We start from the raw sequence: 55,337 nt of genomic DNA on the forward strand, positions 1-55,337 counted from the left end.
CCGCGGGGGCCCCCCCGGTTTTCGTGGCGCTGGGCGCCGCGGGCCTGGGTTACCACCCCCCGGGGTTTTGGGGGGGGGGGGGGGGGGGGGGGCCGCCCCCCCCCCGCCCCCGCGATGATGCTCAGCGCGCCGCGAACTGCTTGTCGAGTGCGAGGTTGAGTTCGAGCACGTTGACGCCGGGCTCACCCATGAAGCCCAGTGCCCGTCCGCCGGTGTGCTCCTCGACGAGCCTGCGAACCGCCGCCGGGTCCGCGCCACGCTCCCGCGCGACCCGGTTCACCTGCAACTCGGCGTACGCCGGGCTGATCTGCGGGTCGAGGCCGCTGCCGCTGGCGGTGACCGCGTCGGCGGGAACCGCCGGGTCGGCTGGCGCGTCGCCCCGGATCGGGGTGACCACCCCGCCGGCTGCCACGTAGTCCTCGCCCGGCCGGGCCAGCTCCACCGGCACCCCCTGGTACGACGCGACGAACGGGGTGGCCGGGGCGGTCTGGTTGACGCTTACCACCCGGGTGACCGGGCCGGTCAGACCGTCGGCGCGGAACACGGCGAGCACGGCGCCCACCCCGTCGTCGGTGCAGTACGGGCGTCGACCGTCGACACCGTTGAGTTCGCCGACCTCCTTGCTACGGGCGCACACCTGGGTGAGCAGGCTCTCGCTGGACTCCTCCGGGTCGGTGGCGATGGTGTCGACGACGCTCTCCGGGCCCAGGTTGCTGGCCGAGGTGGACGTCGGGTCGTAGCCGTCGCCGGCGGCCGACGGACGGGACTGGAAGTAGCGGGGGATCGGGTTGCCGTCCGCGTCGGTGAAGGACTGGCCGATCAGGGTGCTGCCGACAGTCGTACCGCCCGAGGTGACAAGCGAGCCGTCGGCCTTGTGGTTGAGGCCGGGCAGCTGACCGACCGCTACCAGGGCCAGCGGGTAGACCAGGCCGAGCAGCACCGTGAAGACGAGCACGGCGCGCAGCGCGGCGAGGTGTTGGGCGATCCAGGTGGGTAGGCGCATCACGAAATCCCCGGGATGAAATGGATGAGCAGGTCGATGAGCTTGATCCCGATGAACGGCACGATGATGCCGCCCAGTCCGTACACCAGCAGGTTGCGGCTGAGCAGCTTCGACGCGGCGGCCGGCCGGTACCGCACGCCGCGCAGGGCGAGCGGGATCAGCGCGATGATCACCAGGGCGTTGAAGATGACGGCGGACAGGATCGCCGACTCCGGGCTGGCCAGCCGCATGATGTTCAGGGCGTCCAGGCTCGGGTAGAGGCCGGCGAACATGGCCGGGATGATCGCGAAGTACTTCGCGATGTCGTTGGAGATGCTGAACGTGGTCAGCGCACCGCGGGTGATCAGCAACTGCTTGCCGATCTCCACGATCTCGATCAGCTTGGTCGGGTCGGAGTCGAGGTCGACCATGTTGCCGGCTTCCTTGGCGGCCGACGTACCGGTGTTCATCGCCACCCCGACGTCGGCCTGGGCGAGCGCCGGCGCGTCGTTCGTGCCGTCACCTGTCATCGCGACCAGCCGGCCGCCCTCCTGCTCCCGCTTGATGAGCGCGAGCTTGTCCTCAGGCGTCGCCTCGGCCAGGAAGTCGTCCACGCCTGCCTCGTCGGCGATGGCCTTCGCGGTACGCGGGTTGTCGCCGGTGATCATCACGGTGCGGATGCCCATCCGGCGCATCTCGTCGAACCGCTCCCGCATGCCGGACTTGACCACGTCCTTGAGGTGGATGACGCCCAACGCTCGGGCCGGCTCACCGTCGACGTGCTCGGCGACCACAAGCGGGGTGCCGCCGGTGCCGCTTATCGCGTCCACGATCTCGCCGACCTGCTCGGTGGGGTGGCCTCCGTTCTCGCGTACCCACTTCATCACCGCGGCGGCGGCGCCCTTGCGGACCCGGCGGGCCGTGCCCACCGCGCCGCCGTCCACGCTGGCGTCCGGGGTCAGGTCGACGCCGCTCATCCGGGTCTGCGCGGTGAACGGCACGAAGGTGGCGTGCGGCATCACCCCGGGTTCGCGTTCGCGCAGCCCGAACTCGTTCTTCGCCAGCACGACCACCGAGCGCCCCTCCGGGGTCTCGTCGGCCAGGCTGGACAGCTGCGCGGCGTCGGCCACCGTCGCGGCGTCGACCCCCTCGACCGGTACGAACTCGGCGGCCTGCCGGTTGCCAAGCGTGATGGTGCCGGTCTTGTCCAGCAGCAGGGTGTTGACGTCGCCGGCCGCCTCGACGGCCCGGCCGCTCATGGCCAGGACGTTTCGCTGGACCAGGCGGTCCATGCCGGCGATGCCGATTGCCGAAAGCAACGCGCCGATGGTGGTGGGGATGAGGCAGACCAGCAGCGAGACCAGCACGACACCTGTGACACCGGAGCCGGTGATCGCCCCGCTGTCCGGCGCGGCCGCCTGGTACGCCTTGGAGAAGATCGCCAAGGGCTGGAGGGTCACCACCGCCAGCAGGAAGATGATCGTGAGCGCGGCGAGCAGGATGTTCAGTGCGATCTCGTTAGGTGTCTTCTGCCGGTTGGCGCCCTCGACCAGTGCGATCATCCGGTCGATGAAGCTCTCCCCCGGCCTCTGGGTGATCTTCACGATGATCCGGTCGGAGAGCACCCTGGTGCCACCGGTGACCGCGCTGCGATCACCGCCGGACTCCCTGATGACCGGGGCCGACTCGCCGGTGATCGCCGACTCGTCGACGCTGGCGATGCCCTCGACGATGTCGCCGTCGCCCGGGATGATGCCGCCCGCCTCGACGAGCACGATGTCGCCCTGGCGCAGTTGCGGCGCGGGCACCGCCTCGTCGCGGTAGGTGTTCGCGCGGGCGCCGGGCTTCCAGTCGATCAGCCGGGTGGCGATGGTGTCCTGCTTGGCCTGCCGCAGCGCGGCGGCCTGGGCCTTGCCCCGGCCCTCGGCGACCGCCTCGGCCAGGTTGGCGAAGAGCACTGTCAACCAGAGCCAGACGGTGATCGCCCAAGCGAACACCGACGGGTCGGTCACCGCCAGGACCGTGGTGAAGGCAGCACCGACCTCCACGATCAGCATCACCGGGTTGCGCCACAGCGTGGTCGGGTTCAGCTTGCGCAGCGCGTCCGGCAGGGACCGGATGAGCTGCTGGGGGTCGAGCAGGCCCCCGCCGACCCGGTTGCCCTGGGTGGCGGGTGTGCCGGGGAGTTGCTCTGTCGGGGCGGACGTGACGGACATGTCCTCGTTCCTCATGATGGTCAGAGCCCCTCTGCCAGCGGGCCGAGCGCGAGCGCGGGCAGGAAGGTCAGCGCGACGAGGACCACAGTGACGCCGACGACCATGCCGATGAACAGCGGTCGGTGGGTCGGCAGGGTGCCCTCGGACGCGGGGGTGGGTGCCTGGCGGGCCAGCGAGCCGGCCAACGCGAGCACGAAGATGAGCGGCAGGAACCGGCCCAGCAGCATGCACAACCCCAGCGCGGTGTCCCACCAGGTGGTGTTGACGGTGATGCCGCCGAAGGCGGAGCCGTTGTTGTTGCTGGCCGAGGTGAACGCGTAGAGCACCTCGGAGAGGCCGTGCGGGCCGACGTTGAGCGCTGTCGAGTTGTTGCCTGTGGCGAACGCCGCCGCCGTACCGACGAGCACCAGGATCGGCGTTATCAGGAAGTAGAGCGAGGCGAACTTGATCTCGCGCGACCCGATCTTCTTGCCCAGGTACTCCGGGGTGCGGCCCACCATCAGCCCGGCCACGAAGACCGTGATCACCGCGAGGATGAGCAGGCCGTAGAGCCCGGAACCGGTGCCGCCGGGCGCGACCTCGCCGAGCATCATGTTGACCATGGTCATCATGCCGCCGAGCGAGGTGAACGAGTCGTGGAACGAGTTGACCGCACCGGTCGAGGTGAGCGTGGTGGCGGCGGCGAAGGTGGCCGAGTTCGACACGTCGAACCGCACCTCCTTGCCCTCCATGGCCGCGCCGACCGCCTGCGGGACGGTGCCGTGGCCGGCCAGCTCGAAGATGTTGGTGATGGCGACGCTTGCGAACGCGAGGATGCCCATCACCGCGGCGATGGCGTACCCCTGGCGGTTCTGTCCGACCATCCGGCCGAACACCCGGGGCAGGCTGAACGGGATCAGCAGGATCAGGAAGATCTCCAACCAGTTCGTCCAGGCTGTGGGGTTCTCGAACGGGTGCGCGCTGTTGACGTTGTAGAAGCCGCCGCCGTTGGTGCCCAGCTCCTTGATCACTTCCTGGCTGGCGACCGGACCGCCGGTGATCGTCTGGGTGCCGCCGGTGAGCGTGTTCACGTCGGTGCCGGCGGAGAGGTTCTGCACCGCCCCGCCGATGATCAGCGCGATCGCGCCGAGCACCGCGATCGGCAGCAGGATCCGCAGCACGATCCGGGTCAGGTCGACCCAGAAGTTGCCGAGCTGCCCGGTGCGGCTCCGGGCGAAGCCGCGCACCAGCGCGACAGCCACCGCGATGCCGACCGCCGCCGAGACGAAGTTCTGCACCGCCAGGCCGGCCATCTGCACCAGGTGACCCATGGTCGACTCACCCGAGTACGACTGCCAGTTGGTGTTTGTCACGAATGACACTGCCGTGTTCCAGGCGCCGTGCGGCACCACCGGGTCGAACCCCAGCGACAACCACAGGTGGTTCTGCACCCGCTGGAACAGGTACAGGAACAGGATCGAGACCGCAGAGAACGCCAGCACGCTGCGGGCGTACACGCCCCAGGTCTGCTCGGCGGCCGGGTTGACCCCGACCAGGCGGAAGATCACCCGCTCGACCCGCGACTGCCTGGTTCCGGTGACCGCCCGGAACATGTAGTCGCCGAACGGCTTGTAGACAGCGACCAGGGCCGCCACCAGCGTCAGCACGAAGATGACGCCCGCTGTTGTCATGGTCATCAGAAGCGCTCCGGAAACAGCAGGGCGAACACCAGGAACGCGCCCAGGACGATCGCGAGCACCAGACCGACGGCGTTTACCGCGTTCACAGCTTCTCCACCGCCCGGACCACCAGGGCGAGCACGGCGAACAGCGCCACCGTGAGGACCACGAACACCACGTCAGACACGCTGACTCCTCTTACCGGAAAGGTTCGTCGCGACCGCCTTCCGGTCGCGCGGGGCAATCAAAGCCCCACCACCTACCGGACGGCAGGGGTCATAACGCGACCATGACGGCGGCGCACCTTTTCTTGACGCGGTTTTCACACGTGCCCACTGAACAGGTGAAATGCGGCACAAACGCGCGGACGCCGGGGAGGTAGGGGCAGGTGCGCGTCCTTTGCTCTGCTTCAACAGAGGCGACAGCGAGACACCGAAACTGGTGCGCCGGTTGAAGCAGAGCAAAGGGGCCGAGGAGCGTGGCCGGGGGTGACCCGGGCGGGCGACGGTCAGGCGGGGGACGGTCAGGCCGGGCGGCGGGCCACCAGCACGTCGCGCATGATCGACTGGTCGACCCGGTGGCGCAGCGCGCGGTAGGGCTCCGCGTCGACCACGCTCAGGCCGGCGTCGGCCAGAGCCGCCGCCGCGTCGTCGCGGCTGGCGACATGGGTGTTCCAGGAGATGCCGAGCGCACCGCCGGGGCGCAGCAGCCGCGCCCAGACCGGAGCGGCGTCCGCGAGCAACGCCAGCGGATCGCGGGTCAGGCCGTGATCGGCGGTACGGCTGCCGTGCTGTACGCCGTACGGGGCGTCCGCGACGACCAGGTCGACGGTCTCCGGGCGGAAGAACTCCGCCGAGCGGGTCGTGTCGGCGTTGACCACGTCCAGCAGCTGCGTCCGGCCGGCCTTGTGCTCCTCGCGGGTCGGTGCCAACTCGATGCGCACCCGACGGCCGACCACCTTGCGCTCCCGGCGCACCGGCCCCGACTCCAGCACCCGGTGCTTGATCCGCTTCTGCTTCAGCCAGGTGGTGATGAACGCCCGGTACGCCTCGACGTCCTTCTGGTCGCGCTCGATCCCGGCCGCGTCGAAGCCGTACATCAGCGCCTGGTTGAGGGTGGTGCCGCGACCGCACAGCGGGTCGAGCACCCGGAACCGCCGGCTGGTCAGCTCGCCGGCCCAGTCCGAGGCGAGCAGCGTGACGTTGAGCAGCAGCTTGGTGAACTGCTCATTGGTCTTGCCCGGGTACTTCTGGATGGTGAGCAGGTCGTCGTCGTACCGGTCCAGCCGGCTCCACTCGATGGGGCGCAGCAGCTCTCCGACGATCTCGAACAGCGCGTACCCGGCGGAGAGATTGCCCAGGACGGCGAGGTCACGCTCGGTCAACCCGTCACCGGTGAAGGTGACGTAGGAGGCCCCACCGACCACCTCGGTGTCCAGCTCGCCGAGCCGGCCGTCGAGCGCCGAGCCGCCGAAGATCTCCAACTCGGCCCGGGTCAGGTCGATGGCGGAGCGGGCGTACACCCGGTTGGTGGCGGGCAGGATCAGCAGGCCGTAGCGCGTCATGGTCCGGCGAGTATTCCACAACGCGTCCCGGTGGCCGGGAACCGGAGCGGCCGCCGGAGCGACTACCGGTACATGGGGTGTGAGCAGTGGCGGGAGGTCCTGTCCGCGCAGTTGGACGGGGAGGAGACCGCCGCCGAGCGGACGGCGGCGCAGGGGCACCTCGACGGGTGTGCCGAGTGTCGGGCCTGGTTCAGCGCGGCGGCCTCGGTGACCCGCCGTGTTCGTACCCGGGTGGTCACCGACGTGCCCGACCGGACCGCGGCGATCCTGGCCGCCGCCGCTGCGGCACCGCCGCCCCGCCGGTCGCGGTGGCGACCCCGGCTGCCGCGTCGCGGCCCGCTGGTCGCCGGCCTGCGCGCCGCGCTCGGGCTGCTCGGCGCGGTGCAACTGGTGCTCGGCCTGGCGCAGGTGGGCCGGGGCGCGACCGCCGACCATCTGCACCCCACGGGCCAGCACCTGTGGCACGAGTCCGCCGCCTGGAACGTGGCGGTCGGCGCCGGGTTCCTCTTCGTGGCGGTACGCCGCAGCCCGCCCGCCGGTCTGCTGCCGATGCTCAGCGCCTTCGTCGGCACGCTGCTGCTGCTGTCGGTAAACGACCTGGCCACCGGATCGGTGGGCGGCGAACGGCTGGTCAGCCACGGGTTCCTGGTGGTCGGCTACCTGATCACCGTGCTGCTGTCCCGGCCCGGTCTGCGCCCCGGCGGGCCCTCGCCGCAGCGGCAGCCGACCCCCTCGCGCTGGCGGTTCGGCGCGGACGAGGTCGACCGGCCCCTGCGGGTCGTACGCCCCGAGTCGTATCCGGCGCAGGCGGCCGACCGGTACGCCGCTCCGGCGGCACGTACCGACCGACGAGCCGCCTGAGCAGCCGTCAACTGGTACGCCCGTAGTCGGCCGGGTCCAGTCGGGCGGTACGGCGGCGGTACTCGGCGGCCATTCCCGGCCAGTTGGTGACGATCCGTCCGCTGGCCGTGCGGTACCAGCTGCGGCACGCCGTCCACACACTGCCGGCCAACCGGCGCTGCATCTCCGCGTCGTGGTCGGCGGCCACCTCGGGGCGTACCTCCAGGGGTGGACCGCCCGCGGCGAGCAACCGGACCGCCTGGGCGATGTGCCGGGCCTGCGCCTCCAGGAAGTAGATCACCGACGTGTTGCCGGTGTTGGTGTTCGGGCCGTACATCAGGAAGAGGTTGGGGAAGCTGGGCACCGCCATCCCGAGGTACGCGTACGCGCCGTCGCGCCACTCCTCGTCGAGCCGGCGGCCGGCGCGACCGGTCACCCGGATCGGCACCAGGAAGTCGGTGGCCGCGAAGCCGGTTCCGTAGACCAGCACGTCGCAGGGGTGGACCCGACCGTCGGCGGTGCGCACACCGTCCTCGGTCAGCTCGACGATCCTCTCGGTGACCAGGTCGACGTCGGGGCGGCCCAGGGTGGGCAGCCAGTCGTTGGTGAACAGCACCCGTTTGCAGCCGATCGGCTCCACCGGAGTGATCCTGGCGCGCAGTTCCGGATCGCGTACCTGCCACCACCGCTGCGCCCGCGAGAGGCCTCGCAGCACCGCTGCGGCGGCCCGGTTGCCTGTCACCGCCAGCCCGGTGACCACGGTGGCCGACCAGAACGCGGCCCGGGGCAGGCGCATCAGCGCCGGCACCCGCCGGTAGAGCGCCCGGCCCAGCCGACCGTGCCGGCGGTCCGGCTTGGGCAGCGTCCACGGCGCGGTGCGCTGGAAGACGGTCACCCGGGCCGCGCGGCCGGCGATGGCCGGGACCAACTGCACGGCGCTGGCGCCGGTGCCGATGACCGCGACCCGGGCGCCGTCCAGCCGTACCGTCGGATCCCACCGGGCGGTGTGCAGGGCCGGCCCGGCGAACCGTTGCGCGCCCGGCAGCACCGGCACCACCGGCCGGGAGAGCTGACCGACCGCCGGCACCAGCACGTCCGCCGTCAGTTCCGCGCCATCGGCGGTACGCAGCCGCCAGCACGCGGTCGCCTCGTCCCACGACGCGTCCGTGACCTCGGTCCGCAGCCGCACACGATCGGTCAACCCCAGCTCGGCCACGCAGCGGTGCAGGTAGTCAAGGATCTCCGAGTGCGGCGGGAAGCGCCGCGACCAGCCCGGGTTCAGGGCGAAGGAGTACGAGTAGAGCGGCGCCGGGATGTCGCAGGCGCAGCCCGGGTAGGTGTTGTCCCGCCAGACGCCGCCGATCCGGTCGGCCCGCTCCAGCAGCACCACGTCGGCAGCGCCGGTACGGGTCAACGCGGCGGCCACCGCCACGCCGCCGAACCCGGAACCGATGACCGCCACCCGGACCCGGCGCCGGGTGCCACCGTTGTTTGCGGTAGTGGTTGGAGCGGTGTCGGTCATGGCGGGCTCCCTCAGCCGTGCGGCCGACCGTAACAGCTTGTTGACAGCGCGCCAACGACTACGCGGGAGGGCCGCCCGGGCGCACCGCACAGTCCCCGGCGATGACCTGCGGTACGACCTGCTCGACGATTGTCAGCAGGGTGGTGGTGAGCAGCAGGTGCACCTGCGCGCGGGTCAACGCGCCGCGCTGGAGCCACTCCCGGGCGGTCGACGTCGCCAGCCCGCAGTACGCCCGGACCATCCCCCGCAACTCCTCGTGGTCCTCCGCCTCCTCGGCCAGCCCGACGGCGACGAGCATCCGGTCGGCGGCGACCTCCTCGGCCTCGGCGAGCACCCGTTCCACGTCGGCGTCGCCGCCCATCCCCCGGGCCGTGACGGCGGCCAGCCAGGAGGTGCTGTGCCGCGACACCACGTCGAGGAACCAGGAGACACTGGCATCGACCCGGGTCCGCAGATCCCCCTTGGGCAGCCGCTCCACGGCGACCTCCGGGATGGTCACCATGACCCGCACGACCTCCAGATAGAGGTCCTTCTTGGTGCCGAAGTAGTGGTTGACCAGGCCCCGGGCGACGCCCGCCTCCCGGGCCACGTCGGTGGTCGACACGTCCGCGTACGGGCGCTCGCCGAACAGCCGGACCGCGCAGGCCAGGATCTGCCCGCGCCGGGCGTCCGGCTCCAACCGGCGGCGTCGGGGAGCCGTCTCGACACTCATCTGCCCGACCCTAGCGGCAGCCGTTGCGTCAGCGCGGCGGCCAGCCAGGCAAAAACCCTGATCACCAACCGCACCGTCGCCGGCAGAGGGGTGCACAGGCCACTCCCTTTGCTCCGCACCCGACAGGCACCGGTAGCAGACCGTAAACGTCGCCTCCGCAGGTGCAGAGCAAAGGGGGCGGCATGCGAAGGTGGGCGGATGCGGCGAGGGGATCCGGGCCGGCTCACCCACTCGCGGCGGGGGGACGGCCCGCCGCTGGCGCTCATCCACGGGATCGGTAGTCGGTGGCAGGTGTGGTCGCCGGTGCTCGACGAGGTGGCCCGGCACCGGGACGTGATCGCGCTGGACCTGCCCGGCTTCGGCGCCTCGCCACCGCGGCCGGGGCAACCGGCACCTCCCTCACCCGGCTCGGTGGAGCATCTGGCGGATCAGGTTGCCGCGTTCCTTGAGGCGCTGGGTGTGCACCGGCCCGCCGTGGCCGGCAACTCGCTCGGCGGTGGCATCGCGCTGGAGTTGGGGCGGCGCGGGCTGGCCAGCTCGGTGATCGCGTTCTCGCCGATCGGGTTCTGGGGCCCGGTGGAGCGACGCTGGTGCCAACTGACGGTCGGGGGAGCCCGCTCGGCCGCCGTCGCGTTGCGGCCGGCGCTGCCCCGGCTGCTGGCGAGCCGGGCTGGACGGGCGGTCTTCTGCGGGCTGTTCTACGGCCACCCGGGACGACTCAGCCGAGAGGAGTGCGTCGAGTCCGCGGCGGCGCTGGCCGACGCGCCAGGCTTCGCGGCGGCGCGCGCCGCGTTCGCCGGATGGCAGCTCCGTCGCGAGACGACCGGAGCGCTCGACGACATTCCCGTGACCGTCGCCTGGGGTAGGCGCGATCTCGTGTTGCCGTACCCCACTCAGGCCCGGCGGGCCCGAGCGGCGCTGCCGGCGGCCCGGCACGTGCCGCTGCCGGGCTGCGGACATCTGCCCTTCGCGGACGACCCGAAAGCCTGTGCCCGGCTGCTGATCGAGACTTATTGACATGCCGCCAACAGCGCGCGAGGGTGATGCACATGCCGACGACCGATGGCTCCCCCTCGCCCTGGCGTGAGCCGGAGCACGACGACCTGGCCGAGTTGGCCCGCACCTTCTTCACCAAGGAGGTGCTGCCGCACACCGACCGCCTGCTGGCGCAGGGCCACCCGGACCGCGAGCACTACCGGCGCGCCGGTGAGCTGGGGTTGCTCGGCCTGTCCGTCCCCGAGGAGTACGGCGGCGGGGGCGGCGGCTTCACCCACGAGGCCGTGTTGCTGCACGAGCAGGCGTACACCGGGGAGAGCAGCCTCGGCTTGGCCGTCCACAGTGGCATCGTCACCGGCTACCTCGTGGCGTACGGCAGCGAGGAGCAGAAGCGACGCTGGTTGCCCGGCCTGTGCAGCGGCGAGCTGGTCGGCGCGATAGCGATGACCGAGCCGGACGGCGGCTCGGACCTCCAGGCGATGCGGACACGGGCCGTCCGCGACGGCGACGACTACCTGGTCAGCGGTGCGAAGACGTTCATCACCAACGGCGGCGTGGCCGATCTGATCATCGTGGCGTTGAAGACCGACCCCGAGCAGCGGGCGGCAGGCATCTCCCTGCTGGTCTGCGAGGTGGGCGACGACCCGGAGGGCTTCCGCAGGGGTCGGCTGCTGTCCAAGATCGGGCTGCACGGCAACGACACGGCCGAGCTGTTCTTCGACGAGCTGCGGGTGCCGGCGGCCAACCTGCTCGGCGGCGCCGAGGGGCTGGGCTTCATCCAGATGATGCAGCAGCTGCCGCAGGAGCGGCTGGTGATCGGCGTGGGCGCGGTCGCCGCCATGGAACGCGCGGTCGAGCTGACAGTCGCGTACGCGAAGGAGCGCACCGCCTTCGGCAAGACGCTGATGGGGCACCAGAACACCAGGATGGTGCTCGCCGAGTGCGCCACCCGCGCCCGGGTCAGCCGGGTCTTCCTGGACGACTGCATCGTCCGGCACAGCCGAGGTGACCTGGACGTGGCGACCGCCGCGATGGCGAAGTCGTGGCTCACCGAAGGCCAGTGCGAGGTCGTCGACCGCTGCCTGCAGATCTTCGGCGGCTACGGCTACACGACCGAGTACCCGATCGCCCGGATGTACGCCGACGCCCGCGTCCAGAAGATCTACGGCGGCACCAACGAGATCATGAAGGAGTTGATCGCCCGTGCCCTCTGAGGCGTACGTCTATGACGCGGTGCGCACCCCGCGCGGACGCGGCCGGGACACCGGCGCGCTGCACGGGGTCAAGCCGATCTCCCTTGTCGTCGGCCTGATCGACGCGCTACGCGAGCGCAACCCCGGCCTGGACGTCGGCCGGTTGGAGGACCTGCTTCTCGGCATCGTCACCCCGGTCGGCGAACAGGGCGGCGACCTGGCACGGGCGGCGGCGCTGCTGGCCGGGCTGCCGGACGAGGTGGGCGGGGTGCAGCTCAACAGGTTCTGCGCCTCCGGGCTGGAGGCGGTCAACTCCGCCGCCGCGCGGATCCGTTCCGGCTGGGAACACCTGCTGCTGGCCGGCGGGGTGGAGTCGATGTCCCGGGTGCCGATGGGCTCCGACGGCGCGGCCTGGGCCACCGACCCGCAGACCGCGCTTGCCACGTCGTTCGTGCCGCAGGGCGTGAGCGCCGACCTGATCGCCACCCTGGAGGGCTTCACCCGCGACGACGTGGACGGCTATGCGGTGCGGTCGCAGGAACGGGCCGCCAAGGCGTGGGCCGGCGGGCACTTCGCGCGCTCGGTGGTGCCGGTCCGGGACGGCAACGGGCTGGACATCCTCACCGTGGACGAGCATCTGCGGCCGGAGACCACCAGGGAGGCGTTGGCGAAGCTCACCCCGTCCTTCGCGACGATGGGCGAGGCGGCCGGCTTCGACGCGGTGGCGTTGCAGAAGTTCCACTGGCTGGAGGCGATCGAGCACGTCCACCACGCCGGCAACTCGTCGGGCATCGTGGACGGCGCGGCGCTGGTGCTGGTCGGCTCGGAGCAGGTCGGCCGGGACCTCGGTCTCACCCCGCGCGCCCGGATCGTCGGCGCGGCGGTCACCGGCGCCGACCCGACGCTGATGCTGACCGGCCCGATCCCGGCCACCCACAAGGCGCTCGCCGCCGCCGGGTTGACGCTCGACGACATCGACCTGTTCGAGATCAACGAGGCGTTCGCGGCTGTGGTGCTCAAGTACGTCCGCGACCTGGGCCTCGACCCGGACCTGGTGAACGTCAACGGCGGCGCGATCGCCCTGGGCCACCCGCTCGGCGCGACCGGAGCGATGCTGCTCGGTACGGCGTTGGACGAGTTGGAGCGCCGCGACCTGCGCCGCGCCGTCGTGACCCTGTGCATCGGCGGCGGCATGGGCGTCGCCACCGTTCTCGAGCGCTGCTGACCCGGAGGACGACAATGACCGACACCATCCGGTACGACCGCGGCGCCGACGGCATCGTCACGCTCACCCTTGACGACCCGACCCAGTCCGCGAACACCATGAACCGGGCGTACGCCGCGTCGATGAGCGCGGTGCTCGACCGGCTGGAGGCCGAACCCGACCTCGCCGGGGTCATCGTGACGAGCGCGAAGTCGACGTTCTTCGCCGGCGGCGACCTGCCGGAGATGATCAGGGCCACCCGCGAGGACGCTCCCGCGCTCGCCGAGCTGCTCGGCACCATCAAACGGGACCTGCGCCGCCTGGAGACGCTGGGCCGGCCGGTCGTCGCGGCGGTCAACGGGTCCGCGCTCGGCGGCGGCCTGGAGATCGCGCTCGCCTGCCACCACCGGATCGCGCTGGACGCGCCGGGCAGCCGGCTCGGGCTGCCCGAGGTGACGCTGGGTCTGCTGCCCGGGGCCGGCGGTGTCACCCGGACCGTACGGATGCTCGGCCTGGCCGGCGCGCTGACCACTGTGCTGCTCACCGGCAGCCGGATGCGCCCGGCCGATGCCCTGGCCGCCGGTCTGGTCGACGAGGTGGTGGCCACCGAGGCGGAGATGCTGGACCGGGCCCGTGCCTGGATCGCGGCCAACCCGCAGCCGAAGCAGCCGTGGGACCGACCGGACTACCGGATGCCCGGCGGCACACCGGCCAGCCGGTCGCTCGCCGCGCAGTTGCCCGCCTTCCCGGCCACCCTGCGCAAGCAGCTCAAGGGCGCCCGGCTGCCCGCGCCCGAGGCGATCCTGGCCACCGCCGTCGAGGGCGCGCAGGTCGATGTGGACACCGCGCTCACAGTGGAGACCCGGCACCTCATCGGCCTGCTCACCGGGCAGGTCGCCAAGAACATGATCGGGGCGTTCTTCTTCGACCTGAAGGCCGTGAACGGCGGCGCCGCCCGACCGTCCGTCGACGTGCCGCCGGTGCGGAAGGTGGCGGTTCTCGGCGCGGGCATGATGGGTGCCGGCATCGCGTACGCCTGCGCCAGCGCCGGCATCGACGTGGTGGTCAGGGACGTCACGGAGGAGGCCGCCGGACGGGCCCGGGAGCACGCCGAACGGCTGCTGGCCCGCAAGGTGCGCAAGGGCCGCGCCACGGAGGCCGACGCCCGCGCGGTGCTGGACCGGATCACCACCACCGACCGGGTGGACGCCCTCGCCGGGTGCGACGCGGTCATCGAGGCGGTCTTCGAGGACCCGGCGCTGAAGAAGGCCGTGTTCGCCGAGGTGCTCCCGGTGCTGGCACCTGACGCGTTGATCGCCTCCAACACCTCCACCCTGCCGATCACTCAGCTGGCCGAGGGCGTGGACCGGCCGGCCGACTTCATCGGCATGCACTTCTTCTCCCCTGTCGACCGGATGCCGCTGTTGGAGATCGTGGTCGGCGAACGGACCGGCGACCACGCGCTGGCCCGCGCGTTCGACCTGGGCAGGCGGATCGGCAAGACGCCGATCGTGGTCAACGACGGCCGGGGCTTCTTCACCAGCCGGGTCATCGGCCGGTTCATCGACGAGGCGGTGGGCATGGTCGCCGACGGCGTACCTGCCGCGTCGGTGGAGCAGGCCGCGTTGCAGGCCGGCTATCCGACCGGGCCGTTGGCGCTGGCCGACGAGGTGAGCCTCACCCTGATCCAGCGGATCCGCCGCCAGTTCGAAGCCGCAAGCGAGGAGTTCCTGCCCCTGCCGGCGCACCGGCTCGTCGACGAACTTGTCGACGCGTACGACAGGCCGGGACGCGCCGCCGGACGCGGCTTCTACGCGTACGACGACGGCACCCGGGGACGGCTGTGGCCGGGTCTCGCCGACCTGGTCACCGACGCCGGCCGGGCGGTGCCGTTCACCGACCTTCAGGAGCGGATGCTCTTCGCCGAGGCGCTGGACGCGCTGCGCTGCCTCGACGAGGGCGTACTGCGGACCGAGACCGACGCCAACATCGGCTCGATCTTCGGCATCGGCTTCCCGGCGTGGACCGGTGGGGTGATCCGTTACGTCCGGCAGTACGCGGGCGGCCCAGCCGGCTTCGCGGCGCGCGCGGCCGAGCTGGCCGACCGGTACGGCGACCGGTTCACGCCCCCCGCCGACCTGGTCGAGCGGCTCGCCGCCCGTACCACCGAACCGGCAGGCGCCGCGTGACGGCGGCGCACGGCGGGCCGTTGGCCGGGGTGCGGGTTGTCGAGTTGGCAAGTCTCGCCCCGGCGCCGTTCGGCTGCATGGTCCTCGCCGACCTCGGCGCGGACGTGGTGCGGGTGGACCGGCCCGGCGCACCGGGAGCGGGCCGGCTGGCCGCGCCGACCGGCGGGCCGTTGCAGCGCGGCCGGCGGGTCACCACCCTCGACCTGAAGTCCCCCGACGGGGTGGCCGGCCTGCTGAGCCTCGTCGAGCGGGTCGACGTGCTGGTCGAGGCGTACCGGCCGGGGGTGGCCGAGCGGCTCGGCTTCGGCCCGCAGGTGTGCCAGGAGCGCAACCCCCGGCTGGTGTACGCGCGGATGACCGGCTGGGGTCAGGACGGCCCGCTGGCGGCCCGGGCCGGGCACGACATCGACTACATCGCGGTCGCCGGGGCGTTGGAGCCGCTGGGCCGGGCCGGTGAGCGCCCGTACGCGCCGATGAACCTGCTCGGCGACTTCGGCGGAGGCGGCATGCTGCTCGCCGTCGGCGTGCTCGCCGCGCTGCTGGAACGGGAACGCTCAGGCGTCGGGCAGGTGGTCGACGCGGCAATGGTGGACGGGTCGGCGCTGCTCACGTCGTTCCTGCACGGGCTGCTCGGCACCGGCCTGTGGGCGGCACCACGTGGGCGCAACATGTTCGACGGCGGGGCACCGTTCTACGACACGTACCGCACCTCCGACGATGGATTCATGGCGGTCGGCGCGATGGAACCGGCCTTCTACGCCGTACTCCTGGCGGGTCTCGGCCTCGCCGACGACCCGGACCTGCCCGCCCAGTACGACCCGAGCGGCTGGGACGAGCTGCGGAGACGGTTCACCGAGCGGTTCGCCGAGCGGACCCGGGACGAGTGGACGGCGATCTTCGCCGACCTGGACGCCTGCGTCGCCCCGGTGCTCGCCCCGCGTGAGGCGCACCAGCATCCGCACAACGCGGCCCGGGGCACCTTCGTCGAGGTGGGCGGTGAGATCCAGCCCGCCCCGGCACCCCGCTTCGACCGCACGCCCACCGCCCAGCCAACACCAGCGCCGGACCCGGAGCGCGACGCCGTACCTGTGGACACGATCCTCACCACCTGGCAGTGAAGAACCCCACCACCCGCGCCGCGTGATCAAGAGGTCTGCGTCAGAGAACCGTCCCTCGGTGACGCGAACCTCTTGATCAACCGGCGTGGCCGGGGGTGCCGCGCCCGGTGGGGGCGGTGGTACCAGGTGGCGAAGAGGGCTACGGCCAGCAGCAGCTCTGCCAGGTCGCCGCCGTAGTACATGAGTTGGGCGGCGGCGCGGAACGCTTCCGGGTCACGGTCGGTGAGCCCGGGCGGGAGCGTTCCGGCCTGCGCGTAGAGGTACTTGGCCAGTACCGCGTGCCCTGCCGACGCGCCGAGCAGCGCCCCGACGCGGACGGCCATTCCGGGGCGGCGGGGTGCCGGGTCCGGCCCGGCCAGCGACCAGGCGAACAGGTACCCGGCGACCACGTAGTGCAGGTGCAGGGCGTGGTGCAGGGTCGGTTGCCGCTCGGCCGCCGCGTACAACGGGGTGAGCAGCACCAGGGCCAGCCCAGCTGTGGTGAGCAGCGCGGCGGTGACCGGGTGGGCGACCAGGTGCAGCGGGCGGACGCGCAGCAGGCGGCCCACCATCCGCCGCGTCGGCGGGGGCGCGACGTGCAGCAGCAGGGTCACCGGGGCACCGAGGACCAGCCCGAGCGGGGCGATCATGCCGAGCAGAAGGTGCTGCGCCATGTGCCCGCGCGGGTCGTCGGGGAGTTGGGCCAGCGGTCCGACGGCGACCGCCAGCAGGGCGCAGCCGGCCAACCAGGCGGCGGTGCGCCTGTGGTCCCACCCGCGTGGGTCGCGGACGGCGGCCAGCAGGTAGCCGACGGCCAGCAGCACGACCGGGAGCAGCGGCAGCCAGCTCCGCCCGTCCGCCGCATGCCCGCCGTGCGCCAACACCGGCTGTCCGGCCCAGGCCGGCAGACCGGAGAGGACCGTCGTCACCGGGGGCCGTCACCGGGCCGGCGGGACCGCGTCCACCACACCACCGCAGCGCCCGCCAGCAGCAGCACCGCGCCGCCCGCGATCCACACCACGTCGTACGGCAGCAGGTGGACGCCGTAGCGGATCTGGTGCACCCGGAGCACCTTGTGGTCGACCACGCCGTCGAAGACCTGGAAGCCGCCGGCGCCGAGCAGGAAGCCACCCCAGGCCAGCCGGGCCGACAGGGCACGTCGCCGGCGCAGGTCGGCGAGCCAGAAGAACCCGCCGACCAGGATGATCAGTTCGGCGGCGTGCAGCAGTCCGTCCGACAGCAGGGCGATCGACGGGGTGGACCTGTCGTAGAAGTGGTGCCAGGCCAGCAGCTGGTGAAAGACGATCTCGTCCACCGCCGCCATGATCGCCACACCGATCAGGACGCCGGCGAGCGTGGAGGAGCGACCATCGAGAGTCCCTGCCCGGGGCAGACTCGTACCGGTCACCACACACCTCGCATCCATGCCGGGTCAGGCCCGAACTACCCCGAACCGCGTCGAGCATGCCTTGCCGGTCCCGTTTCGCGACTCCCCCACGGCTGACGGCATGATCATGGAGCCTGAAGGGGAGCACGAGAGGGAGGTGCACGTGCCGGACGCAGACGAACTCGTCGCCGACGCGCTGACGGCGGTGCGCGGCACCGACGTACGGCAGGCCGAACGACAGCTGGACCGGCTGATGGTCGGCACCGGCGCGACGGGCGGCAGCACGGCGGTGGACGCGGCCCTGCTGCGTCGCCTGGTCCGTGGCCTGGGACGGTTGTGGCCGCGCGGCTGGCAGCCGGTGGACCTGGACCGGATCACCACCCGCCGGCTCGACGCCCGCGCGGCCGGGTTGCTCCGCGACGCGATGGCCGCCCAGCGGCGCGAACAGGCCGAGCCGGTCCCCGCCTGGTGGGACGACCAGTTGGGCGAGCTGAGCGCCGAGGTCCGGGGCGACGACCGGGGTGTGCTGGCCGGCTGGGCAGCCCGCGAAGGGCTGGACCGGGTGGACGCGCTGCGCACCGCCGTCGACGTCCTCGCGCTCGTGGAGAGCCTGCCGCCGATCGCGGTGCTGCGCCCGCCGCCCGGCTCGACCGGCGCGGCGACCACCCGCGCGGCAGGTACGGCCCGCAGCGGGTCACCGATGCTGGACCGGGTGCGGGCGCTGCTCGCCAAGGCCGAGTCGACCACGTTCCCGGCCGAGGCGGAGGCGCTGACCGGCAAGGCACAGGAACTGATCGCCAGGCACAGCATCGACGAGGCGCTGCTGGCCGCCGGGGCGGCCACCGGGGACCAGCCGGGTGGGGTACGCCTGAGCACCGACCCCCCGTACGCGGGAGCGAAGGCGCTGCTCGTGCAGGAGGTGGCGGCGGCGAACCGGTGCGAGGCGGTCTGGTCCGACGACCTGGGGTTCACCACAGTGCTGGGCTGGCCCGCCGATCTCGTGGCGGTGGAGTTGCTCTACACGTCTCTGCTGGTCCAGGCCACCGCCGCGATGCTGCGCGGGCGGGCCGAGCGTAAGCCGGGGTCGGGGCGGCGGACGAAGGTGTGGGACGAGTCGTTCCTCAACGCGTTCGCGCTGCGCATCGGCGAGCGGCTGCGCGCGGCAACCGACGCGGCGGCGGCCGAGACGGCAGGCGCCGAGCGACTGTTGCCGGTGCTCGCCAAGCGCGGCGAGGCGGTCCAGGAACGGCTGGAGACGCTCTTTCCCGGCGTCACGCGGCACCGGCTCAGCGTCCGCGACGCCGAGGGCTGGTCGTCCGGCACCTCGGCCGCCGACCGGGCGTCGCTCGACGTCGGCGACGGGCGGAAGCCCCGACAGGTGCCGGGCCGGCGCTGACCGTGCGGCGTGGGACCGCCACCCGGAAGGTTTTCTGCGATTTTCTTCGGTACGCGGTAGGGAACGGGGTGACGGCTCCGACCCTCCGGTGAGCCGCGCCCCGACCGGGGTGCGACCAGGACGCGAGGAGCATCGCCGTGAAGTACATGCTGCTGATCTGGAACCGGCCCGGCTTCACCGAGGAGCTTTCCGAGCAGGACCGCACCGCCCTGTTCGGCGAGGTCGACGAGATCATGAAGGAGCTGACCGAGACCGGCGAACTGATCGGCGGCCAGGCGCTTGCCAACCCGTCGCAGACCCGTACGGTCCGGCTCGCCGGTGGCCACCCGGAGGTCATCGACGGGCCCTTCATGGAGAGCAAGGAGCAGTTCGCCGGCTACCTGGCCGTCGACTGCGACAGCCCCGAGCGGGCCGCCGAGATCGCCGCCCGCTGGCCGGACGTGCGCTTCGGCGGCGCCATGGAGGTCCGGCCGATCATGGACGAGTCCGGAGCGGAGATGTGACAGACGACCGGACGGTCGAGGACCTGCTGCGCACGTTCGCGCCACAGGTCCTCGGCCTGCTGGTCCGCAGGCACGGCCAGTTCGACAGGTGTGAGGACGCGGTCCAGGAGGCGTTGCTGGCCGCCGCGACGCAGTGGCCCGAGCAGGGCGTACCGGACAGTCCCCGCGCGTGGCTACTCACCGTGGCCACCCGCCGGCTGACCGACGAGTGGCGCAGCGAGAGCGCCCGCCGGGACCGCGAGGTCGTCGTGGCGCTGCGCGAGTCGACGTACGCCCAGGTGGCGCCGCCGGCCGACGCGGAGCCGGCGGTGGCGGACGCCGACGACACGCTTACCCTGCTGTTCCTCTGCTGTCACCCGGCGCTTGCCGGATCCGCCCAGGTGGCGCTCACGCTGCGGGCGGTCGGCGGGCTCAGCACCGCCCAGATCGCCCGCGCACACCTCGTGCCCGAGGCGACGATGAGCCAGCGCATCCGCCGGGCCAAGCAGCGGATCGAGGCGGCCGGCGCCCGCTTCGACATGCCGGGGCCCGGTGAACGGGAGGAGCGGCTGCGGACGGTGCTGCGCGTCATCTATCTGATCTTCAACGAGGGGTACACGGCGTCCAGCGGGCCGGATCTGCACCGGGCCGATCTGACCCGCGAGGCGATCCGGCTGGCCCGCATCCTGCACGGGCTGCTGCCCGACGACGGCGAGGTCGCCGGGTTGCTGGCGTTGATGCTGCTCACCGACGCCCACCGGGCGGCCCGGGTGGGCGCGGACGGGGAGCTGGTGCCGCTCGCCGAGCAGGACCGCACCCGGTGGGACACCGCCGCCATCGCCGAGGGCGTCGCGCTCGTCACCGAGGCGTTGACCTGGTCGCCGCCCGGCCCGTACCAGCTCCAGGCGGCCATCGCGGCCGTGCACGCCGAGGCGGCGACGGCGGCGCAGACGGACTGGCGGCAGATCGTCGCGCTCTACCGGCTGTTGGCCCGGATCGCCCCGAACCCGATGGTCACCCTCAACCAGGCGGTGGCGGTCGCCATGGTGGACGGGCCACGGGCCGGGCTCGCCCTGCTCGCACCACTGGACGCGGACGAGCGTACGGCGGGGCACCACCGGCTCGCCGCCGTACGGGCGCACCTGCTGGAGCTGGCCGGTGAGCCCGACGCGGCGCGGACGGCGTACCTGGCGGCGGCACGAGGGACCACGAGCCGCCCCGAGCAGCGCTACCTGGAACGCCGAGCCGCCCGACTGGCGGACCGACGATGAGGAAGAGGAGTCGAGGGACATGGGCATGGTGAGCAGTCAGCTGTCGATCTCGCTGGACGGGTACGTGGCGGGGCCGGAGCAGAGTCGGCAGGATCCGCTGGGCCGGGGAGGTCTGCGGCTGCACGAGTGGGTGTTCGGCCTGGACACCTGGCGGGCCCAGCACGGGCTCAGCGGCGGCGACCGGGGTGTCGACGCGGACGTCGTCGAGGAGATGACCCGCGACATCGGCGCGTACGTCATGGGTAGGCGCATGTTCGGCGGCGGCGACGGCCCGTGGGACGAGACGTGGCAGGGCTGGTGGGGCGACGACCCGCCGTTCCGTACCCCGGTGTTCGTGCTCAGCCACCACCCCCGGGCGCCGCTTGTGATGCGGGGTGGCACGGAGTTCCGGTTCGTCACCGACGGCATCGGGTCGGCGTTGCGGCAGGCGCGGGAGGCTGCCGGCGACCGGCGGGTGTCGATCGCCGGAGGGGCGAGCACGGTACGGCAGTACCTGGCCGCCGGGCTGGTCGACACCCTGCAACTGCACCTCGTGCCGATCGTCCTCGGTGGCGGCGAGCGACTCTTCGACGGCGTCGCGCCGCACCTGGAGCAGATGTCGGTGGTGGCCGGGCCGACCGTCACGCACCTGACGTACCGGGTCCTGCGCTGATCGGCGCCGCGCGCACGTGTGCCCGTTCGCCCTGCTTGCCGACGAGGCTGAGGAATTCGACGGGGCCGGCGCTGGTGGCGCCGAACCAGTGCGGGGTGCGGGTGTCGAACTCGGCGGCCTCGCCGGGCCGGAGGAGGAGGTTGTGGTCGCCGAGGACCAGGCGCAGCGTGCCGTTGAGGACGAAGACCCAGTCGTAGCCCTCGTGGGTGCGCCTGTCGGGTTCGCGGTCGTCGGCACCGGCCGGGAGCACGAACTTGTACGCCTGGATGCCGCCGGGCCGGCGGGTCAACGGCAGGATCGTCGATCCGTCGCCGGTGGCGATGGGGCGCAGGTTGATGCGGGGGTCGCCGGTGGGCGGCGCGTCGACGAGGTCGTCGAGTGTGACGCCGTGGACGCGGGCGAGGGGCAGGAGCTGTTCGAGTGTGGGCCGCCGCAGGCCCGCTTCGAGCCGGGAGAGGGTGCTCGCGGAGATGCCTGTCCGCTCGGCGAGGTCGGTGAGGGTGAGGCCGTGGCGCAGCCGGAGCTGCTTCAGACGCGGGCCGACCGCGTCGAGGGTGCGGTCCGTCTGCTCGTCCATGAGCCCATTTGCCATTTGGCAAGAAGCTTTGCGGTACGCGTCGACGCCGGTCACAGTCCGCCTGTGACGCGCGAAGGAGCAGCCTGATGAGCGAGCAGCACGACTTCGACGGGGACTACTGGGAGCGGCACTGGCGGCAGACGCCCCACGGTCTGTCGGCCCCGCACCCGTACCTGGCCGATGGGGCCGCCGGCCTGACGCCGGGCACCGCCCTGGAGGCCGGGTGCGGCACCGGCGCGGAGGCCGTCTGGCTCGCCGGGCAGGGATGGCGGGTCACCGCTGTCGACATCGCGTCCGCAGCCCTGGCCGTCGCCGCAGAACGCGCGGCCGCCGGCGGGGTGTCCGAGCGGATGCGGTGGGTGGAGGCGGACCTGACGACCTGGGAGCCGGAGGTCCGGTTCGATCTGGTGACCACGCACTACGCGCACCCGGCCATGCCGCACCTGGCCTTCTACGACCGCATCTCGGGTTGGGTGGCGCCCGGCGGCACCCTGCTGATCGTCGGTCACCTGCACGCCGCGGGGGTCACCGGGCACGGGCACCACCCGCCCGCCGAGGCATCGGTCACAGTCGCTGACATCACCGCCGGTCTGGCCGGCGACACCTGGGAGATCACCACCGCCCGGGAGCACGAGCGCACGATCACCGGACCGGCCGGTCACGGGAAAACGCTCCACGACGTCGTCGTCCGCGCCACGAGACGCCGGTGAGCGCACCGCCGCCGACCGTCGGGCAGAGCTGACCACCCGACGGCCGGCGAGGCTGTCACACGTCCGGGTCGACGGCCGGGCAGTCGGCGCCCCGGGCGGGCACCACCTGGTCGATCAGGTAGGCGTCGACAGCCCGCGCCACGCACGGGCTGGTGGAGTAACTGCCGTGCCCCCACCCGCGGTACGTGAGCAGCACGCCGTGCCGGCCCAACTGCCGTTCCACGTTCGTGGCCCAGTTGTACCCGCTCGCCGGGTCGTGCACCGTGGCGGCGACCAGCAGCGGCACATCGCTGCGGACCCGCAGGCGGTGCTGCGGGTTGGCGACGGGCGTCGGCGCGCCCAGGCACGTCACCAGGGCGAACACCGCCGTCGGGTAGCGCAGGTCGGGTGCGAGCCGGGCCATCCGGCGCAGGTGCCCGGCGTACTCCCGGTAGTCGCGGACGGGCAGGCTCCAGTCCTGGCAGAACACCGCGAACGGGTACGGCGCCACGGCGTCGCCCGCCGACGCAACGACGCCGCGCGCCGCGGTCGAGGCATCCATCGCGGCCAGCCACTCGGCCAGCCCCGGCCAGCGCGACGTCTCGTAGAACGCCTTGTGCGTGAGCCGGGTTAGCTCGAACGGGGTCAGCACGACTCCGGGCCGTTTCGGGTCGGTCAGGTCGCCGCGCTCGGCGCGAGCGCGCAGCCCGGCCCAGACCGCCCGGACGTCCCGCCCGTGCAGGACGCAGGAGGTGGACCTGTCGCACCAGGCGACGAACTCGTCGAACGCGTTCTGCGAGGTGACGGCCTGGGTGTCGAGGAAGGCGCGGGTGCCGAGGCTGTGGTCTATCGCGGCCTCCAGCACCACCGCCCGGACCCGGTCGGGGAACAGCTCCGCGTACCGCTCGCCGAGCAGGGTGCCGTACGAGCTGCCGTGGAAGGTCAACCGCCGCTCGCCGAGCGCGGCGCGGACCGCGTCGAGGTCACGGGCGGCGCTCGTGGTGTCCACATGGTCGTACAGCGGGCCCGTGCGGGCCCGGCAGTCGGCGCGCAGCAGCGCGTTCCCGGCCAGCGTGGCGTCGAACTGGGCCTGGTCGGTGAGCAGTTGCGGCTGCCGGGCGAGCAGGTCCCGCGAGCAGACCACCGGGTGGCTGGCGCCGGTGCCGCGCGGGTCGAAGCTGACGATGTCGAACCGGCGGCGCAGGTCGGCGCTGAACCGGGAACTGCCGTCCACCACCCGTTCCACCCCGCTGTCGCCCGGCCCGCCGGGGCCGAACACCAGCGAACCCTGCCGGAGGGCCGGATCGGCGACCCGGCGGGCCAACGCCAGGTCGAAGCGCTCACCCCGGGGGCGGTCCCAGTCCACCGGAAGCGACAGGGTGCCGCACTCGGCGGTGGCGTCCTTGGGGCAGGGCCGCCAGTCGATGGCCTGTCGGGCGGTGGCAGGGCTGGCCGGGGTCAGGCCGGCGGCCGTGAGTGCCAGGGCGACCGCCCAGCCCACCGCGGATTTGCGTACGCGCAGCATGAGGTGCTGTCCTCTCCTCGAAGGAGCGTTACCAGTGGAACTCGCCCGTGGGGCGAGGTGATGCCTTCTTCCACCCGGGTCGTCGAGTGGCAGCTCGACGGCCCGGGGCCTTCGTCCGGCGGGGTCAGTCGACCTCGCGCAGGACGCGTTCGAGGCTGGTCATCCGGGTCTCCATCCCGCCCAGCCGGCCGTCCAGCGCCGCGAGCAGGCGGGCGTTCTCGGCCTGGGCCTGGGCGGCGGTCTCGGCGATCCGGCGGTACTCGTCCGCGCGGGACGACTCGAGCCGGGCCCTCCGGGTCTTGGCGATCTGGACGACGCTCACCGCGAACACCGTGATCAGCAGGGCGAAGATTCCTATCGCGCCGACCACCTCGGTCCAGTCGTGCTCACTCATGCCTGTCATCGCGTCGCTCCCGGCTGGTCGGCCGAGTCGGGCACGGTGAGCGTCTGCACCGCCGCCGCGATGACCTCGGGGGTGAGTGTGAGCACGAACGGCTCCACCTCGTAGTAGTTCATGGCCTTCCCGTCCTCCGACAACTCCAGGCGGGCGGTGACCAGCCCGGCCGCCGCCAGCTTCCGTAGGTGGACCTGCAACAGCGCGCGGCTGATGCCCAGTTGCCGGGCCAGCCCGCTGACGTAGGCACGCTCGCGGGCCAGCGCGGCGACGACCCGCATCCGGTGCGGGTTGGCCAGGGTGGCCAGCACCCGGATCAGGTCGTCACCGGTCGGCGGCGGAGCGCTGCTCATAACCAGCCCTTGCACATGCCAACAGAAGTTAGCAGGTATCGGCGCGCGGCGGTGGGGACCGCTTGCGGAATCAGGGGAACCTCAGGGTCACCGAGAGGACCTGGGCACACAGAACGCCGGGCCGGTGAATGATCACCGGCCCGGCGTGCGAATTACGTGGTACATCAGCTCTTGAAGGCGTCCTTGATCTTCTCGCCGGCCTGCTTGAGCTTGGCCGTCGACTGGTCAGCACGACCCTCGGCCTCGAGCTGCTCGTTGTCGGTGGCGCGACCGGCGCCTTCCTTCAGCTTGCCGGCCGCGTCCTCGCTGGCATTGTTGATCTTGTCGTCGATACCCATGCGCCAACCTCCATTGCGAGCGTCGCTACGACCTCAGCAGTACCCCCGCCACCGCCGACCCAACCATTACCGCCGTCACAGATCACCGGCGGCGGAACGGAACCGGCGCAGGCGCAGGCTGTTCGCCACCACGAAGACCGAGGACAGCGCCATCGTCGCGCCCGCGATCATGGGGTTGAGCAGCCCGGCGGCGGCCAACGGCAGCGCCGCCACGTTGTAGCCGAACGCCCAGAACAGGTTGCCCCGGATGATGCCGAGAGTGCGCCGGGACAGCCGGATGGCGTCCACCGCCGCGTCCAGGTCCCCCCGGACCAGGGTGAGGTCGGACGCCTCGATCGCCACGTCGGTGCCGGTGCCCATGGCCAGGCCGAGGTCGGCCTGGGCCAACGCCGGAGCGTCGTTCACCCCGTCACCGACCATCGCCACCGACCGTCCCTCGGCCTGGAGCCGCTTGACCACGTCGACCTTGCCGGCCGGCAGCACCTCGGCGATCACCTCGTCGATGCCCACCTCGGCGGCGGCCGCGCGGGCCACTGTGGCGTTGTCCCCGGTCAGCAGGATCGGGGTGAGCCCCAACGCGCGCAGCCGGGCCACTGCCGCTTGGCTGGTCGGCCGGACCACGTCGGCGACCGCGAGGACGCCCCGGGCGCGGCCGTCCCAGGCGGCGAGGATCGCCGTCCGGCCGGCGGCCTCGGCGTCGCTGACGGCCCATTCGACCTCCGGCGGCACGTCGATGCCACGCTCGCGCAGCAGCCGGGGTCGACCGACAAGCACGGCCCGACCGTCGACCGTACCGGTCACGCCCAGCCCTTCAAGGTTGGCGAAGTCGGCGACCGGGGGCAGCGCGGCCCCCTCGGCGGCGCCCGCCGCTACCGCGCGGGCGATCGGGTGCTCGGAGGCAGCCTCCACCGCCCCGACGAGCCGGAGCAACTCGGCCCGGTCCTCGCCGCTGGCCGGCACCACGTCCACCAGGGTCATCCGACCGGTGGTCACGGTGCCGGTCTTGTCCAGCACGACCGTGTCCACCCGTCGGGTGGACTCCAGCACCTCGGGCCCTCTGATCAGGACGCCGAGCTGGGCGCCCCGACCGGTGCCGACGAGCAGCGCGGTGGGCGTGGCCAGACCCAGCGCGCACGGGCAGGCGATGATCAGCACGGCCACTGCGGCGGTGAACGCGGCCGTCGGGCCGGCACCCGTCCCGAGCCACCAGCCGAGGGTGCCCACGGCCAGGGTGATGACGATCGGCACGAACACACCGGAGATCCGGTCGGCCAGCCGCTGCACGGCCGCCTTGCCGCTCTGTGCCTGCTCCACCAGGTCGGCCATCCGGGCGAGCTGGGTGTCGCCGCCGACCCGGGTGGCGGTGACCACCAGCCGTCCGCCCGCGTTGATCGTGGCGCCGACCACGCCGTCTCCCGGGCCGACCTCGACCGGCACCGACTCCCCTGTCACCATGCTGGCGTCGACGGCCGAGGTGCCCTCGTCGACCACCCCGTCGGTGGCGATCTTCTCCCCTGGCCGGACCACGAACCTGTCGCCCACCACGAGCTGGTCCACAGGCATCCGGGTTTCCACGCCGTCGCGCAGCACCGCCACGTCCTTGGCGCCGAGTTCGAGAAGGGCGCGCAGGGCGGCGCCGGCGGTCCGCTTGGAACGCGCCTCGAAGTAGCGGCCGGCCAGGATGAACACGGTCACCCCGGCGGCCGCCTCCAGGTAGATGTTGCCCGCGCCGTCGGTGCGGGTGATGTCGAAACGGAACGGGTGCGTCATGCCCGGCATCCCGGCGTCGCCGAGGAAGAGCGCCCAGAGCGACCACCCGAACGCCGCCAGGGTGCCGAGCGAGACCAGCGTGTCCATTGTCGCCGCGCCGTGCCGTAGGTTGGTCCACGCCGCGCGGTGGAACGGCAGGCCACCCCAGACCACCACCGGGGCGGCCAGGGTCAGCGACAGCCACTGCCAGTAGTCGAACTGCCAGGCGGGAACCATGGCCAGCAGGACCACTGGCACGCTGAGCGCCGCCGACACCCAGAGCCGGGTACGCGGCCCCCTCAGCGGGTCCACCGGCTCCTCGGTGCTGGCCGGCGGCGCCGGCAGCGCCGCCGTGTAACCGGTCTTCTGCACGGTGTCGATGAGGTCGTCAGGTGTGACGCCGTCGACGTAGCGGACGGTGGCCTTCTCGGTGGCGTAGTTGACCGTGGCGCTCACCCCGTCCATCCGGTTCAGCTTCTTCTCGATCCGGGCGGCGCAGGCGGCGCAGGTCATCCCCCCGATCGCCAACTCGATCCGGTTCGGCGCCTCGGGCAGCGGTCTGCTGGTGGTGGTCATCGTCTGGTCCCGTCAGTTGTGCCCGTGCCCGGGGGTGCCGTGCTCGGCCTCCCCGGTCGGCGTGGTTCCGCTCGGGCGGGGATCGCCCCCGGCCGTGGCGGCGCCGGCGACGACCGTGAACTCGGCGGTGTGCACCGCTCCGCCGTGCCGGAAGTCGAGGTAGAGCCGGTAGGTGCCGGCCGACGGCACCTCGGCGAGGAAGGTGACGCCCGGGCCGGGGCGGGTACGGCCGTCGCCGGGCGTCCCGGCCGGGTGCACGTGCAGGTACGCCAGATCACCCCGGCGCAGCGCCACCAGGTGCCCGTACGCGCCCAGGTAGGGCTCCAGGTCGGTGACCGGCTGCCCGTCCCGGCTGATCGTCAGGGTGAGCGGCGAGGTGCGGCCGGGCTGCGGCTCGCCGGCCAGGGTGACCGTGTAGCCGTCGACGCTTGTGCTTGTCGCCGGGGCTGGCAGCGGCCGCTCGGTCAACTCGCCGGGGACTGTCACGTCCACCCCCAGGGTCAGCGGCTCGCCACCGGTCGGGGTGAAATCGGCGAAAGCCCGCCACTGCCCGGGACCGGCCAGCGGGGTGGCGACCCGCCAGGTGCCGTCCGAAGTCAGGTCGGGGTGGACGTGCCGGAAGCCGGAGAGGTCCCGGCGGGCCACGATCAGGTGCATCCGCTTGTCGTGTGCGACGTCGTAGCTGGTGACCGGGCGGCCGTCCGGGCCGTCGACAGTGAAGGCGAACTCGCCGGCCGGGGCGGCGACCGGGGCGAGGGTGTACCCACGGTCGGAGACGAGCAGGCCGCCGGGGAACCGGTCGACCGGTTCGTCGTGCTCCCCGTCGGAGTGGGCGGCTTCGCCGTCGTGCCGGATCTCCGCGGTGGGGACGCCGGGGTCGACCACGCGGCCGACCCCGTACGCCGTGCCGAAGACCGCCACGAGACCGAGGGCGAAACCGCCCAGTCGGGTCACCGTGTTCACGCCGGACCTCCGGATGAGCCGTCCACGAGCTCGTAGCCGGCCTCGTCGACGGCGGCCCGGACGGACGCCACGTCCAGCGGCTGGTCGCTGCTCACGGTGACCTGGCCGCTGGCGAGGTCGACCTGGACGTCGCGTACACCGTCGAGGGCGCTGACCTCGGCGCTGACCGCGCTGACGCAGTGCCCACAGGTCATGCCCTGCACCTGGTACGTGGTGTTGACCATCAGACCGTCTCCTCTGCCTCGCTACCGGTACCCGGTGGGGGTATCCGTCAGGTTGGACCGTACCATACCCCCCAGGGGTAGGCTATCCTGGTCGGCATGACCGCACCCACCCCGATCCGCGGGTACACCGCCAGCAAGGACCAGCTGCTCGCGCGGCTCCGCCGCGTCGAGGGCCAGGTCCGGGGCATCGAGAAGATGGTCGACGACGACCGCTACTGCATCGACGTGCTCACCCAGATCTCCGCGATCCAGGCCGCCCTCGACAAGGTGGCGCTGGGTCTGCTCGACGGCCACGCGCGGCACTGCATGCACGAGGGCGCCGCCGAGGGTCGGGCCGACGAGATGGCCACCGAGATGATGGCGGCCGTCGGCCGGCTGATGAAGCGCGGCTGACGCCCCTCAGTCCGACTCCGGGTAGAGCCGGACCCGGCGCAGCAACTGGGCGTTGAGCGCCACCACGACCGTGGACGCCGACATCAGCACGGCGGCCAGCGCCGGGCTCAACGCCACCCCGGCCCAGGCCAGCACCCCGGCCGCCAGGGGCAGCGCCACCACGTTGTAGCCCGCCGCCCAGGCCAGGTTCTGCCGCATCTTGCGGTACGACGCCCGGGACAGCCGCACCACGGCGCCCACCCCACGCGGGTCCGACGAGGCGAGCACCACCCCGGCCGACTCGATCGCCACGTCGGTGCCCGCACCGATCGCGATGCCCACGTCGGCGCGGGCCAGCGCGGGCGCGTCGTTCACCCCGTCACCGACCATCGCCACGGTCAGCCCCCGCCGCTGGAGATCGGCCACCCGGCCGTCCTTGTCCGCCGGCAGCACCTCGGCGAAGACCTCGTCGACACCGGGGCGGAACCCGAGTTCGGCGGCGACCGCCTCGGCCACCGGCCGCGCATCCCCGGTGATCATGGCGATGGTCCGGACGCCTTCGGCGCGCAGCTCGTCGACCGCCCGTCGGGCCTCCGGACGCACCTCGTCGGTCACCGCGAACGCGCCGAGCACGGTGTCCGGCAGCCGCACCAGATGCAGCACCGCCGCACCCCGCGCCGACCAGCGCCCGGTCGCCGTCTCCAGGTCGGCCGGGAGCGACACCCCCAACTCGCGAAGCAGCGCCGGCCCACCCACCGCGTACTCCGTACCCTCGACTGTCGCCCGCACACCGCGGCCCGGCAGCGACCGGAACCTGTGGGCCGGGGCCGGACCCGCGGACCCGGCCGCCGCGACTACCGCCCGGGCCAGCGGATGCTCGCTGTCCGACTCGACGCCGGCGGCGATGCGCAGCGCCTCGTCCCGCTCCACGCCAGGCGTCACAGTCACGTCGGAGACGGTGTGCTCGCCCCGGGTCAGCGTGCCGGTCTTGTCGAAGAGCACCGCGCCGACGGTCCGCATCCGCTCCAACGCCAACCGGTCCTTCACCAGGATCCCGGATCGCGCGGCCACCGCCGTGGAGAGCGCGACGACAAGCGGAATGGCCAGGCCGAGCGCGTGCGGGCAGGCGATCACCAGGACGGTTACCGCGCGGACCAGCGCCTCGTCGGTCCGGCCCAGCGCCGTCCAGACCAGCACGGTCAGCACGGCGGTCCCGGTGGCCAGGTAGAACAACGCGGCGGCGAACCGGTCGGCCAGCAGCTGGGCCCGACCGCCCGAGCGCTGCGCCTCGGCGACCATGCGCTGGATGCCGGCGAGGGCGGTCTGCTCACCAAGCGCCTCGACCCGGACCCGGATCGCCGAGTCGGTGGCGACAGTGCCCGCCACCACCCGGCCGCCGGCCGCGCGGGCGACCGGCCGCGACTCGCCGGTGATCATCGACTCGTCCAGCTCGGCACCGCCCTCGACGATGACCCCGTCGGCCGGCACCCGGCCACCCGGGCGGACCAGCAGCACGTCGCCGACCCGCAGCGCGTCCACCGGCACCGGTTCGACCCGGCCGTCGGCGGCCACCCGCTCGGCCTCGTCGGGCAGCAGCGCGGCAAGCGCCGCGAGGGCTCCCCGGGCCTGCCCGATGGCCTTCATCTCCTGCCAGTGCCCGAGCAGCATGATGGTGACCAGCGCCGCCAACTCCCACCAGAAGTCCAGGTCGAACGCGCCGACGCTGGTGGCCAGCGACGCGGTGTAGGCGACGGTGATCGCCATCGCGACAAGCAGCATCATCCCCGGTGCCCGGTCCCGCACCTCCCGGACCGCGCCGACCAGGAACGGCCAGCCGCCCCACCAGAACACCACCGAGCCGAGCGCCGGCCCCACCCAGGAACTCCCCGGCACGTCCCAGCGCGGACCGAGCCGGTCCGCCACGAGGTGACTGGTCAGCACCACCGGCACGGTGAGCACCAGGCAGACCCAGAACCGGCGGCGGAACATCGCCGGATCGTGACCGGCGTGCTTGTCGTGCCCACCGTGATGCTGACCGTGCGGACCATGTGGTGACTCAGCGTGCATGACTCCACGATCACGGGTCGCACTCCGCCGCGCGGGCGGTTCGGGGACCCCGACACTCCGCCACGACCTGCGCCCCACAGCCTGTGTGGTTAGCATTCCGACGATGGCCCTCCGGATCACGCTGCGCAGTCCGGCACCGGTGCCGCCGCGACACGGCGGCGCCCCCGGCCGGTCCAGCCAGTCGTTCACCGTACGTGATCAAGCGATCGGCATCCCGCGATCCGCCGCGCCCGTCACCGCATTTCCGCGGCGACGGTGAACCGACCGGCCCGCCGGCACGTACCCCGCACCGGATTCGTTGGGAGTCTCGCATTGGGTTCCGACCACAGCCGTTCCGTTCCGTCCGCCCCTCCCCGGGTACGGCGGATCCTCGTCGCGACCGTGGTACCCCTGTTCGTCGCCACGGTGCTCGCGGCTGTGGTGCTCTGGCCTCGGGGCGACTCCCCGCAGACCGGCGGGGGCGCGGACGTCCCGCGCTACCACGGCACAGTGACCCGCGTGGTTACCGAACCGTGCCCGCCCACGCCGCAGACCCCGGAGGGCACGCCGAACGCCGGCGACGGGCGGTGCGGCACGGTGGACCTCCGGGTGCAGGACGGGCCGAGCGCCGGGCAGCAGGTCCAGACACCGGTACCGGACGGCCCCGGAGCACCCCGGGTCGACGTCGGCGACGAGGTGATCCTGGTCGAGCTGACCGACCCCGCCGACCCCGGCGCCAGCAACTGGAACATCGCCGAACACCAGCGCGGCACACCGCTGGTGTGGCTGGCGGTGATCTTCGCCGCCGCGATCGTCGCGTTCGGCAGGTGGCGTGGCCTGGCCGCGCTCGCCGGGCTGGCCGCCAGCTTCGCCATCCTGCTCACCTTCGTGCTGCCGGGCATCGCCGCCGGCCGGTCACCGCTTGTCGTCGCGGTGGTCGGTGCCGCCCTGATCATGTTCGTGGTGCTCTACCTGACGCACGGGGTGACCGCGCAGACCTCGGTAGCTGTCCTCGGCACCCTGGGCAGCCTGGTCCTCACCGGCGTGCTCGCCACCATCGCCACCGCCGCCACCCACCTCACCGGTTTCGGCAGCGAGGACGCCACCACGCTGTCGATGTTCCAGGCCGACGTGGACCTGCACGGCCTCCTGCTCGCCGGGATCATCATCGGCTCGCTCGGGGTGCTCGACGACGTGACGGTCACCCAGGCGGCCACCGTCACCGAACTGGCGAACGCCAACCCGGGGCTGACCCGGTTGCAGCTCTACCGGGCGGCCACCCGGGTCGGCCGGGCGCACATCGCCTCCACGGTCAACACGATCGTGCTGGCGTACGCGGGCGCCTCGCTGCCCCTGCTGCTCCTGCTCACCGCCGACACGCGCCCCCTCGGGCAGATCCTCACCAGCGAGTTCCTGGCGCAGGAGATCGTCCGCAGCGCCGTGGCCACCCTCGGCCTCATCGCCGCCGTGCCGCTGACCACCGGGCTGGCCGCGGTGGTGACCGCCGCCGGACGGTCGAGCGCCGAGCCGGCCGACGACGTCCCCGTCCCCCGGCCCGAGCCGGACCGGGCGGAGGCCCTGGCCGCACTGAGCTCCCCGCGAACGGTCCCGGTGGACGGACCGGACCGGACGCGGACGACACCCCCGCCCACCGCCACCGACGGGTGGCCAGAGCCGAACAGGAGCACGGATACGGCATGGTGACACTCCTCAGCGTGACCAGATCGGGCATCCGGCCTGAGAACCGCATCACTGGTCACTCAACGCCATGGCGAAATGACGCTTTTAGTCGGCATCGGGACGTAGCTCAGGGGGGCGACTCTCGGGTAACCTCGCTGCCGGTCACCGCCGAAGGCGCGAATCGGCGCCTGCGGTGCCACCGCCCAATCGCCAGCCGGCGAGCCGGGAACCCAGGTACGTGGGGTGAATCCGCGTCAGCGGTAGGGGCCACTTCCGCCCCGAACCCGTCAGCTAACCCGGTCGGCGGTCGACGGAAGGGAACATCGTGACGGCACCCCTACGCCGCTGGTTGACGCCCGTGGTGGCCGTGATCGCCGCACTGACCGTGCTCGCCGGCCCCCTCCCGGCGAACGCCGCCCCGACGACGCCGACGCCGTCCGGGCACGAGGAGGACGGCGAGCCGACACTGCTCAACGACGTCATCGAGAAGACCAACCGGGACTACGTGGCGGCCAAGTCCCAGCTGGACAAGTCCAAGAAGCGGCAGGCGGAGCTGGCGGCCGAGGTGGACCGCGCGAAGGCCGAGCTGGACGCCCTGGCCCCGCAGGTCAGTCAGATCGCCGCCCAGTCCTACCGGACCGGTCGGATCGGCGCCATCGCGATGCTGCTGGAGAGCGACGCCCCCGACTCGTTCGTCAGGCGGGCCGCCGCGCTCGACGAGATGAACATGGTCAACGAGAAGAAGCTCTCCGAGGTCAACGCGGTGAAGGCCCGCGCCGAACAGGCGAAGCTGCTTCTCGACGCGGAGGTACGGGAGCAGCAGAAGCAGACCGCCCTGATGGCGAAGGAGAAGCGCGACGCGGACAAGGCGCTCGCCCTCGTCGGTGGGAAGGGCTTCACCGGAGGCCTGGTGGACGCCACGTCGCCGGTCGCCCGGATCGGTCCGGGACGCACCGCCGACGGCGACTGGAAGCCGCAGTCGTGCAGCGAGGACGACCCGACCACGTCCGGCTGCGTCACGCCGCGCACGCTGCACGCGTACAAGGAGGTCAAGCGGGCCGGCTTCAACAGGTTCGTGGGCTGCTACCGCTCCGGCGGGCCGTGGGAGCACCCGAAGGGCCGCGCCTGCGACTGGTCGTTGCAGAAGAGCGGCTTCAGCCCGTGGCACAACGACGACACCCGGACGTACGGCAACAACGTCGCCGCGTTCCTCATCCGCAACGCCGACCGCCTCGGCATCTACTACGTGATCTGGAACCGGCAGATCTGGTTCCCGGCGACCGGCTGGAAGTCGTACAGCGGGCCGTCGAACCACACCGACCACGTCCACATGTCGCTGCTCTGACCCACCCGCTCAGCTGATCGAGGGCCGTCCCGCACCGCGGGGCGGCCCTCGTCGCGTCAGGCGGCGGCGGGCGTCGACGGCCCGTCGGGTACGTCGAGCGAGGCGACGCCTGCCGGAACGGCCGCGACCGGGCGCACCACACCGGCGGCGAGCCGGTACGACACGCCCACCACCGCGCACCGCCCCCGCGTCACCGCGTCGGCCAGCACGGACGACTGTTCCAGCAACGCCTCGACGGTCTGTGCGATGTGGATGTCGACGATGCCGTCGATGTCGTCGACACCGTCGGCGGCGGCGCGACGGAGGCTGGGCAGCACGGCGTCCACGACTGCGCCGAGGTGCCCTTCGGGCGCCACGCCGGTGGAGGCGACCTCACGGGCTGCCTGGACCGCGCCGCACGAGTCGTGGCCCAGCACCACCACGAGCGGGGTGCCGAGCACCGTCACCGCGTACTCCACGCTGCCCAGCACCTCCGGGCCGGTCGTGTGCCCGGCCGTGCGGACCACGAACAGGTCACCCAGCCCCCGGTCGAAGATGATCTCGGCGGCGAGTCGGGAGTCGGAGCAGCCGACGATCACCGCGAACGGGTGCTGCCCGTCGGCGACCGCGGCCCGGTGCCCGGCGTCCTGGTTGGGGTGGCGCGGGGAGCCGCTGACGAAGCGCCGGTTGCCGGCGGCCAGCTCGGCGTACGCCAGGGCCGGCTCGGTGATCGTCGACGACTGGTCGGCGCTCCGCTGCGGACCCGGCTGCCCGCCGGATGCTCCGGGAAGGCTCATTCCCGCACCTCGTTTCCACGCATCTGACCTGGTCAGCCGGCTGTTCGACCGGCCGGTGGCGGGCGCTGGCCCGCTCCACGGTCACACGCACCACAAGATGCGTCAAGGTATGCGTGATATAGATTTCATACGTTGACGGCCAGAGTCGCTTCCGCGACGCCGCCCCGGAGGCAGGGCCGGCGAGCCTCGATGGCAGGGTGACGAGTGGGACGGACAACCGGAGAGGCGGTCCCACGATGACGGGCACGGCAACGGGTGCGACCGGCGGCGGGCGGAACTGGACGTTCCTCACCAACCACGGGCACGTTCTGCTGGCCATCGCCCGGGACCCCACGGCCCGGCTGCGCGACGTCGCCGCGGAGGTCGGCGTGACCGAACGGGCCGCCCAGGCGATCGTCGCCGACCTGGAGGCGGGCGGCTACCTGCACCGCACCCGGGTCGGCCGGCGCAACGAGTACACCCTCAACCCGTCCGGCCGGTTCCGGCACCCCTCCGAGGCGTACCGGCAGGTCGGCGACCTGCTCGCGCTCTTCGCCGAGGCGCCTCCCGCCGACGCCCCGGGCCCGTCCTGACCGCCGCCGCCGGGCCGCTGCCCGGCGCACCACAGCGGTAATCTCTGCGGGTGCGCGAAAGCCTGCCGATGAGCGCGACCGAGCCGCCCCACCGTCCGTGGCGTGCCGTCCGTGGCGTCCTCAGTGGAGCGCTGGCGGCCCTGCTCGGCGCCACGGTGGTGGTGCCCACCCCGGCGGCCGCGGCGCCGCCCACGTGCGGCCCGGCCGGCGAACCGGGCCTGACCGAGATGCCGTGGGGGCTGCGCCGGCTGGAGCCGTCCTCGGCCTGGCCCCTGTCCCGGGGCGACGGAGTGACAGTGGCCGTCATCGACTCCGGGGTCTCCGCCATCCACCCGGTGCTCAAGGGCCAGGTGCTCGAAGGCCGCGACTTCAACGACCTCCCCTCCTACAAGGGGCAGTGCGACCTGGTCGGCCACGGCACGATGATCGCCGGCATCATCGCCGGCCGGGAGGGCACCGGCGTACCGTTCAGCGGCATCGCCCCCGCCGCCCGCATCCTGCCCGTCCGGGTGCTTCCGGACCTCAAGGGCACCAACGACGAGGCGCTGCCCGGTCAGGTCGCCGCCGCCATCGACTGGGCCGTCGACCAGGGCGCGGACGTCATAAACATGTCCCTGACGACACTGCCGCGCCCCGAGTTGGAACGGGCCGTCGAGCGGGCGCTGGCCAAGCGGGTGGTGCTCGTCGCCGCCGCCGGCAACCGGCAGGAGAACCAGCAGGACCGGCCCGGCTACCCGGCCGCCTACCCCGGCGTCATCGCCGTCGGCGGTGTGGACGAGCAGGGCGGGCACGTGGGCACGTCGGTAAGCGGCTCCTACGTGGACATCGCCGCGCCCGGGCTGAACATCGTCGGCCCGGCGCCCGGCGGGTCCGGCTACCGCGCCGAGCCCAACGGCGGCACCAGCTACGCCGCCGCGTACGTCTCAGGGACGGCGGCGCTGGTCCGGGCCGCGTACCCGGACCTCACCCCGCAGGAGGTCGCCGACCGGCTGGAACGGACGGCCGACAACCCGCCGGACGGGCACAACGCCGACGTCGGCTACGGAGTGGTCAGCCCGTACCGCGCGGTGTCGAGCGTGCTCGGCACCCGCACCGACCCGCCCGCCGGGGCGCTGCCGGCGCCCACCCCCGAGGACGACCCGCTGAGCGGGCAGCGCACCGCCGCACTGTGGGCCGCCGCCATCGGCGCCCTGCTCGTCGTGCTGCTGCTGATCGCCCGACCGGTGCTGGCCCGGGGCCGTCGCCGCGGCTGGCGGCCCGGCCGGCGGACGGATTCACCAGTCACCGGCTGAGTCGGGGGGTGGTGTGCGGGGCCGCCCCACGCACTGCGGCTCCGACCCGGGTCGAACCCGGACCGGAGCCGCGGCGGAGACTGCGTCAGCTCCACACCTTGGAGTTGCTCATCTCGGTGGAGACGTAGTTCTCGCGGGCGATGCCCACCGCGCCGCCGATCTCGTTGAGGATCCGGTTGATGTCCCGGACCGCCGTGTCCCACTTGGCCTGGTGCTGCTCGTAGGCCACCCGGTCCTCGCCGTCCCAGTGCAGCTTGGACAGCATCGACCGCAGCGTGTCGAGCTTCTCGTCGATGGTCTTCGAGATCGCCTGCATCTGCTGGTTGCTGCTCTCGAGGACCGCGTAGTCAACCTTGATCGTCACGATTTCCTCCTCTGCTGGCTACGGATCACGGGTTGAGAGCAGAGTGGAACTTGTCCAGCATCTGCTGCTGCTCTTCGTCGTTGACCTGGTGCGTCGTACCCGACTTGTCGAGCAGGTCGGCGATGCTGTCCATCGCCGTCAGCAGCTTGACGGTGTCCTCGTTCCAGCGCGTCATCAGCGACTGGAAGCCCGTGGACGCCTGACCCTTCCACGCCATGGCCAGGTCGTCGACCACGTTCCACAGCTTCTTGAGCTCGCCGTCGACCTCGCTGCGCGTGGACCGCACGTCACTCGCGGCGGTATGCAGAGTCGCAGCTTCGACCTCGAACGCCATGCTTCACACCCTTCCGTCTGTTGTGGTGGCGGCTTCGCCGCACCCCTCCCCCGCGGCAAGGCAGCATCACCCCACCGACGGACACTCCAGTGAAGACCGTAGCCGAACCGGTCCAGCCCTCGCAGCCCTGATCCGGGGCGTTCGATGGATAGCGGTGAATCGGGAATGCGACCGAAGCCCGCGCTCCGGACGACCCCGCTCGCCACTGCCCGATCAGGACGGCTCGGACCAGGCGGTCTGGATCAACTGCTGACCGTCGCGCCGGCGTACGAGAGTGCCCCGACCCGGCGGCTGCGGGCTCGGCCGCAACGCGCCGAAGACCGCCCCCTCCTCACGGTTTCCGGACATCAGCAGGCCCGGCGAGTCCAACTCCCGGAGCCGTTGCAGCACCGGCTCGTAGAGCGCCCGGGACACACCGCCGACCCGCCGCGTCACCACCAGGTGCAGGCCGATGTCCCGAGCCTGCGGCAACAACTCCAGCAGGGCGCTGAGCGGATTGCTGCCACCGGAGGCGACCAGGTCGTAGTCGTCCACCAGGATGTACAGGTCCGGCCCCTTCCACCAACTGCGGTCCCGCAGCTGGGCGGTGGTCACGTCCGGGCCGGGCAGCCGGTTCGACAACGCGCTGCGGATCGAGCCGAGCCCTTGGGCGAACGCCTGGTTGGACGGCGCGTAGTCGAGCAGGTGGTCACCCTCCACCGCGCCCAGCAGACCGCGCCGGTAGTCGGCGATCACCAGCCGGGCCTGCGCCGGCGTGTACCGCTCGGTGATGCCCCGGGCGATCAACCGCAGCAGGTTGGTCTTGCCGCACTCCGCGTCGCCGAACACCGTCAGGTGCGGCTCGTTCGCCAGATCCAGGTAGACCGGCGCCAGCGCCGACTCGTTGACGCCGATCGGCAGGCCCGGCACCGACCGGTCGATGATCCGCGCCAGCTCGCCCACCGGCAGCTTGCGCGGCAGCAGCCGCACCTTCGGCGCCGGACGGCCCGGCCAGTTCGCCGCCACGTGCCCGGCCAGGGCGATCGACGCCTCGGCCAGGTCGTCGATGTCCCGCCGGCCGTCGATCCGCGAAATGGCCGTGAGGAAGTGCAGCTTGTCCCGGGTCAGGCCACGCCCGGGCGCCTTCTCCGGCACGTTCGTCGCCGAACGGCGGTCGATCTCCGACTCGGAGGCGTCGCCCAGGCGCAACTCCAGCTTGGTGCCGAGCAGATCCCGCATGTTGATCCGGATCTCCGCCCACCGCACCGCCGTGAGCACCACGTGCACGCCGAAACCGAGACCCCGGTTGGCGAGCGTGGTGATGGTCTGCTCCAGCTCCTCGTACTCCTGGCGCAGCGTGTTCCAGCCATCCACCACCAGGAACACGTCACCGAACGGGTCGTCGGCGAACTCGCCGGCAGCCCGGCGACGGCGGTAGCTCGCCACCGAGTCGATGCCGTGCTGGGCGAAGCGCGCCTCCCGGTCGTCCAGCACGGCGACCACCTCGGCGACCGTACGGCGTACCGCCTCCACGTCCCGCCGGCCGGCCACCCCCGCCATGTGCGGCAGCCGCTCCATGCTGCGCAACGCGCCGCCGCCGAAGTCCAGGCAGAAGAACTGCACCTCACGCGGCGTGTGGGTGAGCGCCAGCGAGGCCAGCAGCGTACGCAGCATTGTGCTCTTGCCGCTCATCGAGCGGCCCACGATGACCACGTTGCCGCCCGCGCCGGCCAGCTCGACCATCATCGGGTCGCGGCGCTGCTCGTACGGGCGGTCGACCACGCCGACCGGCACGGTGAGCCGGCCCCGACCCGGCCAGGACGCGGTGCACAGACCGTACGTCGGGTCCACGGCCAGCTGACCGAGCAGCTCACCAAGGCCCGGCGGGTCGGCCAGCGGAGGCAGCCACACCTGGTGCGCCGGACGGCCACGGCCCTTGAGCTGGTCGATGAGCACGTCGAGCATCGCCACGGCCTTGCCGTCGGCCGGCTGCTCCGGCTCCGGCGTGGTGTCCACAGGCACTTGCGGGACCTGCGCCGGAATGAAGTCGAGCCCGTAGGGCACGATCCGGCGCTGCACCAGCGCCTGCGACGCGGACGCCTGCTGCCCCGGCGCCCGGTACGCCCCCGACACGTACGCGGCCCGGAACCGCAGCATCGTGCTGGTGTCCGTCTTCAGGTAGCCGTGCCCCGGCGCGTTAGGCAGCTCGTACGCGTCCGGCACACCCAGGACGATCCGGCTCTCCACGGCCGAGAAGGTCCGCAGACCGATCCGGTACGACAGGTGGGTGTCCAGGCCGCGCAGCTTGCCCTCTTCGAGGCGCTGGCTCGCCAGCAGCAGGTGCACGCCCAGCGAGCGGCCCAGCCGGCCGATCATGACGAACAGGTCGATGAAGTCGGGCTTCGCGGCGAGCAGTTCGCTGAACTCGTCGCAGATGATCAGGAGGCTGGGCATCGGCGCCAACGGCTCGCCGGCCGAGCGGGCCTTCTCGTACTCGAACCGGGAGACGTAGTTGCCGGCCGCCCGCAGCAACTCCTGTCGACGCACCATCTCGCCCGCGAGCGCGTCGCGCATGCGGTCGACGAGCGGCAGTTCGTCGGCCAGGTTGGTGATCACCGCGCTGGTGTGCGGCAGCGCCTCCAACGAGGCGAACGTCGCACCGCCCTTGAAGTCCACCAGGACGAAGTTCAGTTCCTCCGACGAGTGGGTGACCGCCAGCGCGGCCACCACCGTACGCAGCAGCTCGCTCTTTCCGGAGCCGGTGGCGCCGATCACCAGCCCGTGCGGGCCCATGCCCTCGTGCGCGGACTCCTTGAAGTCCAACTCGACCACGTTGCCGTCCGGGCCGACGCCGAGCGGGATGCGCAGCCGGTCCCGGTGGCCGCGTGGCCGCCACGTCTGGCGGACGTCGACAGTCGCGGCGTCACCCACGCCGAGCAGGTCCGGAAGCTCCATGCTGCGGGCCAGCGGTTCCTCGTTGCTGGCCTGCTGCTGCGAGAGCCGGTAGGGGGCGATCTGCCGGGCCAGTCCCTCGGCCGCCTCGGCGGTGAGCCGGTCCGGTCGGCCCAGCGGCGAGGAGGTGGTGCCCCGGACCAGCTCCAGCGTGCTGCCGTCGCCGACGTCGAGGCAGAGCAGCCAGCGACCGGCGTCGCGCGGGACCGTCCCGGACAGGTCGATCATGGTGGCGCCCAGCAGACCCGGGCCCAGCAGTTGGCCGGTCGGCGAGACCTCGCCGCCGTCGATCACCACGACCACGTGCGGCGCGGTGGTCAGCGGCTTGGCCTCAGGTGCGAACCGGGGCCGCCCGGCCAGCTCGGAGGCGAGGGACTCCTCCGCCTCGGCGAGGCTGGCGAACACCAGCCGGCGCGCGCCCGCCGCGTCCGTACGTCCACCGTGGTGGGCGTGCGGCAGCCACTTCACCCAGTCCCACACCGACTGCCGGTCCGGTGCGGCGACCACCGCGATCACCAGGTCGTCAGGGGCGTGGAAGGTGGCCAGCTGACCCAGCGCCGCCCGGGTCAGGTCGAGCACCGGCTCCCGGTCGCCGCGCAGCACGACCCGGCTGAACGCGCGTACCGACAGCGCGGTCGGCAGCTCGGGCACCGTCGAGTGGGCGCGGACGAACCGGCGCAGCGCGATGGCGCTCATCGGCTCCAGGTCCTCCACCGGCTTGGTCTCCGGCGGAACGATCTCCACGGCCAGCCGCTGCGGGCCGAGCGCGATACGGGTCTCGCCGAAGTCGTCCTCGGTGATCCGCCGCTCCCACAGCCGGCGGGAGGCGGCGATCGACCAGAGCGCGTCCGGCTCCGGGTGCCGCCACGCCATCGCCGCCCGCTGCTGCTCCGCCGCGCGGCGGGTGCGCTTGCGCATCTGCGCCAGGTAGCGCATGTAGTCCCGGCGGTCGGCGTTCAGCTCGGCCTTGTCCTTGCCGCCGCTGTTGGCGAGCGAACCGATCGCCATGCCGAGCATGGAGACACCGAACAGGCCACCGGCGACGTACGTCATCATGCCGCCGCCCTTGCCGGCGTACAGGAACGCCATCGCGCCGACCCCGCAGAACATCGGCAGGATCATGAGCAGCTGCCCCATCCCGCGCGGTGTCGGCTCCGGCAGCTCGGGAGGGGACTCCAGCAGCACCTCACCACGCGGCAAGGCCGGTCCCGGCTGACGCGGGAGCCGGCGGAACACCACCGTGCTCACGGCTGTCTCCTCCCCAGAAGCGGCAGTGACGACGCGCCGCCGCGGACCGGAGTCTGCGGGTGGGCATCGTACGTGCACGCCATCGTAGGTAATCTCCGGTGGGCGCGGTGGACCCGCACCGCGGCACCGCGGCCCGCTGATCGTAGACGGACACCTGGAGGCCACTGTGGCGACGAAGACGGCGACCGGTGGTCTGAGCCGGATCACCATCGTGGCTCCCCGTACCCGGATGGATCTGGCTCTGCCGTCGGACGTTCCGCTTGCCGACCTGCTGCCCACCCTGCTGCGGTACGCCGGCGAGGATCTCGCCGACGAGGGAGTGCGGCACGGCGGCTGGGCTCTGTCCAGGTTGGGCGGTGCTCCGCTGGACGGTGGCCGTACGGCGGTGCAGCTCGGCGTCCGCGACGGCGAGGTCCTCTACTTCAATCCCCGCTCGGCCGCGGCCCCGGAGATCGTCTTCGACGACGTGGTGGACGCGGTGGCCACGGCCACCAACCAGCGACCCGGCGCCTGGCAGACCGGCGCGAGCCGGAGCTTCGCGGTGCTGTTCTCGGCGGCGGCCCTGGGTGCCGGCGCGCTGGCGGCGCTCTTCGCCGGCCCACCGCACCTGCCCGGCGCGGTGGCCGCCCTCCTGGTGGCGGTGGCGCTGCTGGTCGGCGCGGCGGTGCTGTCCCGGGCCGCAGGTGACAGCCGGACGGGTTCGGTGCTGGCCATGGTGGGCCTGGTGCATGCCGGCACCGGTGGTCTGCTGCTGCTCGCCGGTGACCGGCCGCTGACCGACCTGGCGAGCCCGCACGTCCTGCTCGCGGCCACCGCCGCGGTGGTGGCCGGGGCGGTGGCCGTGCTGGCGGTGGGTGACAGGTACCCGCTCTTCTTCGCCTCGATCGGTGTGGGTGCGGCGACAGGCGTTGGCGCCCTGCTCTGCCTGGCCTTCGGCATCGACGCGCCGGCCGCGGCGGCGGTGGTGGCGGCCGTCGCGTTCGGTGTGGTGCCGGCGCTGCCGATGGCGGCGTACCGGCTGGCCCGGCTGCCGGTGCCGTCGATCCCGACCGGCCCGGAGGACCTGAAGACCGACAGCGAGTCGGTCGACGGCCGGCAGGTGCTCCAGCAGAGCGAACGCGCCGACGAGTTCCTGACCGGTCTGCTGTGGACCGTCTCGTTGCTGGTCCTCGGCGCGGAGCTGGTGCTCGCCCTGGACGGGCGGCTCCCGGCGGTGCTGCTCTGCCTGGTGCTGGGGCTCCTCTCGCTGCTGCGGGCCCGGCCGCTGCTGGGCCGGGCGCAGCGCGTCCCGGTGCTGCTCGCCGGCACGGCGGGGCTGGGTCTGGCCGCGGCTGCCACCTTCGTCGACGGGTCCCTGCCGGTCCGCCTCGGCCTGGTCCTCGGTGGGCTGCTGCTGGCCGCCGTGATCAGCCTCGTCTACGGGCTGAGCGTCGCCGGCAAGCGCATCTCACCGGTCTGGGGCCGGCTGCTCGACATCGTCGAGATCCTGCTGATCATCTCGCTGGTGCCGCTCGCCGTCTGGGTCTGCGGGCTGTACGGCTGGATCGTCAACCTGCGGCCCTGACGCGGCCGACCGCGCGACGCCGGGACGGTCAGCGCGGCTCCGGTCGGGGGGACGCGCCGAGCATCCACCCGACCGGAGCGCTGGCGTAGACGCCCGGGCCGTGCTGGCCGTCCACCGGTCGGGCCGACGCTCCGGCGCGGTCGGTCACCTCCCGCACCGCCCTGACCAGCGCCTCCACGTGGTTGTCCATGGCGGCGACCCGCAGCAGGGGTGCCGCCACCCGGCCGTCCGCCGACACCGACACCGCCACCGTGTGCGACGGCGCCGAGGTCGCGGTGATCGCGTCCACCAGCGGGCCGAGCGGTGCGTCCGGCCGACCCCGCAGGGCCATGCAGCGGTGTGTCCAGCCGCCCCCGCGCAGCCCCTGCCAGGTCTCCGTCGGTGGCTCCGGCACGAGGTCAAGCCCGGCGGCCGAGACCACCGCCGAGCGCAGCTCGTCGCGGCCCAGCGGACGGTGGGACAGCCCGGCCGCGGTCAGCGCCTTGCCGAGCCGGCCGATCCCGGCGGCCAACGTCCGGTGCACACCGGGCAGCCCGCCACCCCGGCTCACCGCCTCCACCCGGGCGTCGCGCACGGTGAGCCGCAGTGCCACCCAGACGGTCCGGTGCGCCGCCGGAGGCGCGCCGGGCGCCGGGTACCAGACCAGGGTGTGGGCGACGACCTGGGTACGGGACACCGGCGCGGCGACCTCCCCGAGCACCCGCAGCGCGCGGTCCACCGTGGACGCGTCCACCGAACCGACCGCCCCGCCGCTGCCCGACTGCAGCGCGATCGCAGCGAACCAGCCGTGGTCGTCCTGCCCGATGCCGAGGCGGGTGCCCCGGTCGGTCAACTCGATGACGCTCAGCTCGGGGGCCAGCGCGGCCAGCCGTGGATCGGCCGCGGAGCCGGTCTTCAGCGCCGCCGCGGCCCGTTCGCGGCGTCGCCGCAGTCGCCGACGCAGCAGCAGGTCCTCGAACCACCAGCGCCCGCCACGACGGGCGAAGACGGCAAGGACGACGAGCGCCGCCACGGTGCCCACCGCCGCGAGCAGCCAGACCGGCCCGGCCGTCGAGGCCCAGACGGCGATGGCGCACAACTCCAGCAGGACGAGCTGCCCGACGAGCACCGGGCCGACCCGGCCCCGGCCGGGCCGGTCGGCCGACGGCGTCGCCCGTGGCGGGACGTCGGACGGGCTCGTGGCCGCTCGGACGGGTCGCGCCTGAACCTGCGTCATCGCTGACTGTCCCTCCTGCACGGTACGGCTCTGCGCCGGGTCGGTCCGGTGCCGGCCGCAGGCGGTGGCCCCGAAGACCAGCCGTCGGCCCCTTATCGTAGGGAAGCCCGCGACGGCACCCCGAGGACATCGTCGCGGATCCACCCCGCCGGAGGTAAGTCATGCGGACCCGCCGCGATCAGGTGCAGGCGTACCGCTTCGTCACCCGCCGGATCGTCTCCGCACTGCTGTCGGGCGATCCGGAGACCACCAACCTGCCGATGCGACGGCTCGGCATGGCGGTCTTCGGCAGCGTGATCGCCGCCGCGGTGGTGCTCGGCGGTGTGGGCGCGTACGGCCAGTTGACCGGCAACACCGCGCCGCTTGAGGACAAGACGCTCGTCATCGAACGGGAGACCGGCGCGACATACGTGTTCGTGGGCGGGCAGCTGTACCCGGCCCTCAACTACACCTCCGCGCGGCTGATCCTGAACGTGGCGGACCCGACGGTGCGGACGATGTCCCAGGCGTCGCTGCGGGACCGCCCGCGTGGTCGTACGCTCGGCATCGTCGGCGCCCCGGACGCCCTGCCGGACCGCAAGTCGCTGACCGGGTTGCCCTGGTCGGTCTGCGACGTACCGGATCCGACCGACCCGCAGCGGTCCACCACCCGGGTCGTCATCGACCGGGCGCTGCCCGGTGGCGCGCCGCTCGGCGACCGGGCCGTTTTGGTCACTGTGGACGGTCAGCGGTACCTGCTGACCGGCGACGCCCGACTCCAGGTGCTCGGCGGCGACCAGACGATCGCGGCGCTGCGGATGCCGAACGCCACGCAGCTACGGGTCGGGCAACAGCTGCTCAACGCCGTACCGGCCGGGCCCCCGCTGCGCAAGCCGGCGCTGCCCGGCGAGGGCGACCGGAGCGGGCTGAGCGTCGGTGACCGGCCGTCCACCATCGGCCAGGTCTTCCAGGCCGCCGGCCGCTACTACGTGCTGACCCGCGAGGGGCTCGTCTCGATCACCGAGATCACCGCCCTGTTGATGATCAGCGGTGGCGGTCAGATCACCGACATCACGCCGGACCAGGCCGGCCGGCTGCTGACCGACCAGCGGGTGGAGGAGGACGGCCTGCCGGAGACGCTGCCGGAGCTGCACCCCTCCCGTACCGGGCAGACCACGCTGTGCGCGACGTACCGGGCGGGCACCGGCGGCGGCCCGCCGGTCACCACCCTGGAGGTCTTCGACCGGGCGCCTGCGGAGCTGACCGCTACCGATCCCGGTCCGGTGCCGGTGCGCCAGACCGCCCGGGACGCGGTACGCACCGCCGAGGCGGTCCTGCTGCCCGGCGGCAAGGGCGTCCTCGCGCAGGCCGCGCCCGGCGCCGGGACCAGCGGTTCCGGTGCGGCCGGGTCGACCGTCTACCTGATCAGCCCGCAGGGCGTCCGGTACCCGCTCGCGTCGACCGAGACGCTCGCCGTGCTCGGCTACGCGGGGGTCACCCCGCTCGCCGTGCCCGGCGCGCTGCTCGCTCTGATCCCCACCGGGCCCACTCTGGACCCGGAGGACGCGGCTGCCTTCTTCGCCCCCGAGGGTGGGGCGCCCACCACTGCCGCCCCGAGCCCGGCCGCCAGCGGCACGTCCTCGAACGGTGGAGCCGGCGGGGGCCTGCCGGCCGCATCGACCGACGCCGACGGTTGAGCCGCTCGCACGGGTCGCCCGGGATCGCGGCGGTGGACTAACCTGGGAGTCGCTGACGGTTGTCAACCAGAACGACGGGGATGTTGCCATGACCGGGCGCACGGAAGTCGACTTGCTGTCCCTTGAGGACTTCCACAAGAACCTGGCGGCCCGGCTGAGCCAGGCCGAGTCGGTGCTGCGCAAGCTCAACACCGAGATGCAGTGCCGGCCGCCGGCGTTGGGCTCGTTCACCGACGCCACCGACCAGGCGCGCCGCTACAGCGCGGTCCACCAGTCCTACGTCGAGCAGGCCGAGCGCCTCCGACAGGCGGTGCTGGCGACGCAGCAGGCCACCGCCACGATCCTGGCCAACTACCGCACTGCCGAGGCACGGAACGCGGCGAACGCCACAGACATCACCGCCGCGTTGACGGGCGTCCAGCAGGCGTTGGAGCCGAAGGGGGACGGGCGTGTCTGAGTACACCAAGCGCTACGAGGGCCGCAGCCACCAGGAGCTGTACGACGCCGTCATGGCGGGCAAGCCGGAGCAGATCGAGGGTGTGGCCGCCCAGTGGGCCTCGCTCAAGGGCATCCTGGACGGCCTTGGCCGGGAGCTGAGCGGCGACCTGGAGAAGCTCGGCAACACCTGGACGGGCGCGGCGGGTCAGGAGTTTCAGCGCCGGGTCGGTCTGATCACCGTGCACTCCGACGCGCTCGGCGAGGGGATGGCAGGCGTCACGCAGGCGCTCACGATGATGGCCGGGCAGTTGCGCACCGCGCACAAGCAGGCCGAGAGCCCGGAGGAGACCGACGACAACGACCAGTTGGTCAACGGCGCCCTGCGCGGCAGCGCCTTCGGCCTGCCCGGTGCCGTGATCGGCGGCATGCTCGGCCACCAGCAGGACAAGCAGGAGCAGGAAAAGGCCCACCAGCGGATGGTGACAGTGGTGGCCGAGCTGGCGGCCGGCTACGACATCTCCGTGTACGACCGGGTGGTCGAGCCGGAGCCGCCTCCGCCGGGCACCCCGAAGACCGCCGACGACGGCAGGACGACGCCGCGCAGCGGACCGCCCACCGCGCCGACAAGTGCCGCGCCGACGATCAGCGGCCACACGGCCCACACCGGCGACACGAGGATCGGCACCCCGCACCAGGCCGGTTCGCCGCCTGTCGTCGGGGAAGGCGTCGTGCCCGTTCAGGGGGGCACCGGCGACACGCCGGGGGTGATCACCGTCGCGGACGACACCGCAGGCGGCGGCACCGTTCTCGCCGGCGCGGACCCGCTGGTCGGCGGCGCTCTGCTGGCCGGCGGCGCCGCCGGTCTGGCCGGCCTGTCCGGTCCCGCCGCGGTGCCCGCCGGCACCACCGGCCCGGGTCTGCTCTTCGGCGCCCAGGGTGGCGCCCCGGCCGGTGGGGTGCTCCGCACCTCCGCACTGGCCAGCTCGGGCAGCACGCCCACCCCGTCGGCCCGACCGGCCTCGACGCCGGCCCCGACCGACAACCGCGCCGCCAGTGGGATCGGGCGCAGCATCGACGGCCGGCGCGCGGACGGCACCGGCCGCGCGGCGGGCGGGGCGAACCGTCCCGGGCTGCTCGGCGGGCGCGAGCGCCCCGGCGAGGACGAGTCCGACGAGCGACTCACTTGGCTCACCGAGGACGAGATGGTGTGGCGGGAGGGTGGGGCCGCCGCGCCCCCGGTGCTCGGCACCAACGACTGACCTTGGGGCGTCCCCGCCCCGGTGACCCTCCACAGTGCCCAGGTGGTGGCTGTCACTGCGGAAAGCGTCCTGGTCGAGCTGCGCCGGGCCGGGGCGGACGATAGGTTGGTGGGGTGTCCTCCGCAGCCTCCGTCCGCCCCGCCCGGTGGGCAGTGCTGCGGTCTCTGCGGGAGCTGACCCGGCTGGCGGTCACCGCGTTGGTGCTCGCGGTCGGCCTCGGCGGCGCCCTCGCCGCCACGTCACCCCCCGCCCCGACGCAGCTCCGGCCCAGCGCCGTGAGCAGCCGGGTGGACACCCTCCGACCGGCAGCCGGCACCGCCGAGCAGGCGAGCCGACCGGTCGCCTCCCCGCCGTCGGGCGCGGTCGACAACCCCACGCCGGCGGTGGCGCCGGTCACCGTGCGCCCCGAGCACGCGCCGGCCGTCGATCCCGGCCGTGGCGTCCCCTCCCGACGCGGTCCGCCGACCCGCTGATCTCGGCCGACCATCGGCCCGCGGCCGCTCCTGCGGCCCGGCCCGGGTCACCCGTCGGGGCCTGACAGCCCCCGCACCCGCCGGACGGCACCGATCGGTGACCGGCCCGCCGGGGCACCGGAGAGCGGTGACCCAGCCCGACCCGCGGCCCCGGTCCGTCCGGCCACCCGCCCGACCGTCCGGCTCGATCCGGCCACGGCCGTGGAGATCCCGTCCACCGCCCCGCCGCTACCCGCCATTCGACCGCGAGGTGCTGATCATGCAGACCGTCCTCTCCGCCGTCCTGCCCGACGTACCCCGGGCCGCCGCCATCTGGCTGAGCCTGCTCGGGATCGTCGCGGTCACCGTCGCCACCCTGCTGCTGCGGCCCGGCCGTCTCCACCTCGACGCGGCGGCCCGGATCCGCCGCGCGGCCATGCCCAGCCACCTCGAACAGGCTCACCAGGAGCGCGAGCAGAGCCGCTACGCGCAGGAGGTCGCGGTCGCCGCCGAACGGGCCACCACCACCGCCCAGCGCCGTCGGACCGAGTGGGTGGCCGCGCAGGACGAGGTCGAGGCCGCCTGGGAGGCGTACGAGTCGGCCGAGTCGGCTGTCAGGCGCCTCGACGCGGCGGCGGCCATGCCGCTGCCCCACACGGCCCGCACCCCGGCCGAGTACGCGGACCGCGAGCGCTACCTGCACCGGGCGGCGCTTGACGCGTACTGGCGGCGGGAGTTGTCGGTGGAGCAGCTCAGTGACGTGTTCGCGCACCGTGCCGGATGGGATCCGCGGCGGCACCCGGTCGAGCAGGAACTGGTGTTGCAGCGGGCGATCCGGGACAACCTGGCGGCCCGGCACGCCGCCGCCCGCGAGCGGGAACAGGCCGCCTGGCGGGCGGCGGAACTCGCGGTCGCGGCGGCTCGCAGCCTGCGCGAGGAGGCCCACGCGGCGAGCGGTCGACGGGTCGAGGAGTCCGCCTCGGTGCTGCCGCTGAGCGAGGTCGGCCGGCCGGTCGAGCAGACCCGCGAGAACCAGGTGGTCGCCAGGGGCCGCGCGGCGGTGCCGGCGTACTGATCGACGCCGCCGGTGGGCGGCTCCGACGCCGTGGCCCGCTGGTGGGTTAGCGTGACGGCATGTCCCGTGAGGCGTGGGTGCTCGTGGTGATCGCCGGTCTCCTGGCGATCGCCACACTTGTCGGCGCGGTGCTGCTGGCGGTACGGGTGGTGCGGACCAGGCGTCTGCTGGCCGGGCTCGGCGCGGGCGGCAAGGTCGCCTTCTACGGGGCACTGATCTACACGATCTTCCCGATCGACCTTCTCCCCGACCCGATCTACCTGGACGACATGGGTGTCCTGGCCGGTGCGCTGATCTATCTGACCCGCCTCGTGCACCAGCGCCGTGCGGCGGGCCGCCAACTGCCGGGGCAGCCGGACTCTCCGTCGGACCCGGACCCGGACCGGGCGCGCCGCCGCGTGCCATGATCGGTGTCGGTTCGGTGGACGGGGGACGGGGCATGGCGGGCGATCATCGGCTGGACGTACACGATCCTCGTGTCACAGCCTTCTGCGCCGAGCGGCACCTCGCGACGCTTACCACCCTGCGCGCCGACGGCACTCCGCACGTGGTGCCTGTCGGCGTCACCCTCGACCCGGAGGCCGGACTGGCCCGGGTGATCACCTCCGGCACCTCCCGCAAGGCCCGACAGGTGGCCGCCGCCGGCACGGCCGGCACCCCGGTGGCCGTCTGCCACGTCGACGGGCGCCGCTGGCTGACCATCGAGGGTCGGGCGGTGCTCCGCTCGGACCGGGCCGCCGTGGCGGAGGCGGAGCGCCGCTACGCCGAGCGGTACCGGACGCCTCGTCCCAACCCGGAGCGGGTGGTCATCGAGATCACCGTGACGGGGCTGCTGGGCAGTCTCTGACCGTCCGTACGGTCTCCAGCCGTCTGACCGGTTCCGCCGGCCGGCCGTGACCGGGCGCACCCCGACCAAGGAATCCCTGCCACCGAGCAGCCGTTGCATCCGGTACGCCCACGGCCGGAAACCGCCGCGGGCGATCGCCACATGGTGAGCCGAGCGCCATTCCCGGTGCTGCTGCCTCCACCGACGGAGGCACCAACCCCCGAACGGAGACTCGACGATGAATCCGATCCTCCAGAAGAGCGGTGTGTCAGTTGCCGGCCTGCTGGTCGCCGGCGGGTGCGCGCTCGGTCCCGCGATGGCCGCACAGGCCGCACCGGTGCAGGTCAACCCGACCTCGACGGTCGAGCGGGGCGGCCAGCACGACAGTTCCGAGCGGATCCTCGGCATCGACTACCAGGCCCAGCCGAACTTCTACTACTGCGGTCCGGCCGCGACCCGGATCGCGTTGTCCGCCCAGGGCAAGGCGGTCTCCCAGGACGACGTGGCCAGGCTGCTGGGTACCACGGAGGCGGGTACCGCCTCTGCGCTGGACACCACCCGGGTCCTCAACGAGCTGACCGGCGGCGGGTACCGGACCACCGAGATCCGCGACGCGGTGGCCCGCCCCGACCAGGTCGAGCAGCTGCGCCGGGACGTGCTGGCCGCGGTGGACGCCGGTCGACCGGTGGTGGCCAACATCAAGGGCACGACAGTGGACACCGACGGCAACCCGCACTCGTACGAGGGGGGTCACTACCTGACCCTCGTCGGCTACCGCGACGGCGGGGACACCATCCGGGTCGCCGACCCGGCCGACCCGGCGCTGGGCGAGTACTGGATGACGCTGCCGAAGGTCGCCAACTGGATCGCCGAGCGCGGCTACTCCTCCTGAGCCTGACGGTTCACCGGGCCGGTCTCCCCACTGCGGGGAGGCCGGCCCGCTCGTCGTCGCCGTACCGCCGGGCGCTGAGGTTCGCCCGCCGTCGCGCGCGGGTGGCACGGGTGGGTCGAGGCCGGTGCAGGTGCCGCCGGACCGGCGGACGGATCGCTGCCTCACCCACCCCGGCCGCCCTGCGGACGATCCGGTTGGCGTCGTCCGGTTCGGAGCCGGCGGCCCGCAGCAGGTCACTGGACGCGGTGCGCAGCCCGGTGACGAGCGCGTCGCCGAAGGACCTCACCCCGGTGGCGGCGGCACGCCCGGCCAGCTCGGCGCATTCCTCGACCAACCGGCGGGTGCACTGCGGGTTGTCGCCGACCCGGCATTCGTTGCGCATCTCCGCCACCGCCCGACCCAGCCGGGCTATCGCGTCCGGGAGCTCCGGCGGGATCGGCTCGTCGTACTCGAGGGCTGTCGTCGCCCAGCGCGACAGGACGCGGCTGTCCAGCAGGAGCCGCTCCAGAAGCGAGACGCTGCGGGCGTACTGATGGAACTGCCGGCGGCGGTGCCAGCGGGCCGGAGCGATGGTCACCACCTCCTCGGCCCCGCTCAGCGAATCGTTAAGCCGTCCCACGTCGTCCTCGGTGCCGCGGAGCCGGTCCAGGACGCGCCGCGTCCGGTCGCTGTCGCGCTGGCGCAGCGCCTCGGCCAGCTCGGCAAGCTGTTCACAGAGGACCATGAAGATCGGTTCGGCGGCGCGGTCCAGCACCCTCATCGGGTTCACCGGCAGGAGCAGCGCGACCACCAGCAGACCGACCGCGCCGCCGACGAGCGCGTCGAAGATCCTGGGCAGCTCCAGCCCTCGCTCCATCGGAGCCAGCGTGGCGATCAGCACCGCCGTACCACCTGCCTGACCGACGAGCGCGCCGCCCCGTCCGGCCACCAGCAACGCGCTGGCGATGGCGAGGGCGACCACCACGCCGGTCTGCCACGGCCCGGAGCCGATCAGGAAGCGCAGCGTGTCGCCGATGGTGATACCCAGGCCCACACCGAACAGCAGCTCGAAGGTGCGTCGGGCCCGCTGGCCGATGGCTGTGGCGATCGTGCCGACGGCCGCGGCGGGCGCGAAGACGTGCGCTCCGGGGCCGAGCAGGTTCTGGGCGATGAGGGCCGCGATCGTGGCGGCCAAGCCGGCCTGGACCGAGATGACCAGGATGATCTCCCACTGCCGGGCCCTGATTCGTCCGGCCCGCCCGCCGCGGTGGCGTACCCGTTCGACCGCCCGGCCGCTCCGCTCGGCGGCCTCGTCGAGCCGCGACCGATCGCTGTCGGCTGGCTGGCGGTCGTCGGTCATGGCGGCGGTTACCCGGGCGTCGGCCGCGCAATCGTGCCCGTACACCCCGCCGGCACCTCCGGCGACACCACCATCACCCTTAACCGCCGATCCATCGGTGATCGTAGGTTTGCCCAGCCGGTGCGGGGTACCAGGGGCCTCACACCCACCGATCCGCAACCGGTAAGGGGACACGAGATGAGCAACCCACAGAGCACCGATGACCAGGATGTCGTCGACATCCTCGTCGCCGATCATCGTGAGGTCGAGAGCCTCTTAGTCGAGCTGGAGTCACGGCAGGGCACCCCCGAGTACCGCCGCCAGATCGCCGACGTGGTGATCGCCGAACTCGTCCGCCACGCCGTGGCCGAGGAGGCGTACGTCTACCCGACGGCCCGCAAGGTGCTGCCCGACGGGGACCAGATCGCCGATCACGAGATCGTCGAGCACTCCGACGCGGAACGGACCATGAAGGACCTGGAGTCGGTCGACCCGTCCGACAGCCGCTTCGACGAGTTGCTGGCCCATTTGACCGGCACCATCAGGCACCACGTGCGGGACGAGGAGAACGACCTCTTTCCCCGGCTCCGCGCCGCGGCGGCCCGCGAGGAGCTTGTCGAACTGGCGGCGAAGGTGACGGCGTTCAAGAAGGTCGCGCCGACCCGACCACACCCGGGCGCGCCGGACCACCCGCCGGCGAACAAGCTGCTCGCCCCCGGCACGGGCATGATCGACCGGATGCGCGATGCGCTGAGCGGCCGGCCCACCTCGATGAGCGAGCTACGCGAGAACCAGCAGGGCTGACCGACGTACGGTCCGGACAGGACACTCCCGGGCCGCCGAACACTCGGCGGCCCGGGAGACGTCCGGCACGTCAACGGACCTGATCGCCCTCGCCGGTACGCGCCTGCGCCTGGTCCACGCCCTTGTCGATCTGGTCGTCGTACTTGCCGCCGGTGCGCTTGTCGGCCATGTCGCCGGCCTTCTCCATACCCTGGTCGACCTGCTTGTCGTGCTTGTCCGCGAAGTCCTTGGCCTTGTCCATGAAGTCGCCCACGCTGTTCCTCCTCCGGTCGGTCGCTCCCTGTTGGCGTTCCCTGAGCCGGGGAGCGCAAACGCCGGGACCTGCGAACACCCCCCGGATCGCCCGGGCCGGCGTACGATCCGCGCGGGCGGCCAGCCCAGCGTCGGGACGATTCGGGTGTCGGCGCACGGCCGGGCGGGTACCGACCTCGCGAGATCGAGGAGGGCCGACATGGCGGCAGACGAGGCCGGGGCGGACACCGCGCCGACACAGGGCACCGCACCGAGGACGGGCACCGGCGCGGCGCCCACGAACGGCGACACGGGACCGCGCCAGGCGTGGACGGCGCTGCCGTGGCTGGTCCGGACCGCGGTGCTGTGGAGCGCCTGCCTGGTGGTGGTCGTCGCCGGGCTCTACCTGGTGGGCCGGATCGCCGTACTGCTGGCGCCGCTGGCCATCGCGTTGGCGGCCACCGTCTTCCTCACCGCGCTGCTCGACCCGGTGCTGCTCCTGCTGCGCCGGCTGCGGCTGCCGGCGGCGCTCGCCGCGCTGCTCACCGTCCTGCTGCTCCTTGGCATCCTGGTGGGCGTCGGTGCGCTCGTGTGGAACCTCACCGCCAGCCAGTTCGACCAGCTCAGCCAGGAGCTGACCCAGGGCGTCGACCGCAGCCGGGACTTCGTCACGTCCACCCTGCCGGTCAGCGACGCCCAACTGGACCGCCTGATCGACCAGGCTCGGGAGGGTCTGAGCGGCAGCTCCCCGGACCCGGTGTCGGGGGCCCGGACGGCCACCGAGGTGCTGGGTTCCGCGCTGCTCGCCCTGGTGCTGCTCTTCTTCCTGCTCAAGGACGGCCGGTCGATGTGGCACTGGGTTCTGTCCCGGGTGTCCGGTCCGAACCGGTCGGTGGCGGCCGAGGCCGGTCGGGCGGGCTGGCAGACGCTCGGCGCGTACAGCCGGGGAACGATGCTGATCGCCGCCATCGACGCGATAGGCATCGGCCTGGCCCTGGTGCTGCTGCGGGTGCCGCTCGCCCTGCCACTGGCGTTGATCACCTTCCTCGGCGGTTTCGTACCCATCATCGGGGCGACAGTTGCGGGTGCGGTGGCGGTTCTGGTGGCGTTGGCGGCGAACGGGCCGACCACCGCGCTGCTCACCCTCGCCGCCGTGATCGCCGTGCAGCAGATCGAGGGCAACCTGTTGGAGCCGCTGGTGATGAAGCGGCAGGTCCGGCTGCATCCGGCGGTGATCCTGGTGGCGGTGACCGCCGGCACGTTGATCGCGGGTATCGCCGGTGCCTTCGTCAGCGTCCCGATCACCGCGGTGCTCTGGCGTGTCATCGACACCGTCCAACGGCGCAGGTCCGCCGCGAACGGTCTGCTCACCGGCTGAGGTGGGTGGTGAACCAGGCGCCGGCCTGCTCGGCGACCTGGTCGAGGGTCCCGGGTTCCTCGAAGAGGTGGGTGGCGCCCGGGACCACCCGCAGCTCGCCGACATTCCCCAGCTCGGCCAACGCCTGCTCGTTGAGCGCGATCACCTCCTCGTCCAGGCCGCCGACAAGCAGCAGCGTGGGCGTACGCACCTGGGGCAGCGCGGCACCGGCCAGGTCGGGCCGGCCACCGCGACTCACGACGGCGCCCACCCGGTCGGCGCGCGTCGACGCCGCGACCAGGGCGGCGGCGGCGCCCGTGCTGGCGCCGAAGAGGCCGATCGGTACGTCACCGGCGGGCCGCTCCACCGCCAACCAGTCGACGATCCCGGCGAGGCGGCTCGCCAACAGCCCGATGTCGAACCGCAGTTCGGCCGTGCCCGCGTCCACCTCGTCCTCCGTCGGGGTGAGCAGGTCCGCCAGCACGGTGCCGAGCCCACTGTCGTTGAGCGTCCGGGCCAC

At 72.8% G+C, this 55,337-nt stretch carries 53 protein-coding genes and 1 riboswitch (1 of these 54 running past the window's edge); of the genes, 27 read left to right on the forward strand and 26 right to left on the reverse strand.

The genetic code is table 11. From position 1 onward, the window contains the following. Nucleotides 1–121: 121 nt before the first annotated feature. From ACZ6N8_RS03860 to ACZ6N8_RS03880, 5 genes are all read right to left on the reverse strand, one after another. On the reverse strand, nucleotides 122–1,003 hold the full coding sequence (locus ACZ6N8_RS03860; protein WP_466007332.1) for a potassium-transporting ATPase subunit C: 882 nt from the start codon (nucleotides 1,001–1,003) through the stop codon (nucleotides 122–124). Continuing rightward, a complete protein-coding gene (kdpB, locus tag ACZ6N8_RS03865) occupies nucleotides 1,003–3,198 on the reverse strand; it encodes a potassium-transporting ATPase subunit KdpB (protein WP_466007334.1) in 2,196 nt (731 codons plus the stop codon). The genes ACZ6N8_RS03860 and kdpB overlap by 1 nt, the downstream gene beginning before the upstream one ends. Before the next feature lie 20 nt (nucleotides 3,199–3,218). Beyond that, nucleotides 3,219–4,874 (reverse strand): potassium-transporting ATPase subunit KdpA, encoded by a 1,656-nt coding sequence (gene kdpA / locus ACZ6N8_RS03870; protein WP_466007335.1) that lies wholly within the window; start codon nucleotides 4,872–4,874, stop codon nucleotides 3,219–3,221. Continuing rightward, the gene (gene kdpF / locus ACZ6N8_RS03875) at nucleotides 4,874–4,963 is read right to left on the reverse strand and encodes a K(+)-transporting ATPase subunit F (RefSeq protein WP_036390805.1); all 90 of its coding nucleotides are present in this window, start codon (nucleotides 4,961–4,963) and stop codon (nucleotides 4,874–4,876) included. Before kdpF ends, kdpA begins: the two co-directional genes overlap by 1 nt. Nucleotides 4,964–5,379: 416 nt before the next feature. Next, the gene (locus ACZ6N8_RS03880) at nucleotides 5,380–6,420 is read right to left on the reverse strand and encodes a TRM11 family SAM-dependent methyltransferase (protein WP_466007337.1); all 1,041 of its coding nucleotides are present in this window, start codon (nucleotides 6,418–6,420) and stop codon (nucleotides 5,380–5,382) included. Between the two features lie 72 nt (nucleotides 6,421–6,492). Between ACZ6N8_RS03880 and ACZ6N8_RS03885 the strand changes: the two genes are divergently transcribed. Continuing rightward, nucleotides 6,493–7,281 carry a zf-HC2 domain-containing protein gene (locus ACZ6N8_RS03885; RefSeq protein WP_466008282.1) on the forward strand — a complete coding sequence of 263 codons (789 nt, stop codon included), beginning with the start codon at nucleotides 6,493–6,495 and terminating at the stop codon, nucleotides 7,279–7,281. Nucleotides 7,282–7,288: 7 nt separating this feature from the next. On the opposite strand, the gene ACZ6N8_RS03890 is transcribed toward ACZ6N8_RS03885, so the two are convergent. Further along, complete coding sequence (locus tag ACZ6N8_RS03890; RefSeq protein ID WP_466007338.1) at nucleotides 7,289–8,782, reverse strand: flavin-containing monooxygenase; 1,494 nt, start codon at nucleotides 8,780–8,782, stop codon at nucleotides 7,289–7,291. A gap of 58 nt (nucleotides 8,783–8,840) precedes the next feature. Further along, nucleotides 8,841–9,494 (reverse strand): TetR/AcrR family transcriptional regulator, encoded by a 654-nt coding sequence (locus ACZ6N8_RS03895; RefSeq protein WP_466007339.1) that lies wholly within the window; start codon nucleotides 9,492–9,494, stop codon nucleotides 8,841–8,843. A gap of 198 nt (nucleotides 9,495–9,692) precedes the next feature. On the opposite strand from ACZ6N8_RS03895, the gene ACZ6N8_RS03900 reads away from it, so the two are divergent. The 5 genes from ACZ6N8_RS03900 to ACZ6N8_RS03920 are packed head-to-tail and all read left to right on the forward strand — an operon-like array spanning nucleotide 9,693 to nucleotide 16,194. Further along, on the forward strand, nucleotides 9,693–10,511 hold the full coding sequence (locus ACZ6N8_RS03900; protein WP_466007341.1) for an alpha/beta fold hydrolase: 819 nt from the start codon (nucleotides 9,693–9,695) through the stop codon (nucleotides 10,509–10,511). A gap of 26 nt (nucleotides 10,512–10,537) precedes the next feature. Next, nucleotides 10,538–11,704, forward strand: a complete 1,167-nt coding sequence (locus ACZ6N8_RS03905) for an acyl-CoA dehydrogenase family protein (protein ID WP_466007343.1) — start codon at nucleotides 10,538–10,540, stop codon at nucleotides 11,702–11,704. Continuing rightward, nucleotides 11,694–12,908: an acetyl-CoA C-acetyltransferase gene (locus ACZ6N8_RS03910; RefSeq protein ID WP_466007345.1), complete on the forward strand. Its 1,215-nt coding sequence runs from the start codon at nucleotides 11,694–11,696 to the stop codon at nucleotides 12,906–12,908. Before ACZ6N8_RS03905 ends, ACZ6N8_RS03910 begins: the two co-directional genes overlap by 11 nt. 14 nt (nucleotides 12,909–12,922) lie before the next feature. After that, the gene (locus ACZ6N8_RS03915; protein WP_466007347.1) at nucleotides 12,923–15,076 is read left to right on the forward strand and encodes a 3-hydroxyacyl-CoA dehydrogenase NAD-binding domain-containing protein; all 2,154 of its coding nucleotides are present in this window, start codon (nucleotides 12,923–12,925) and stop codon (nucleotides 15,074–15,076) included. Beyond that, nucleotides 15,073–16,194: a CaiB/BaiF CoA transferase family protein gene (locus tag ACZ6N8_RS03920; protein WP_466007349.1), complete on the forward strand. Its 1,122-nt coding sequence runs from the start codon at nucleotides 15,073–15,075 to the stop codon at nucleotides 16,192–16,194. Before ACZ6N8_RS03915 ends, ACZ6N8_RS03920 begins: the two co-directional genes overlap by 4 nt. 26 nt (nucleotides 16,195–16,220) lie before the next feature. On the opposite strand, the gene ACZ6N8_RS03925 is transcribed toward ACZ6N8_RS03920, so the two are convergent. Beyond that, nucleotides 16,221–17,102 carry a cytochrome c oxidase assembly protein gene (locus ACZ6N8_RS03925; protein WP_466007351.1) on the reverse strand — a complete coding sequence of 294 codons (882 nt, stop codon included), beginning with the start codon at nucleotides 17,100–17,102 and terminating at the stop codon, nucleotides 16,221–16,223. After that, nucleotides 17,099–17,581, reverse strand: coding sequence for a DUF2243 domain-containing protein (locus ACZ6N8_RS03930; RefSeq protein WP_466007353.1), 483 nt, complete (start codon nucleotides 17,579–17,581; stop codon nucleotides 17,099–17,101). Before ACZ6N8_RS03930 ends, ACZ6N8_RS03925 begins: the two co-directional genes overlap by 4 nt. 142 nt (nucleotides 17,582–17,723) lie before the next feature. On the opposite strand from ACZ6N8_RS03930, the gene ACZ6N8_RS03935 reads away from it, so the two are divergent. The 4 genes from ACZ6N8_RS03935 to ACZ6N8_RS03950 all read left to right on the forward strand — a co-directional run bounded on the left by ACZ6N8_RS03935 (nucleotide 17,724) and on the right by ACZ6N8_RS03950 (nucleotide 21,361). Further along, nucleotides 17,724–18,956 (forward strand): DUF2786 domain-containing protein, encoded by a 1,233-nt coding sequence (locus ACZ6N8_RS03935; RefSeq protein ID WP_466007355.1) that lies wholly within the window; start codon nucleotides 17,724–17,726, stop codon nucleotides 18,954–18,956. 146 nt (nucleotides 18,957–19,102) lie between these two features. Then, entirely contained in the window at nucleotides 19,103–19,459 is a 357-nt protein-coding gene (locus ACZ6N8_RS03940; RefSeq protein WP_387114155.1) for a YciI family protein, read from the forward strand. After that, entirely contained in the window at nucleotides 19,456–20,709 is a 1,254-nt protein-coding gene (locus ACZ6N8_RS03945; RefSeq protein ID WP_466007357.1) for an RNA polymerase sigma factor, read from the forward strand. Before ACZ6N8_RS03940 ends, ACZ6N8_RS03945 begins: the two co-directional genes overlap by 4 nt. A 25-nt stretch (nucleotides 20,710–20,734) precedes the next feature. Continuing rightward, on the forward strand, nucleotides 20,735–21,361 hold the full coding sequence (locus ACZ6N8_RS03950; protein ID WP_466007359.1) for a dihydrofolate reductase family protein: 627 nt from the start codon (nucleotides 20,735–20,737) through the stop codon (nucleotides 21,359–21,361). Here ACZ6N8_RS03950 and ACZ6N8_RS03955 read toward each other — a convergent pair. Further along, the gene (locus ACZ6N8_RS03955) at nucleotides 21,330–21,938 is read right to left on the reverse strand and encodes a helix-turn-helix domain-containing protein (RefSeq protein WP_466008284.1); all 609 of its coding nucleotides are present in this window, start codon (nucleotides 21,936–21,938) and stop codon (nucleotides 21,330–21,332) included. The two genes, ACZ6N8_RS03950 and ACZ6N8_RS03955, sit on opposite strands and share 32 nt — an antisense overlap. An 86-nt stretch (nucleotides 21,939–22,024) precedes the next feature. On the opposite strand from ACZ6N8_RS03955, the gene ACZ6N8_RS03960 reads away from it, so the two are divergent. After that, nucleotides 22,025–22,648: a class I SAM-dependent methyltransferase gene (locus tag ACZ6N8_RS03960; protein WP_466007360.1), complete on the forward strand. Its 624-nt coding sequence runs from the start codon at nucleotides 22,025–22,027 to the stop codon at nucleotides 22,646–22,648. Nucleotides 22,649–22,703: 55 nt separating this feature from the next. Here ACZ6N8_RS03960 and ACZ6N8_RS03965 read toward each other — a convergent pair whose 3' ends face one another. The 7 genes from ACZ6N8_RS03965 to ACZ6N8_RS03995 all read right to left on the reverse strand — a co-directional run bounded on the left by ACZ6N8_RS03965 (nucleotide 22,704) and on the right by ACZ6N8_RS03995 (nucleotide 28,749). Continuing rightward, complete coding sequence (locus tag ACZ6N8_RS03965) at nucleotides 22,704–24,152, reverse strand: alpha/beta hydrolase (RefSeq protein WP_466007362.1); 1,449 nt, start codon at nucleotides 24,150–24,152, stop codon at nucleotides 22,704–22,706. 124 nt (nucleotides 24,153–24,276) lie between these two features. After that, entirely contained in the window at nucleotides 24,277–24,546 is a 270-nt protein-coding gene (locus tag ACZ6N8_RS03970) for a hypothetical protein (RefSeq protein WP_466007364.1), read from the reverse strand. A gap of 5 nt (nucleotides 24,547–24,551) precedes the next feature. Then, nucleotides 24,552–24,899 (reverse strand): ArsR/SmtB family transcription factor, encoded by a 348-nt coding sequence (locus ACZ6N8_RS03975; RefSeq protein WP_466007366.1) that lies wholly within the window; start codon nucleotides 24,897–24,899, stop codon nucleotides 24,552–24,554. 164 nt (nucleotides 24,900–25,063) lie between these two features. Next, entirely contained in the window at nucleotides 25,064–25,237 is a 174-nt protein-coding gene (locus tag ACZ6N8_RS03980; RefSeq protein ID WP_139583988.1) for a CsbD family protein, read from the reverse strand. Nucleotides 25,238–25,312: 75 nt separating this feature from the next. Then, complete coding sequence (locus tag ACZ6N8_RS03985) at nucleotides 25,313–27,562, reverse strand: heavy metal translocating P-type ATPase (RefSeq protein WP_466007369.1); 2,250 nt, start codon at nucleotides 27,560–27,562, stop codon at nucleotides 25,313–25,315. Between the two features lie 12 nt (nucleotides 27,563–27,574). After that, a complete protein-coding gene (locus tag ACZ6N8_RS03990; protein ID WP_466007371.1) occupies nucleotides 27,575–28,525 on the reverse strand; it encodes a hypothetical protein in 951 nt (316 codons plus the stop codon). Further along, complete coding sequence (locus ACZ6N8_RS03995; protein ID WP_357988329.1) at nucleotides 28,522–28,749, reverse strand: heavy-metal-associated domain-containing protein; 228 nt, start codon at nucleotides 28,747–28,749, stop codon at nucleotides 28,522–28,524. Before ACZ6N8_RS03995 ends, ACZ6N8_RS03990 begins: the two co-directional genes overlap by 4 nt. A gap of 96 nt (nucleotides 28,750–28,845) precedes the next feature. Here ACZ6N8_RS03995 and ACZ6N8_RS04000 point away from each other — a divergent pair, with 96 nt between their 5' ends. Further along, the gene (locus tag ACZ6N8_RS04000; RefSeq protein ID WP_030329541.1) at nucleotides 28,846–29,142 is read left to right on the forward strand and encodes a metal-sensitive transcriptional regulator; all 297 of its coding nucleotides are present in this window, start codon (nucleotides 28,846–28,848) and stop codon (nucleotides 29,140–29,142) included. Between the two features lie 6 nt (nucleotides 29,143–29,148). Here the strand turns inward: ACZ6N8_RS04000 and ACZ6N8_RS04005 are convergent, their stop codons facing one another. Beyond that, nucleotides 29,149–31,188, reverse strand: a complete 2,040-nt coding sequence (locus ACZ6N8_RS04005; protein WP_466007372.1) for a heavy metal translocating P-type ATPase — start codon at nucleotides 31,186–31,188, stop codon at nucleotides 29,149–29,151. Nucleotides 31,189–31,500: 312 nt separating this feature from the next. Between ACZ6N8_RS04005 and ACZ6N8_RS04010 the strand changes: the two genes are divergently transcribed. Both ACZ6N8_RS04010 and ACZ6N8_RS04015 read left to right on the forward strand, forming a co-directional pair. After that, entirely contained in the window at nucleotides 31,501–32,871 is a 1,371-nt protein-coding gene (locus tag ACZ6N8_RS04010; RefSeq protein WP_466007373.1) for a YibE/F family protein, read from the forward strand. Between the two features lie 166 nt (nucleotides 32,872–33,037). Next, nucleotides 33,038–33,168: riboswitch (cyclic di-AMP (ydaO/yuaA leader) on the forward strand. Nucleotides 33,169–33,172: 4 nt separating this feature from the next. Then, entirely contained in the window at nucleotides 33,173–34,192 is a 1,020-nt protein-coding gene (locus ACZ6N8_RS04015; protein ID WP_466007375.1) for a coiled-coil domain-containing protein, read from the forward strand. 56 nt (nucleotides 34,193–34,248) lie between these two features. On the opposite strand, the gene ACZ6N8_RS04020 is transcribed toward ACZ6N8_RS04015, so the two are convergent. Beyond that, entirely contained in the window at nucleotides 34,249–34,968 is a 720-nt protein-coding gene (locus ACZ6N8_RS04020; RefSeq protein WP_466007377.1) for a carbonic anhydrase, read from the reverse strand. Nucleotides 34,969–35,204: 236 nt separating this feature from the next. On the opposite strand from ACZ6N8_RS04020, the gene ACZ6N8_RS04025 reads away from it, so the two are divergent. Together ACZ6N8_RS04025 and mycP are read left to right on the forward strand one after the other, a co-directional pair. After that, complete coding sequence (locus tag ACZ6N8_RS04025; protein ID WP_364368813.1) at nucleotides 35,205–35,540, forward strand: helix-turn-helix transcriptional regulator; 336 nt, start codon at nucleotides 35,205–35,207, stop codon at nucleotides 35,538–35,540. A gap of 50 nt (nucleotides 35,541–35,590) precedes the next feature. Beyond that, a complete protein-coding gene (mycP, locus tag ACZ6N8_RS04030; RefSeq protein WP_466007379.1) occupies nucleotides 35,591–36,832 on the forward strand; it encodes a type VII secretion-associated serine protease mycosin in 1,242 nt (413 codons plus the stop codon). 85 nt (nucleotides 36,833–36,917) lie between these two features. Here the strand turns inward: mycP and ACZ6N8_RS04035 are convergent, their stop codons facing one another. From ACZ6N8_RS04035 to eccCa, 3 genes are all read right to left on the reverse strand, one after another. After that, nucleotides 36,918–37,196: a WXG100 family type VII secretion target gene (locus ACZ6N8_RS04035; RefSeq protein ID WP_139583997.1), complete on the reverse strand. Its 279-nt coding sequence runs from the start codon at nucleotides 37,194–37,196 to the stop codon at nucleotides 36,918–36,920. 25 nt (nucleotides 37,197–37,221) lie between these two features. Next, complete coding sequence (locus tag ACZ6N8_RS04040; RefSeq protein WP_139583998.1) at nucleotides 37,222–37,530, reverse strand: WXG100 family type VII secretion target; 309 nt, start codon at nucleotides 37,528–37,530, stop codon at nucleotides 37,222–37,224. Between the two features lie 213 nt (nucleotides 37,531–37,743). Further along, entirely contained in the window at nucleotides 37,744–41,709 is a 3,966-nt protein-coding gene (gene eccCa / locus ACZ6N8_RS04045; protein ID WP_466007381.1) for a type VII secretion protein EccCa, read from the reverse strand. Between the two features lie 166 nt (nucleotides 41,710–41,875). On the opposite strand from eccCa, the gene eccD reads away from it, so the two are divergent. Beyond that, a complete protein-coding gene (gene eccD / locus ACZ6N8_RS04050; protein WP_466007383.1) occupies nucleotides 41,876–43,273 on the forward strand; it encodes a type VII secretion integral membrane protein EccD in 1,398 nt (465 codons plus the stop codon). Nucleotides 43,274–43,301: 28 nt separating this feature from the next. Here the strand turns inward: eccD and ACZ6N8_RS04055 are convergent, their stop codons facing one another. Beyond that, the gene (locus tag ACZ6N8_RS04055) at nucleotides 43,302–44,489 is read right to left on the reverse strand and encodes a type VII secretion protein EccE (RefSeq protein ID WP_466007385.1); all 1,188 of its coding nucleotides are present in this window, start codon (nucleotides 44,487–44,489) and stop codon (nucleotides 43,302–43,304) included. A gap of 161 nt (nucleotides 44,490–44,650) precedes the next feature. On the opposite strand from ACZ6N8_RS04055, the gene eccB reads away from it, so the two are divergent. From eccB to ACZ6N8_RS04095, 8 genes are all read left to right on the forward strand, one after another. Next, a complete protein-coding gene (gene eccB / locus ACZ6N8_RS04060) occupies nucleotides 44,651–46,165 on the forward strand; it encodes a type VII secretion protein EccB (protein ID WP_466007386.1) in 1,515 nt (504 codons plus the stop codon). Nucleotides 46,166–46,253: 88 nt separating this feature from the next. After that, the gene (locus tag ACZ6N8_RS04065; RefSeq protein ID WP_466007388.1) at nucleotides 46,254–46,622 is read left to right on the forward strand and encodes a hypothetical protein; all 369 of its coding nucleotides are present in this window, start codon (nucleotides 46,254–46,256) and stop codon (nucleotides 46,620–46,622) included. Further along, on the forward strand, nucleotides 46,615–47,862 hold the full coding sequence (locus ACZ6N8_RS04070) for a WXG100 family type VII secretion target (protein WP_466007390.1): 1,248 nt from the start codon (nucleotides 46,615–46,617) through the stop codon (nucleotides 47,860–47,862). The genes ACZ6N8_RS04065 and ACZ6N8_RS04070 overlap by 8 nt, the downstream gene beginning before the upstream one ends. Nucleotides 47,863–47,975: 113 nt before the next feature. Beyond that, entirely contained in the window at nucleotides 47,976–48,335 is a 360-nt protein-coding gene (locus tag ACZ6N8_RS04075; RefSeq protein ID WP_466007392.1) for a hypothetical protein, read from the forward strand. Nucleotides 48,336–48,594: 259 nt separating this feature from the next. Beyond that, complete coding sequence (locus ACZ6N8_RS04080; protein ID WP_466007394.1) at nucleotides 48,595–49,389, forward strand: hypothetical protein; 795 nt, start codon at nucleotides 48,595–48,597, stop codon at nucleotides 49,387–49,389. A 59-nt stretch (nucleotides 49,390–49,448) separates the two neighbouring features. Beyond that, nucleotides 49,449–49,796: a YkvA family protein gene (locus tag ACZ6N8_RS04085; protein WP_466007395.1), complete on the forward strand. Its 348-nt coding sequence runs from the start codon at nucleotides 49,449–49,451 to the stop codon at nucleotides 49,794–49,796. Nucleotides 49,797–49,828: 32 nt separating this feature from the next. Then, on the forward strand, nucleotides 49,829–50,236 hold the full coding sequence (locus tag ACZ6N8_RS04090) for a pyridoxamine 5'-phosphate oxidase family protein (RefSeq protein WP_466007397.1): 408 nt from the start codon (nucleotides 49,829–49,831) through the stop codon (nucleotides 50,234–50,236). 217 nt (nucleotides 50,237–50,453) lie between these two features. After that, the gene (locus tag ACZ6N8_RS04095; RefSeq protein WP_466007399.1) at nucleotides 50,454–51,107 is read left to right on the forward strand and encodes a C39 family peptidase; all 654 of its coding nucleotides are present in this window, start codon (nucleotides 50,454–50,456) and stop codon (nucleotides 51,105–51,107) included. Between the two features lie 10 nt (nucleotides 51,108–51,117). Here the strand turns inward: ACZ6N8_RS04095 and ACZ6N8_RS04100 are convergent, their stop codons facing one another. Beyond that, nucleotides 51,118–52,491 carry an FUSC family protein gene (locus ACZ6N8_RS04100; protein ID WP_466007401.1) on the reverse strand — a complete coding sequence of 458 codons (1,374 nt, stop codon included), beginning with the start codon at nucleotides 52,489–52,491 and terminating at the stop codon, nucleotides 51,118–51,120. Between the two features lie 132 nt (nucleotides 52,492–52,623). On the opposite strand from ACZ6N8_RS04100, the gene ACZ6N8_RS04105 reads away from it, so the two are divergent. Then, complete coding sequence (locus tag ACZ6N8_RS04105) at nucleotides 52,624–53,229, forward strand: hemerythrin domain-containing protein (protein WP_466007403.1); 606 nt, start codon at nucleotides 52,624–52,626, stop codon at nucleotides 53,227–53,229. A 70-nt stretch (nucleotides 53,230–53,299) separates the two neighbouring features. Here ACZ6N8_RS04105 and ACZ6N8_RS04110 read toward each other — a convergent pair whose 3' ends face one another. Continuing rightward, nucleotides 53,300–53,470: an antitoxin gene (locus ACZ6N8_RS04110; RefSeq protein ID WP_393394344.1), complete on the reverse strand. Its 171-nt coding sequence runs from the start codon at nucleotides 53,468–53,470 to the stop codon at nucleotides 53,300–53,302. Between the two features lie 210 nt (nucleotides 53,471–53,680). Between ACZ6N8_RS04110 and ACZ6N8_RS04115 the strand changes: the two genes are divergently transcribed. Continuing rightward, complete coding sequence (locus ACZ6N8_RS04115) at nucleotides 53,681–54,838, forward strand: AI-2E family transporter (protein ID WP_466007405.1); 1,158 nt, start codon at nucleotides 53,681–53,683, stop codon at nucleotides 54,836–54,838. Here ACZ6N8_RS04115 and ACZ6N8_RS04120 read toward each other — a convergent pair. Next, a protein-coding gene (locus tag ACZ6N8_RS04120; RefSeq protein WP_466007407.1) for a dienelactone hydrolase family protein crosses the window boundary here: on the reverse strand, nucleotides 54,828–55,337 show its 3' portion. Its footprint extends 144 nt past the window's final position; the window shows 510 of its 654 coding nt (coding positions 145–654); its start codon lies off the right edge, out of view; it ends in the stop codon at nucleotides 54,828–54,830. The genes ACZ6N8_RS04115 and ACZ6N8_RS04120 overlap by 11 nt on opposite strands.

It is taken from the genome of Micromonospora sp. NPDC047521, from assembly GCF_055587305.1.

What these genes read in the sequence shown, in the direction of transcription:
- ACZ6N8_RS03915 (WP_466007347.1), top strand. Translation starts at nt 12,923, where the DNA reads ATGACCGACACCATCCGGTACGACCGCGGCGCCGACGGCATCGTCACG.
- ACZ6N8_RS03950 (WP_466007359.1), top strand. Translation starts at nt 20,735, where the DNA reads ATGGTGAGCAGTCAGCTGTCGATCTCGCTGGACGGGTACGTGGCGGGG.
- ACZ6N8_RS03985 (WP_466007369.1), bottom strand. Translation starts at nt 27,562, where the DNA reads ATGACCACCACCAGCAGACCGCTGCCCGAGGCGCCGAACCGGATCGAG.
- ACZ6N8_RS03960 (WP_466007360.1), top strand. Translation starts at nt 22,025, where the DNA reads ATGAGCGAGCAGCACGACTTCGACGGGGACTACTGGGAGCGGCACTGG.
- ACZ6N8_RS04055 (WP_466007385.1), bottom strand. Translation starts at nt 44,489, where the DNA reads ATGACGCAGGTTCAGGCGCGACCCGTCCGAGCGGCCACGAGCCCGTCC.
- ACZ6N8_RS04085 (WP_466007395.1), top strand. Translation starts at nt 49,449, where the DNA reads ATGTCCCGTGAGGCGTGGGTGCTCGTGGTGATCGCCGGTCTCCTGGCG.
- ACZ6N8_RS04020 (WP_466007377.1), bottom strand. Translation starts at nt 34,968, where the DNA reads ATGAGCCTTCCCGGAGCATCCGGCGGGCAGCCGGGTCCGCAGCGGAGC.
- ACZ6N8_RS04110 (WP_393394344.1), bottom strand. Translation starts at nt 53,470, where the DNA reads ATGGACAAGGCCAAGGACTTCGCGGACAAGCACGACAAGCAGGTCGAC.
- ACZ6N8_RS04090 (WP_466007397.1), top strand. Translation starts at nt 49,829, where the DNA reads ATGGCGGGCGATCATCGGCTGGACGTACACGATCCTCGTGTCACAGCC.
- ACZ6N8_RS03885 (WP_466008282.1), top strand. Translation starts at nt 6,493, where the DNA reads ATGGGGTGTGAGCAGTGGCGGGAGGTCCTGTCCGCGCAGTTGGACGGG.
- ACZ6N8_RS04105 (WP_466007403.1), top strand. Translation starts at nt 52,624, where the DNA reads ATGAGCAACCCACAGAGCACCGATGACCAGGATGTCGTCGACATCCTC.
- ACZ6N8_RS03970 (WP_466007364.1), bottom strand. Translation starts at nt 24,546, where the DNA reads ATGAGTGAGCACGACTGGACCGAGGTGGTCGGCGCGATAGGAATCTTC.
- ACZ6N8_RS04080 (WP_466007394.1), top strand. Translation starts at nt 48,595, where the DNA reads ATGCAGACCGTCCTCTCCGCCGTCCTGCCCGACGTACCCCGGGCCGCC.
- eccB (WP_466007386.1), top strand. Translation starts at nt 44,651, where the DNA reads ATGCGGACCCGCCGCGATCAGGTGCAGGCGTACCGCTTCGTCACCCGC.
- ACZ6N8_RS03965 (WP_466007362.1), bottom strand. Translation starts at nt 24,152, where the DNA reads ATGCTGCGCGTACGCAAATCCGCGGTGGGCTGGGCGGTCGCCCTGGCA.
- ACZ6N8_RS04025 (WP_364368813.1), top strand. Translation starts at nt 35,205, where the DNA reads ATGACGGGCACGGCAACGGGTGCGACCGGCGGCGGGCGGAACTGGACG.
- ACZ6N8_RS03860 (WP_466007332.1), bottom strand. Translation starts at nt 1,003, where the DNA reads ATGCGCCTACCCACCTGGATCGCCCAACACCTCGCCGCGCTGCGCGCC.
- ACZ6N8_RS04065 (WP_466007388.1), top strand. Translation starts at nt 46,254, where the DNA reads ATGACCGGGCGCACGGAAGTCGACTTGCTGTCCCTTGAGGACTTCCAC.
- ACZ6N8_RS03900 (WP_466007341.1), top strand. Translation starts at nt 9,693, where the DNA reads ATGCGGCGAGGGGATCCGGGCCGGCTCACCCACTCGCGGCGGGGGGAC.
- ACZ6N8_RS03975 (WP_466007366.1), bottom strand. Translation starts at nt 24,899, where the DNA reads ATGAGCAGCGCTCCGCCGCCGACCGGTGACGACCTGATCCGGGTGCTG.
- ACZ6N8_RS03880 (WP_466007337.1), bottom strand. Translation starts at nt 6,420, where the DNA reads ATGACGCGCTACGGCCTGCTGATCCTGCCCGCCACCAACCGGGTGTAC.
- ACZ6N8_RS03980 (WP_139583988.1), bottom strand. Translation starts at nt 25,237, where the DNA reads ATGGGTATCGACGACAAGATCAACAATGCCAGCGAGGACGCGGCCGGC.
- kdpB (WP_466007334.1), bottom strand. Translation starts at nt 3,198, where the DNA reads ATGTCCGTCACGTCCGCCCCGACAGAGCAACTCCCCGGCACACCCGCC.
- ACZ6N8_RS03905 (WP_466007343.1), top strand. Translation starts at nt 10,538, where the DNA reads ATGCACATGCCGACGACCGATGGCTCCCCCTCGCCCTGGCGTGAGCCG.
- ACZ6N8_RS04095 (WP_466007399.1), top strand. Translation starts at nt 50,454, where the DNA reads ATGAATCCGATCCTCCAGAAGAGCGGTGTGTCAGTTGCCGGCCTGCTG.
- ACZ6N8_RS04115 (WP_466007405.1), top strand. Translation starts at nt 53,681, where the DNA reads ATGGCGGCAGACGAGGCCGGGGCGGACACCGCGCCGACACAGGGCACC.
- ACZ6N8_RS04000 (WP_030329541.1), top strand. Translation starts at nt 28,846, where the DNA reads ATGACCGCACCCACCCCGATCCGCGGGTACACCGCCAGCAAGGACCAG.
- ACZ6N8_RS03955 (WP_466008284.1), bottom strand. Translation starts at nt 21,938, where the DNA reads ATGGACGAGCAGACGGACCGCACCCTCGACGCGGTCGGCCCGCGTCTG.
- ACZ6N8_RS04040 (WP_139583998.1), bottom strand. Translation starts at nt 37,530, where the DNA reads ATGGCGTTCGAGGTCGAAGCTGCGACTCTGCATACCGCCGCGAGTGAC.
- ACZ6N8_RS04005 (WP_466007372.1), bottom strand. Translation starts at nt 31,188, where the DNA reads ATGCACGCTGAGTCACCACATGGTCCGCACGGTCAGCATCACGGTGGG.
- ACZ6N8_RS03890 (WP_466007338.1), bottom strand. Translation starts at nt 8,782, where the DNA reads ATGACCGACACCGCTCCAACCACTACCGCAAACAACGGTGGCACCCGG.
- ACZ6N8_RS03895 (WP_466007339.1), bottom strand. Translation starts at nt 9,494, where the DNA reads ATGAGTGTCGAGACGGCTCCCCGACGCCGCCGGTTGGAGCCGGACGCC.
- ACZ6N8_RS03940 (WP_387114155.1), top strand. Translation starts at nt 19,103, where the DNA reads ATGCTGCTGATCTGGAACCGGCCCGGCTTCACCGAGGAGCTTTCCGAG.
- ACZ6N8_RS03995 (WP_357988329.1), bottom strand. Translation starts at nt 28,749, where the DNA reads ATGGTCAACACCACGTACCAGGTGCAGGGCATGACCTGTGGGCACTGC.
- kdpA (WP_466007335.1), bottom strand. Translation starts at nt 4,874, where the DNA reads ATGACCATGACAACAGCGGGCGTCATCTTCGTGCTGACGCTGGTGGCG.